The organism is Oligoflexia bacterium (assembly GCA_034439615.1).
Lineage (GTDB): Bacteria > Bdellovibrionota > Bdellovibrionia > JABDDW01 > JABDDW01 > JAWXAT01.
Map to the genome: position 1 here is coordinate 1 of JAWXAT010000033.1, position 41186 is coordinate 41186.

General features: G+C 40.2%; 37 protein-coding genes. 16 read left to right on the forward strand and 21 right to left on the reverse strand.

Annotated elements, in window-relative coordinates:
- Positions 1 to 506: 506 nt before the first annotated feature.
- The 6 genes from SGI74_07805 to lipA all read right to left on the reverse strand — a co-directional run bounded on the left by SGI74_07805 (position 507) and on the right by lipA (position 5759).
- Positions 507 to 815: a hypothetical protein gene (locus SGI74_07805; GenBank protein ID MDZ4677400.1), complete on the reverse strand. Its 309-nt coding sequence runs from the start codon at positions 813 to 815 to the stop codon at positions 507 to 509.
- Between the two features lie 139 nt (positions 816 to 954).
- Positions 955 to 1329, reverse strand: coding sequence for a hypothetical protein (locus tag SGI74_07810; protein MDZ4677401.1), 375 nt, complete (start codon positions 1327 to 1329; stop codon positions 955 to 957).
- A gap of 1 nt (position 1330) precedes the next feature.
- A complete protein-coding gene (gene lipB, locus SGI74_07815) occupies positions 1331 to 2014 on the reverse strand; it encodes a lipoyl(octanoyl) transferase LipB (GenBank protein ID MDZ4677402.1) in 684 nt (227 codons plus the stop codon).
- A gap of 65 nt (positions 2015 to 2079) precedes the next feature.
- Positions 2080 to 3510 (reverse strand): dihydrolipoyl dehydrogenase, encoded by a 1431-nt coding sequence (lpdA, locus tag SGI74_07820; GenBank protein ID MDZ4677403.1) that lies wholly within the window; start codon positions 3508 to 3510, stop codon positions 2080 to 2082.
- Positions 3511 to 3521: 11 nt separating this feature from the next.
- Complete coding sequence (locus SGI74_07825) at positions 3522 to 4811, reverse strand: dihydrolipoamide acetyltransferase family protein (protein ID MDZ4677404.1); 1290 nt, start codon at positions 4809 to 4811, stop codon at positions 3522 to 3524.
- 3 nt (positions 4812 to 4814) lie between these two features.
- Entirely contained in the window at positions 4815 to 5759 is a 945-nt protein-coding gene (gene lipA / locus SGI74_07830) for a lipoyl synthase (GenBank protein MDZ4677405.1), read from the reverse strand.
- 174 nt (positions 5760 to 5933) lie between these two features.
- Here lipA and SGI74_07835 point away from each other — a divergent pair, with 174 nt between their 5' ends.
- Positions 5934 to 6785, forward strand: a complete 852-nt coding sequence (locus SGI74_07835) for an SDR family oxidoreductase (protein ID MDZ4677406.1) — start codon at positions 5934 to 5936, stop codon at positions 6783 to 6785.
- Positions 6782 to 7513, forward strand: coding sequence for a DNA/RNA nuclease SfsA (gene sfsA / locus SGI74_07840; protein ID MDZ4677407.1), 732 nt, complete (start codon positions 6782 to 6784; stop codon positions 7511 to 7513). Before SGI74_07835 ends, sfsA begins: the two co-directional genes overlap by 4 nt.
- Positions 7514 to 7547: 34 nt before the next feature.
- Here the strand turns inward: sfsA and SGI74_07845 are convergent, their stop codons facing one another.
- Positions 7548 to 7952, reverse strand: a complete 405-nt coding sequence (locus SGI74_07845) for a hypothetical protein (protein ID MDZ4677408.1) — start codon at positions 7950 to 7952, stop codon at positions 7548 to 7550.
- On the opposite strand from SGI74_07845, the gene SGI74_07850 reads away from it, so the two are divergent.
- On the forward strand, positions 7942 to 8778 hold the full coding sequence (locus tag SGI74_07850) for a hypothetical protein (GenBank protein ID MDZ4677409.1): 837 nt from the start codon (positions 7942 to 7944) through the stop codon (positions 8776 to 8778). The two genes, SGI74_07845 and SGI74_07850, sit on opposite strands and share 11 nt — an antisense overlap.
- Here SGI74_07850 and SGI74_07855 read toward each other — a convergent pair.
- Positions 8768 to 9739 carry a glycine cleavage T C-terminal barrel domain-containing protein gene (locus SGI74_07855; GenBank protein MDZ4677410.1) on the reverse strand — a complete coding sequence of 324 codons (972 nt, stop codon included), beginning with the start codon at positions 9737 to 9739 and terminating at the stop codon, positions 8768 to 8770. The two genes, SGI74_07850 and SGI74_07855, sit on opposite strands and share 11 nt — an antisense overlap.
- 169 nt (positions 9740 to 9908) lie before the next feature.
- Here SGI74_07855 and SGI74_07860 point away from each other — a divergent pair, with 169 nt between their 5' ends.
- Entirely contained in the window at positions 9909 to 10475 is a 567-nt protein-coding gene (locus tag SGI74_07860; GenBank protein MDZ4677411.1) for a hypothetical protein, read from the forward strand.
- A 14-nt stretch (positions 10476 to 10489) separates the two neighbouring features.
- Here SGI74_07860 and ade read toward each other — a convergent pair whose 3' ends face one another.
- Complete coding sequence (gene ade / locus SGI74_07865) at positions 10490 to 12256, reverse strand: adenine deaminase (GenBank protein MDZ4677412.1); 1767 nt, start codon at positions 12254 to 12256, stop codon at positions 10490 to 10492.
- Between the two features lie 122 nt (positions 12257 to 12378).
- Between ade and SGI74_07870 the strand changes: the two genes are divergently transcribed.
- From SGI74_07870 to SGI74_07915, 10 genes are all read left to right on the forward strand, one after another.
- The gene (locus tag SGI74_07870; protein MDZ4677413.1) at positions 12379 to 15108 is read left to right on the forward strand and encodes a pyruvate dehydrogenase; all 2730 of its coding nucleotides are present in this window, start codon (positions 12379 to 12381) and stop codon (positions 15106 to 15108) included.
- Positions 15096 to 15905: an alpha/beta hydrolase gene (locus SGI74_07875; GenBank protein MDZ4677414.1), complete on the forward strand. Its 810-nt coding sequence runs from the start codon at positions 15096 to 15098 to the stop codon at positions 15903 to 15905. The genes SGI74_07870 and SGI74_07875 overlap by 13 nt, the downstream gene beginning before the upstream one ends.
- Positions 15906 to 15928: 23 nt before the next feature.
- Positions 15929 to 16594, forward strand: a complete 666-nt coding sequence (locus SGI74_07880) for an HAD-IA family hydrolase (protein ID MDZ4677415.1) — start codon at positions 15929 to 15931, stop codon at positions 16592 to 16594.
- Positions 16595 to 16818: 224 nt separating this feature from the next.
- Entirely contained in the window at positions 16819 to 20229 is a 3411-nt protein-coding gene (locus SGI74_07885; protein MDZ4677416.1) for a hypothetical protein, read from the forward strand.
- Positions 20230 to 20330: 101 nt separating this feature from the next.
- On the forward strand, positions 20331 to 22115 hold the full coding sequence (locus tag SGI74_07890; GenBank protein MDZ4677417.1) for an ABC transporter substrate-binding protein: 1785 nt from the start codon (positions 20331 to 20333) through the stop codon (positions 22113 to 22115).
- 3 nt (positions 22116 to 22118) lie between these two features.
- Positions 22119 to 23054, forward strand: a complete 936-nt coding sequence (locus tag SGI74_07895; GenBank protein ID MDZ4677418.1) for an ABC transporter permease — start codon at positions 22119 to 22121, stop codon at positions 23052 to 23054.
- Positions 23055 to 23056: 2 nt separating this feature from the next.
- On the forward strand, positions 23057 to 23956 hold the full coding sequence (locus SGI74_07900; protein ID MDZ4677419.1) for an ABC transporter permease: 900 nt from the start codon (positions 23057 to 23059) through the stop codon (positions 23954 to 23956).
- Positions 23956 to 24894, forward strand: a complete 939-nt coding sequence (locus tag SGI74_07905; protein MDZ4677420.1) for a hypothetical protein — start codon at positions 23956 to 23958, stop codon at positions 24892 to 24894. The genes SGI74_07900 and SGI74_07905 overlap by 1 nt, the downstream gene beginning before the upstream one ends.
- Entirely contained in the window at positions 24891 to 25871 is a 981-nt protein-coding gene (locus SGI74_07910) for an ABC transporter ATP-binding protein (protein ID MDZ4677421.1), read from the forward strand. The genes SGI74_07905 and SGI74_07910 overlap by 4 nt, the downstream gene beginning before the upstream one ends.
- Positions 25872 to 25873: 2 nt before the next feature.
- A complete protein-coding gene (locus tag SGI74_07915; protein MDZ4677422.1) occupies positions 25874 to 26854 on the forward strand; it encodes a dipeptide ABC transporter ATP-binding protein in 981 nt (326 codons plus the stop codon).
- Here the strand turns inward: SGI74_07915 and SGI74_07920 are convergent, their stop codons facing one another.
- The 5 genes from SGI74_07920 to SGI74_07940 form a co-directional block, all read right to left on the reverse strand.
- Positions 26855 to 28561 (reverse strand): hypothetical protein, encoded by a 1707-nt coding sequence (locus SGI74_07920; GenBank protein MDZ4677423.1) that lies wholly within the window; start codon positions 28559 to 28561, stop codon positions 26855 to 26857.
- A 134-nt stretch (positions 28562 to 28695) separates the two neighbouring features.
- A complete protein-coding gene (locus tag SGI74_07925) occupies positions 28696 to 30855 on the reverse strand; it encodes a S46 family peptidase (GenBank protein MDZ4677424.1) in 2160 nt (719 codons plus the stop codon).
- A gap of 131 nt (positions 30856 to 30986) precedes the next feature.
- Positions 30987 to 31490: a response regulator gene (locus SGI74_07930; protein ID MDZ4677425.1), complete on the reverse strand. Its 504-nt coding sequence runs from the start codon at positions 31488 to 31490 to the stop codon at positions 30987 to 30989.
- Positions 31491 to 31613: 123 nt separating this feature from the next.
- Positions 31614 to 32534, reverse strand: a complete 921-nt coding sequence (gene trxB / locus SGI74_07935) for a thioredoxin-disulfide reductase (GenBank protein ID MDZ4677426.1) — start codon at positions 32532 to 32534, stop codon at positions 31614 to 31616.
- A 9-nt stretch (positions 32535 to 32543) separates the two neighbouring features.
- On the reverse strand, positions 32544 to 33260 hold the full coding sequence (locus SGI74_07940) for an SDR family NAD(P)-dependent oxidoreductase (protein ID MDZ4677427.1): 717 nt from the start codon (positions 33258 to 33260) through the stop codon (positions 32544 to 32546).
- A 54-nt stretch (positions 33261 to 33314) separates the two neighbouring features.
- Between SGI74_07940 and SGI74_07945 the strand changes: the two genes are divergently transcribed.
- Positions 33315 to 33602 (forward strand): 2Fe-2S iron-sulfur cluster-binding protein, encoded by a 288-nt coding sequence (locus SGI74_07945; protein ID MDZ4677428.1) that lies wholly within the window; start codon positions 33315 to 33317, stop codon positions 33600 to 33602.
- 19 nt (positions 33603 to 33621) lie between these two features.
- On the opposite strand, the gene trmB is transcribed toward SGI74_07945, so the two are convergent.
- The 3 genes from trmB to SGI74_07960 all read right to left on the reverse strand — a co-directional run bounded on the left by trmB (position 33622) and on the right by SGI74_07960 (position 36218).
- On the reverse strand, positions 33622 to 34305 hold the full coding sequence (gene trmB, locus SGI74_07950) for a tRNA (guanosine(46)-N7)-methyltransferase TrmB (GenBank protein MDZ4677429.1): 684 nt from the start codon (positions 34303 to 34305) through the stop codon (positions 33622 to 33624).
- 32 nt (positions 34306 to 34337) lie between these two features.
- Positions 34338 to 35858 carry a hypothetical protein gene (locus SGI74_07955; GenBank protein ID MDZ4677430.1) on the reverse strand — a complete coding sequence of 507 codons (1521 nt, stop codon included), beginning with the start codon at positions 35856 to 35858 and terminating at the stop codon, positions 34338 to 34340.
- 111 nt (positions 35859 to 35969) lie between these two features.
- Positions 35970 to 36218, reverse strand: a complete 249-nt coding sequence (locus tag SGI74_07960) for a hypothetical protein (GenBank protein MDZ4677431.1) — start codon at positions 36216 to 36218, stop codon at positions 35970 to 35972.
- A gap of 152 nt (positions 36219 to 36370) precedes the next feature.
- On the opposite strand from SGI74_07960, the gene SGI74_07965 reads away from it, so the two are divergent.
- A complete protein-coding gene (locus SGI74_07965; protein ID MDZ4677432.1) occupies positions 36371 to 36730 on the forward strand; it encodes a hypothetical protein in 360 nt (119 codons plus the stop codon).
- An 82-nt stretch (positions 36731 to 36812) separates the two neighbouring features.
- On the opposite strand, the gene SGI74_07970 is transcribed toward SGI74_07965, so the two are convergent.
- The 4 genes from SGI74_07970 to SGI74_07985 form a co-directional block, all read right to left on the reverse strand.
- Positions 36813 to 37007, reverse strand: a complete 195-nt coding sequence (locus SGI74_07970; GenBank protein ID MDZ4677433.1) for a hypothetical protein — start codon at positions 37005 to 37007, stop codon at positions 36813 to 36815.
- A gap of 56 nt (positions 37008 to 37063) precedes the next feature.
- Positions 37064 to 37723: an alpha/beta hydrolase gene (locus tag SGI74_07975; protein ID MDZ4677434.1), complete on the reverse strand. Its 660-nt coding sequence runs from the start codon at positions 37721 to 37723 to the stop codon at positions 37064 to 37066.
- Between the two features lie 163 nt (positions 37724 to 37886).
- Positions 37887 to 40478 carry a LirA/MavJ family T4SS effector gene (locus SGI74_07980; GenBank protein MDZ4677435.1) on the reverse strand — a complete coding sequence of 864 codons (2592 nt, stop codon included), beginning with the start codon at positions 40476 to 40478 and terminating at the stop codon, positions 37887 to 37889.
- A gap of 445 nt (positions 40479 to 40923) precedes the next feature.
- Positions 40924 to 41186, reverse strand: a 263-nt coding sequence (locus tag SGI74_07985; protein ID MDZ4677436.1) for an HNH endonuclease signature motif containing protein, incomplete at its 5' end; no start/stop codon positions are given.

The following is a 41186-nucleotide window of genomic DNA, read 5'->3' on the forward strand; positions in this document are numbered from 1 at the left end:
AAAAAATATTCATGCCCATCAATTTCCAAGCCATCGCGGTAAAATTATGTTTCAGGTTGCGCCATTAAAAAATGTGGTGTTGCAGCGATAATGTCACCATATTAAAATTAAAAAATATTTCGCTCATCATTTTCGTGCTTATATATTCATGCGCAAATATTCGCACCAACATATTCGTGCTTACATATTCACGATCACCATTTCCCAAGAAACCTCAGCAAAATCACGATCACTATTTCCCAAAACACCTCGGTAAAATCGCGATCATCATTTTCAAAGCTACCTCGGTAAATCCGCACTCATCATTTTCCAAGCCACTTCGGCAAAATCGTGATCATCATTTTCAAAGCTATCTCGGTAAATCCGCACCCACTATTTTTCAGGCTACATCCACTTTTAGCTATCCAAGAAAATTAGATTTCATATCAACCGCCACGAGACCAAATGGTTTAGATACAAAAAGGCCCTCGCAAAGAGGGCCTGAGATTAAAATCAATTTTTTTTGACTAGAGATCTACGGCTACAGACCCTGTAGGAGTAATGGTATACTTTACCCCACCTATGTCAGCGATAGCAGCGAGTGCATCAGTGATTTTCATCTTTTTGATTTTGAGAGAGATTTTTTTGTCGTTAGTAACTTTGTCTGAAATTTCATATTTGATATTGCTATCAAGGTTCAAAACAGCTTCTACGGCTTGTCTAACTCCCAATTTCTTTACATGCAGTGAAATTACTTTGTCTGATACTTTCTCATTTGCAGCAAATACTGCTGTTGAAACTAATAAACAAACCAAGGCGATTAGTTTTTTAATCATAAACATCCTCCTAGAATGATGTGTTCTTTATTCAAATATTACAGCTTGGTTTAACTTCTATGTAAAGAAATAAAATTTACCAAAGACAGCGGCGTTGATCATACGCCCAGAAAATAGATTATTTGCGACTGCAAATAATCTAAATAGAATCCGTACTGTACTCACTGTAAACGATGAGCAAAATACCGACCAGATAGAGTGTCGTGAGAACGCCATGCCAATGGCTGCCGTTTATGCCTAAGAGAAAAGATTCGTTGAGTGGTAAGATTTGAAAAAAGCGCCAGGTCCAAAATAGAATTTGGAGACCTAAAAAGCTTGAAAAATAAATGCGTGTGTATTTTGGGAAATCGTGTCTGATCGATAAAAATAAAGCCCACACTCCAGCCATAATAAAAAGGGCTCCCGCAAAAATTCCGGCTCGATGTTTACTCTCTAGGCTTTTAAAAATAATGGGTGCGGCAAAACCGCTGACGAGGTAAGGCAAAATATATGGGAAAGAATTAAATATTTTCATTTTATATTTCACCTACAAGTTGATTTTTTAAATTTTCAATAATTCTTAAACGGACATTTTTAAATAAACTTTCAGGCTCTATAGCCCAAGTTTTTTTGTACTCTTCAGGCATTTCATCAATCATTGAGGTCATCACACTTGAGTTAAAACCACAGGGGCTTAAATTGGAGAACATTTTTAAATCGCAAGTCACATTAAGTGCCAATCCGTGATAACTCACCCATTTTTTTGCAGCAATTCCCAGACTTGCAATTTTTCTCTCAGTAATACTGTTAGCATCAACGCTCTCATCTATAACCCATACACCTGTTTTACCTTCAATGGATTGAGCTGTAATTCGAAAATCAGCAAGTGTTTCAATGATTGCATTTTCTAAAAGGCGCATCAGACTATGTAAGTCACGACCACGCTTTTCTAAATCTAAAATCGGATACACCACAATCTGACCAGGCAAGTGAAGAGTAGACCTTCCCCCCCGGCTCACTTCATAAACGGGAAGTTTATCTGTTAACACTTCTTCTCGTGAACCAGCTGCACGACCAACAGTAATAACTGCCGGATGTTCACAAACCAATAATTTCTCAAGATTTGTATTTCGATTGGAAATTAATTCAGCAACAGCTTTTTCTTGAACTTCAAGTGCTTTTGGATAATCAATCAGACCTAAACTTTCTACTAGCAGCACAATTTATTCCTAACAAAACAACAAAAACGGTTCGCCATTTTACACGGCGGACATACGTTACAATATTATGGCCTTGGTTGGCGTTCACGTTCGGTTTTTGCCATGATGTGAATGGCTTTACCCATGGCGGCTTCTGCAGCTTCCATGATCATCTCCGGCAAGGTGGGATGCGGATGAATTGTCGACGCAAGATCTTCTGCTGTTGCTCCCATTTCAATTGCCAATGCTGCTTCAGAAATAAGATTACTCGCCTCATAACCAACAATATGAACACCGAGTACTAAGCCTGTTTTTTTATCAGTCACAATCTTCACAAACCCGTCGGAATCCATCATGCTCAAAGCGCGACCGTTTGCCACATAGGGGAATTGCCCCACTTTAGTTTCAAAACCTTTGGCTTGAGCTTCTTCAACAGTTAACCCAGCTGATGCAATTTCTGGATCAGTAAAAATAACTGCGGGAATAGTTTTAACATCCATCACAACATTATGACCTGCGATGACTTCAGCGCATATGATTCCCTCTTTACTCGCCTTATGAGCAAGCATGGGTTGACCTGCGATATCACCAATTGCATAAATATGTGAAATATTGGTGCGCAATTGTTTATCAACTTCGATAAAGCCACGTTTATCAGTTTTTAATCCGATTGAAGTAATACCTAATTGATCACTATTTGGTTTACGACCAACAGTTACTAAAATTTTATCTGCGAGAACCGTTTGCTCAGCACCTTCGACACTAATTGTGATGGCAAGCTCTGAACCAGATTTTTTAAAACTCACAGCTTTAGCATTATGCAAAACCTTAACGCCACGTTTTTTAAGTTTGCGCGCAACCACTTGAGCACAATCAGGATCAACCACACCTGCTAATAAAGTTTTATTCGCTTCGATGATGGTAACTTCAACACCTAGTTTTTGATAAAAACTACCGATCTCTAAACCGATGTAACCGCCGCCAATAACTGCTAGGCGTTTCGGTAATTCTGCGAGCTCTAAAGCTTCAGTGCTGCTTAAAACATTTTTCTTATCGTAAGCAAATCCTGGAATCTCAATGGGGCGTGAGCCTGTCGCAATAACAAAGTTTGTGGCTTTGATTTTTTCAGTTGTTCCGTCACTTAATTTTACTTCAAGCTCTTGAGGAGTTAAGAATTTCGCAGCACCAGCAATATACTCACATCCATTTGCTTTTAAAAGCTGACCGATTCCACCAGTGAGTTTATTGACAACACTTTGCTTCCACTCTTGAAGCTTTGGCATATCGACTGATGATTTAGGAACGTTAATGCCCATATCAGCGGCATGTTGAATTTTATCATAAAAATGTGCAGCAGAGATCAAGGCTTTTGAAGGTATGCAGCCACAATTCAGACACACGCCACCAACTTTATCTCTATCAACGACGATAACTTTTTTACCCAACTGCGCAAGCTTAATAGCCGCAACGTAACCACCTGGGCCTGCACCAATGACGCAAACATCTGTTTGTTTCAATTACGACTCCTTCAAACCATTTCAAGTAAAAGTGATTGCGGATTTTCAAGATACTTCATGAATTTATTTAAAAACTTCGCTGCTTGAGCACCATCAATCATGCGATGATCACATGTGGCTGTTACGCCCATCATCTCGCGAATTTTTATTTCATCATTAATGACGACAGGTTTTTTCTGTATCTTGTAAACGCCAATGATTGCCACTTCAGGATGATTAATAATAGGCGTCGCATAAACACCACCAACACTTCCGATATTTGTGACAGTAATGGTTCCACCACGCATATCATCAGGAGTGAATTTACCGGTACGCGCTCTTTCTGCAAGTGTTGAAATATCGTGAGCGATTTCTAAAATCGACTTATGCTCAACATCTTTTACAACTGGTACAAGCAACCCCTCTGGAGTGTCAGCTGCAAAACCCACATTGTAGGAATGTTTAAAAACCATTTCGCCAGCTTGATCATCGATCGAAGAATTAAAGTTTGGAAACTCACGACAAGTGACAACTAAAGCTTTCATGATAAAAGGAAGATAAGTCAGCTTCACACCTTTTGCGGCAGCCACTTCTTTCATTGATGATCGCCACCTTACAAGTTCAGTTACATCGCACTCATCGGCGTGAGTGAAATGGGGAATCGTCTGTTTTGAACGAACAAGATTTTCTGCAATTTTTCGTCGAATTCCACGAAGCGGTTTTCGCTCTTCACCACCACTAGCTGTTTGTGTACGCGCTGGTGGACTGTATTGTGGTTTTGCTCCACCCGCAACGGCACCCGTACCTTGCGAATGTGAACCCGCTTTTATAACATCATCACGAGTAACGCGACCTACGGGGCCTGTTCCTTTTAGCGTATTAAGATCAACTCCTGATTCACGGGCATAACGACGAGTGGCCGGAGTTGCCAAAACATGTTCACCCGCTGGGGGAGGTGAAATACTTTGGCCAGCAGCGCGCTCGTGCCCACTTGGTGTTGGTGTTGGTGTTGGTGCAGCTGCAGATTTAGGCTGAGCATTTGGTGTGGAAGTCGCACCATGACCAGCACCAACATGAGCGCCAGCGCCGTCCATCGTTAACAGAGTTCCGCCAACTTTTACAATGGAACCCTCTTGTGCGACGATCTTTACGACTTTTCCTTCTGATGAACATGGAATCTCAACGGTCGCCTTGTCAGTCATCACTTCAACCATAGGTTGATCGTGTTTAACAATATCACCTTCTTTGACCAGCCAACGAACGACTTCACCTTCGTTAACACCCTCACCAATATCAGGAAGTTTTAATTCAAAAGAGGCCATCGATCAGACTCCGATTTGTTGCGCTTCATGCAAAGAAGTTGATCTTTGCCCACGCTGTTTTTTAATAATACCTTCCATGAAAAACTCTCCTGCACGGTAACTACTTCTCACTAACGGGCCACTAGCCACGTAGAGAAAACCCATGCTTTCTGCGGTTTCCTTCCAATACTGGAAACGCTCAGGCGTAACATATTCTTGAACTTTGAGATGACGTGGGGTTGGCTGAAGATACTGACCGAAAGTCACGATATCACAACCAACACTTCGCAAATCTTTTAACGTCTGCAACACTTCTTCATCTTTTTCGCCCAACCCCATCATGATCGAAGTTTTTGTGTAACGATGAGGATCAATTTCTTTTACCAAATTTAAAACAGCCATTGTTTGTTTGTAAGTCGCACGGGGGTCACGCACTTTGGGAGTTAATCGCTCAACAGTTTCAATATTGTGAGCGTAAACATCAGGCCCCGCTAAAACAATTTTTTGAATCCACTCACGGTTTCCTAAAAAATCAGGAGTGAGTACTTCAATCATAAGATTTGGATCATGGGTTTTTAAATTACTAATTGTGTGCGCAAAATGCCCAGAGCCATGATCAGGTAGATCATCGCGATCAACACTGGTGATGACAACATACTTAAGACCCAATTTTGAAATAGCATAAGCCACTTTGACAGGCTCTAAAGTGTCGATTTTGCCTTTTGGGTTTCCAGTTTTCACTGCGCAAAATCTGCAACCACGAGTGCATGTGTCACCCATGAGCATAAACGTTGCCGTTCCACCGCCCCAACATTCGCCAACGTTCGGGCATCTTGCTTCTTCACAAACTGTATACAGATTTAGTTCGCGTAAAAGCCCTTTAAGTTCAAGATAGCTTTCGCCTGAAGGAGGACGAATTTTTAACCAACTTGGTTTAGGCACCTTTTTGGCCTGATTTTGATCTGACATGGGGCCTCACTTACGATTAACTGAACCATTCTTTTTAGCAGCGATTTCAAGGGCTTTGCAAATAAATTAGAACCAATTAGACGCCCCATTGACGCCATTACCTCTCTACCCTATCCTCGCTGACACCACTTAAAGCATTGAGACTCTGGGCGTACACAAATTTAGGGGAATTAGATGGAACAAATCAAACGAAGTGTTGTCATTACAGGTGCTTCCACAGGAATCGGAGCCACAACGGCCCTTGAATTAGCAAGCCAGGGTTTTCAAGTTTTTGCAGGTGTTAGAAAGCCCGAAGACGGCGAAGCCCTTAAGAAAATGAATCCCGATATTGTTCCCCTGATTTTAGATGTCACAAATGAAATTCATATTCTTCAAAGCGTTAAAGTGGTTCAGCAAAAACTTGGCAATGAAGGTCTTTGGGGCCTCGTGAACAATGCAGGTATTGTCGTCGCCGGGCCGCTGGAATTTATTCCGCTCGCTGAACTTCGAAAACAAATTGAAGTAAATGTCATCGGACAAGTTGCAATCACTCAGGCATTTTTACCACTTATTCGAAAAGCTCGCGGACGCATCATAAATATTGGATCAGTAAGTGGGAGAAGTTCAATTCCCATTACCGGAGCCTACAGCGCCTCTAAATTTGCACTTACAGCAATCACCGATGCCATGAGATTAGAACTAAAACCTTGGGGAATTGAAGTCTGTAGCGTAGAACCCGGAGCTATCAAAACTTCTATTTGGGTAAAATCATCTAGCGCCGCTGAAAAAACAATCAACTCACTTCCCGCTATCGTTCAAGAACTTTACGGAAAAGTATTACTTGAAACTCAGCGCATGGTGAAACGTATAGAAGAAAATGCAACACCGCCTGAAAAAGTAGCTGCGGCAATTGCCCATGCTCTCACCGCTAAAACACCAAAAACACGTTACTTGGTTGGCAAAAATACAAGAGCACAACTGGCTCTTGAACTTTTACCCCACCGACTTCGCGATAAAATTTTAATCAAAGCAATGAGTAATCTGTGAAGTATGAAACACCCCTATTGGAGGGAATTTTACTTAAACGCTATAAACGATTTTTAGCAGATGTAAAATTAAGCGACACAGGTAAAACAGTTTTAGTGCATGTTCCAAATACAGGTTCAATGCTTGGTGTGAAAGACCCAGGGAGTTTTTGTCGCATTTCAATTTCAAAAAATCTTAAACGTAAAATTCCGTATACTCTTGAAATGGTACGCACCAAAGAAGGTGCATGGGTAGGGGTAAACACGAGCATTACAAACACCCTTGTCGCCGAAGCCTTTGAATTAAAAACAATAAAACATTGGAAAAAATTTGATAAAATTTCACGAGAAGTAAAAATCAGTGACGATAGTCGCCTTGATATTGTATTAAGTAATAAAAATAAAAAATGTTTTATTGAAGTTAAAAACGTCAGCATGGCGTACCCGCCAAGTGCAGTATTTCCGGATGCTGTAACAAAACGCGGTCAAAAACATCTTCTCGAATTAGCAAAGCTTGTAAAAAAAGGCCACCTGGCTGAAATATTTTTTGTTGTGCAAAGAGAAGATTGCGTAGATTTTCGCCCGTGTGATGAAATTGATGCTGAATACGGAAAGCTCTTACGTCTAGTGAGTAAAGCCGGGGTTAAAATTCAATGCTGGACCTGTAAGGTTACACCTGAGGGAATTTGGCTTTCACATTCATTACCTATAAATCTAGACGATAGCCGCGTTCTTACGTCAAGGAACTAAAAAAAATTCCTCCTAAAAAATAAATTCGTTATTCTTAATACATGCAAGACAACTCACATAAAAGTCGTTGGACGATATTCGCATTTGGGCTTTTACTTATTCTTGGTTGTAACTCCGGAAATGCACTTAATGGTCTTCCAGTTCCATCGGCACTATCACCGAGCCCCACACCCAAACCAACTGCTTCGCCAAATCCTTCTCCGGGCGCATCGGCTTCGCCCACGGCATTTCCAAATCCATTTCCTTCGCCTTCACCTTCTGCGTCAGCTACGGCGACTCCGATTTTTTCGCCTTTTCCATCGCCATCACCTTCTCCCTCACCGACACCTTTTACAAAGGTTGAAAAATTTTGGTTTAGCCCTGAACCCGGCAGTGACCACGCCGAGATGTTCGAAAGACCCGATGAGTGGAGTACTGCTCGTTCAAAAATGGATATCATGTACATTGCAAGTCACTCGCTTTATCCAACATGTGGCCCCATTTGCAAAAACAACACGTGGGCTCGCATGGTGGAAGTACAAGCATTTCAAAAATTAAAACAATGGGATATCCCACTTTATCTCGCCGTGGGTTCAGTGAAACCTGAAATTCATTGTGATGCAAAAATCTACGCTCGAGATGCGGTGGATTTATACATTAAGGGAATAAAAGACAATGGTGGTTTGGTTAAAGGACTCACCATGGATTGGCCTTTGTCTGCCGGCTCTGAGACTTGCGGCCAAACAATGGAAGAAACAGCAAACCATGTTGTGAATTATGTAAAAACAGTAACCGATGGTTACGCACTTCACCATCCGGGCCAAAAAATTGATATTGGAACATGGGAAGGCACTCCAACTTTCACGGCTGACCAACTTATTACTTGGATGAATTTATTGATTTCAAAAGGTTACAAACCTCATCACTTTATTGCCGACTTTGATCATGAAAGATTTCGCCGTGAAGGAAAACTTCCACTCATGAGAAGTTATCTTCTTAAACTGCAAAATTATTGCCGAGCAAATGGGATTTTGTATGGCGTCGCCATTTGGGGAAATGATCTTCGAAGTCCAACGACTTATTATGCACAGGCAAGAAAATACGCACAGGAAGTCAAACGCGCCACTGGCGGCCCTGATTTTATTCAAGTGATTAGCTGGGAATATTGGGTCCAAAAACAAAATGCTGGAGATGTGTTTCCATATAATTTGCCAGAGACTGACCCTTTAAGTCATACGCATTTCTTCTCAGAGATGCTTCAGTATTTCAAAGTTCCTACTTTGTAATTTCAAAACTATGAGGAAGCTGAAAAACTTCAGCTTGTACATCAACATCAGCAATTTGAAGTTTTTGACCTTGTTCGTAAAAAGGTTTTTTAACCATAGCCAAAGCTTTAACCGTTTTATTCCACGGCGTTAAACATGTAGATGTGATTACTCCAGCGTCTTTACCGTTTGATAATAATTTTGCGCCAGCATTTACTTCACCTGAAATTCTTAACCCCACAAGTTTTTTTGAGACATTACCGTAAGTAAAAACACGCTCCACCACTTCTTGACCCGGGTAGCAACCTTTATCACGATTAACATAGTGTTCAGCTGGTGCTTCTAAAACCAGGTTTTTATCAACGATATCGTCTCCAAAGGTGAAATGATCAGATTCGGCTCGCAACAATTCCCAAAGATCATGACTGAATAAAGTTAAATTATCTGTGAGAAGTCTCATCCTCATGGCTTCAAAACGTTCTTTACGTACAAATAGGTGAAAGCCGCTTTGTTTAAAGTCATTTTCTTTGGCAATAATGACTTCATCACCGCCATGCTCGGTTGTGACATTTCCATGTTCTTCTAATGGCAATCTATTAAAAATTTTTAACAATTGCGATGCTACATCTGGACCTTGAACACTTATTGCGCTCATGCCTTCTGTAACATTTATGATTTCAACTTTTTCTGAGAAATGAAATTTTTCAAGATGTTCTGTAGTTGCTTGAGCGCGGTTTTGATCAGTGACTAATAAAAAAACATCACCACCATGATAAATATTAAAAAGTGAAATGATCATAGCGTTTGATTGCAAAAGTGCCCCAGGCCGCCCCTCACCAGGTTTAAGTGATTTTATATCTTGGCTAGAAAGTCTGTGAAGAAAATCAGGCGCATCGGGGCCTTTAACCTTAATAAATCCACGGGGGAGTTCAAATGCTCCGCCTATTTTTTTAAATACTTCATGCTCTGCTTTTGGGTCCATGATTTGAATTTGTAGCACCCATGAATAAGTAGTTCAAGTTAATGAAATCTCACTTTTGGCATAAACCATGCTCTAGAAGTAAGTAGGCTTGGTTTATCTCGGCTATATTTTAGCTGAGGTCACTAAGTTACTGTAAAAGCGACGCTTTTTGTACTTTGGAGGCTTAATTATGTCACATATTCAACTTGCTGCTATGGTTCTTTTCGTAAGTTTTGGTCTATCTGCTCATGCAGATAAAGACACATGTAAACTTCCAAAAAATGTTCGAGAGATCATGATGTGCGACACCGCCGATATGGAAAAACTCGTTCGCTCAAGCATCAACATGAAAGAAAAAAGCGACAATATTTTTTATGACAATGCTGCAACTGTTTTAGCTGAAAAAGCACTTTCACACCCCAGACTTACCGAGCGTGATGCCGCGATAAAAGAACTCAAAAATAAATTTGATCAAGAATACTATGTTGACGTTGTTAAACGTGCAGCTGAAAAACTATTAGTAAAAGTAAATTCACCCAATATTGCAGAACAAGCAACTGCCATGGTCGCACTCACAAATCTTGTAATTGAAGTGCGTGTCTTGAAAAACGATGAACTCAAAGCAACTCTTCAAAAAATTGCTGATGCTGATTTGCAGATTTCAGAAGGTGTGAATAAATACGCCAAACAGCCTCTGTTAGGCGCAGATTTAATTTCACCAAGTAAGCAGGCAAAAGCAGCCCTCGCGACGTTGTAATTAAAATTTTAAGATTAAGTGATCACAACAGAAACAAAATCAAATTTATCGACGTCAACAAGACCACGATCTGTGATTTTAAGTTTAGGAATAACAGCAAGACATAAAAACGCCATCTGCAAAAACGGATCTGTGAGTTTACAACCTAAACCGGAAGCGTTTTTTCTCAATAGCTTAAGATTTTTATAAATATCTTTAAGTGGCGCATTGGTCATTAAACCTGCAACGGGAAGCGCTAGTTCTGCTAAAATTTTTCCGTTTTTTACGACGACAAATCCGCCGCCTAATTCTTTAAGTCTTGAAAAACATTTTACGATATCTTCATCATTAACGCCAATCACCACAGCATTATGGCTGTCATGACCAACGCTTGAACCAATGGCTCCTGATTTAATTCCAAGGCCTTTGACAAAACCTACACTAGGCGCAATGTGACGACCGTGTCGCTCTACCACGACGATCTTTAATACATCTTGCTTTAAATCAGGTTGAACAAACCCGTGAGTGTTGACATTTAATTTCGCCGATAAACTTTCAGTCACAATATTATCTGCGACTATTCCAATAACGCGCACATCAACTGATGCGGGCTTTCGAATTATTTGCTCACTTGAATCGTTAACTATAACTGAAACTTGAATTTGATCAACACCGGGAACCGTACAGCGCATGCTGTTTTCATGAGGAGCTAAAACAAGCTCTTGCCCTAATTCTGCGACATCAACAAACCGCCCAGCTTTAATAACTTTTTCAACAACACATTTTTTGTAATCTTTTAAAACAACAATATCTGCATCCCACCCAGGAGCTATTGCCCCACGACCCTTAATACCAAAACACTGAGCCGTTGAAAGACTAGCGGCTCTGTAAACTGCCGGGGCTGGGGCACCAGCCTTGATTGCCATACGAATAAGATAATCAATATGGCCTTCATCTAAAATATCTAGCGGGTTTCTATCATCGGTACACAAAGACACATGGGGTGATGAAAATTCTGTGAGCACACCTACAAGTTCCCGTAAATTTTTTGCAACACTGCCCTCGCGAAGCATCACTTGCATCCCACGTTCTAATTTTTCTTGTGCTTCATCTTGGGAAATACTTTCGTGACAAGTTTTTATTCCACACGCCAAATATGCGTTGAGATCACGCCCGCGCAGCATGGGTGAATGGCCATCAATATGCACATCTTGAAACTGAAATATTTTTTCTAATACTTCTGGGTCTTTATTTAAAACTCCGGGGTAATTCATCATTTCGGCTAAACCCAAAACTTTGGGATGATTTTTAAATGGCAATAAATCTTGTGCAGATAATTTTGCACCACTGGTTTCAAGATGTGTTGCAGGAACACAACTTGAAAGCATGATGAACATATCCATTTGCGCTTTCTCAGCGCATGCCAAAATATACTCTAATCCCTTTACACCCATGACGTTTACAATCTCATGTGGATCAAGAATCGCTGATGTGGTTCCACGAGGTAAAACGACGCGCTCAAATTCACTTGGCACCATGAGTGTGCTTTCAACATGCACATGGCTGTCAATAAAGCCTGGCACGATGTAGCGACCTTTAAGGTTTATCACCTTTTTGCCTTCGTATTTTTCGCCAACACCAACAATAACGCCCGCGTCAATAGCGATGTCCCCGCCGAGCCATTGGCCAGAGAAAACATCGAGCCACTTAGCTCCGCGCAAAACCAAATCGCACAAAACTTGGCCTCGAGCAGCGTCAATACGTGAACTTAATTCTTGTTTCGTCAGTTTCTTTTTCAACATATATGTATGATGACAGAGACACACCACATTTTGCAAGGTTGGGCGCATCTTTGCCTCGACAAATCGAGCACTTATTGAGTAAAACTTTCCTTTAAAATATATTTTATCTAAAAGGTGGAATTTTGAAAAATCAAAAACCAAATATTGAATTACTCGAAACCATAGCGCGCCGCGCTCACTATTATGCGATGCAGATGATCGACATCGCTAATCACAAAAGAGAGCATGACCGTACCGACCCAAAAGTTGGGGGGCATCCAGCCGCTTCTGCTTCAGCGCTACATATTTTAGGTACTTTGCACTTATGGGTAAAAGAACCCCAAGATCATTTGGCTATCAAGCCACATGCAAGCCCAGCTGATCACTCTTACAATTATCTTTTAAAAAATCTTTTTGAACATCAAACTCTCAACCGTCTCAGTGATGACGCCATGAAAGTGGCTATGCAGGGTTTAAGAAAATTTTCTAATGACGGCGAGCCTGTTTTTCAAAGTTATCACTCCGGATGGGATCCAGACGGATTAAATTTTTTCCCCTCAGGAAGTGTTGGCATCCCACCCGTCATGGCCGCATATCTCGCCCACGCTTACCGTTTTGCTGAAGAACATGGCTATGAAGTTCCCAAAAATGCACATTTCTGGTCGTTGATTGGGGATAGTGAATTTCGCGAAGGTTCACTCTATGAAGCCATGCCCGATGCTGCCGAAAGAGAAATCGGAACCCTCACCTGGATCGTCGATTACAACCGCCAATCACTTGATGGCCATCGCATCACAAATAGAGACATCATGAATGGTACCGACGATGATCGCATCGAACGCACCGCTATTGCCAATGGTTGGGAAGTCATTCAAGTCAGGCACGGCCGCAAACGCTTCGAGGCTTTTGCAAAAAAAGATGGAGATCTTCTTCAAAATATTTTTGAATCAGGTTTTGATGATTATGAATATCAATGTTTACTCGTAAGTCGTGATGGAAATCTCATTCGCGAAGCCATTGTAAAAAAACAGCCTAAACTTAAAACTTTACTGAGCGAATTTAAAGACAATCAACTTGTAGAATTATTTATCGATATGGGCGGCCATGACATGGGTGAGCTCATTAAAGCGTTTGAACAATCAAAGGTAAATAAAAGAAAACCCACACTCATCGTAGCACACACAGTTAAAGGTTGGAACCTTGAGTGCCTCGCTGTTAGCGGGAATCACAGCATGCTCCCCGATGATGCAGAAATTATAAAACTACGCGAAACTCAAGGTATACCAAGTGATGATGTATTTGCTCGATACCCAGCAAATTCACCTGAGGCAAAGTTTTTAAAAGAGCGTGGTGACTATATTCTTAAAGGTTATGAAGAACAGGCTGCCATCAAGGCACGCAATGAAAAACTTTTTTCAAAACAACACGAACAAACAAATGGGGTTCCCGAGGCACTTAACATTAATTTGAAAATGGTTCCCATTGTTCACACACAATGGATGCTCGGCCAACTAGCAGCAAAACTCACACGTATTTCTAATACTCCAAAAGACCCAACTAAACTTAAAGAAAAACAAAAACCACTCACCGAAGATGAACTTCGCTGGAAAACTGCCAGTGAACTCCTTGTAACCATGGCGCCAGATGTTGGCACGAGTACAAATCTCAATCCCACCATGGACGGCAAAATATTTGGCCCCGATATCGTCGAGGATTTCGAAACAACTTATAATGTCAAAGACACAAAGAGTCCTGACATTGTACCGGGCGAAGAGATTTCGCACAGGCATTTACGTTTTGAAATTGCTGAAGGCAACACCATGTCGTGTGTCGGAAGTTACGGCAAGCTGCGAGAAATCACAGGCATTCCTGTTATTCCACTTATGACTGTCTATGATTTTTTTATTAAGCGAGCCCTTGATCAACTTTTTTATAATCTTTATTGGAACTCAAGTTTTATCTTAGTTGGTACTCCAGCAGGGGTATCACTTTCCCCTGAAGGTGCGCAGCACGGCTGGAAGAGTGATATTCAAATTCCCAACATGATCACATGGGAACCCATGTTTGCCGTGGAACTTGATTGGATTCTTAGCGAAAGTATTCGTCTGCATTTAGAAAACGCCAATCAAGGTCGCACAGGAGTTGTATTAAGACTCGTTACTCGTGGCATTGAACAACCAGAAATGCTCAATCGCCTACGCAAACAAAAACGATACAATGATCAATCAGATGAAGAAATTCTTCGTAAATTAAGAACAGACGTTTTAGCAGGAGCTTATTATCTTGTAGATTACAGCGGGTATGAAAGTTACGAACCTGGCGATAATGTGGTGAATATTTTTGCTATGGGCACAATGGGTACTGAGGCCTTAAAAGCCAGCGATAAGCTCTTAGAAAAAGGGGTTTACGCAAATGTTATTATGGTGAGTTCACCCGATCTTCTTGTTGGAAATCTTGCCTATGAAAATCAATATCATCACCTCAAAAACACGTTAGGCATTAACAGCAATCTGCATTTAGTACCCCATCTAAACGGCGATACACGCCCGGCAGATGTGGTTACTCTCGCTGGCCGCCGCGTTCCCTGTGTAAGTGTTCATGATGGCGAACCAGGTTTGCTCGATAACATTGGGAGTATCGTCGGTGTAAAACAAGAATCTTTGGCTGTTCGTCATCATTCTAAGAGCGGGCGCCCCGTTGAGATTTATCATTATCATCACATCGACAGTGATGCAGTCTATGAAGCCTGTGGAAAAGTCTTAGCTGAGACAGCACTTGAACAAGTTGTTATTTCACATCAAGTTATTGAACAAGCTGCTCAACAAGGCTCAACAAATGCTCACCAAAATTGGAAAGAGTTGTGGCCTCACTAAAAAAACTACTTACAAGAAAATCTAAGTTACATCCCTACACGCTACATCTGGCTGATACCGATTCTACGCATAAACCTGCTAACAGACCCATTATTGTATTTGTTCACCATTACGGGGGAAGTGAAAAAACCCTCAGGCGCCACGCAGAACTTGCCACCAAACTAGGTTTTGACTGCGTGACTTTTAATCTCACCCATGACGGAATAAACCTTAAAAGTGTCATTCATAATTTTCCACGAATTCTTTTTATGTGGAGCGCTCAAAAAAGTTGGTCTATTGAAGTAACAAATGTTCTTGATCAATTGGGCGATCGTAAAAAAATCATTTTCGCATTTTCTGGCCCAAGTGCATGCGCTATTAGAGCTATCGCCTCACGGTATAAGAAAAATGTTTTTGATATAGAAGCCTATATCTGTGATTCAGGCCCTTTTTATGATCCGTGGTGGTGCACACGAGAAATGCTTAAAGAATTGCATGGCATGACATCCACTTGGCCGCGAGAACTTATATTAGCCTTTATGATGACTCGCTGGGATCTCAATCACAAAAACAATGTTCGCCGCGGGCTTTCTCACATCGTTCATCACAAGCCCGATATTCCTATTTTGTCGCTTCAAGGAGCAAAAGATGGAATTGTGCCCCCTGAGCAAATCAGTCCTGTGTTTAAAGGAATTGGATTTACAAATTACAACGAATGCATTTTAGAAAAAGCTGGGCATTTAACTGGGCTAAAAAATGATCCAGCAGCATATGAAACAGCGGTGAAAAATTTTTTACGCGATAACAAGCTTGGTTAAAATATAACTTTGAAGGATCACAAATGATTAAACTTATAATATTCGATCTCGACGGAACATTGGTTGATTCAGCACAAGACATTATGGATGCTGCCAATAAAGCCATCGGCCACTATGGCAAAGAGCCCTTTACCTTTGAGGCCATCAAAAAATTCATCGGCGATGGCCGCAAACACTTTATTCAAGGCATCTCAGGTGACCGGCAAGCGGATCCTGAATTTGTAAAAGAAGTTTTTGATCGCTTTAGCAATCACTATGAAGAAATGCTTTTACAATCTACCGTTTTTTACCCAGGTGCTTTGAATTTTCTAAATGAGTTTCTAAAAGAATCACATAAAAAAATCGGTGTAGTGACAAACAAAGAAGAACGCCAAGCGCGCCTAATAATCAAAGGCCTAGGAGTACCTGAAGAGCGTTTCGTTCAAATTTATGGAGCCGATACTTTTGAGGTCAAAAAACCACATCCAAAACCGCTTCTTGAAATGATGAAACTCGCCCAAGTAAAACCCGAAGAAACAGTTATGATTGGTGATAGCAGACAAGACATTGAGGCCGCGCGCGCTGCAGGCACACATTTCATTGGCGTGACCTTTGGATACAACACAATTGATAATCTCAAATCCCATGGTGCAGAAAAATTCATCGATCACTTCGATGAACTCACCGTCACAATGAAAGCGTTGTTTTAAAGCCGGTTTTGCCTCCAAATTCACATGAATATTTTATAGGTCTGTCCACCCTTTTACAGCTCCCACACATGCCAATTTGCATCCCCATTTTAAACCTCAATACTCACCCCTTGCTGGTTTGAAGAGAGAATCCGCCGCCGCGTCATAAACCATTAATAACAATGGCCTGTTTATTGAAATTTAACGTTCTCAGAGTATCAATCAACGGGGGAGTCTGACAGGTAATGAAATTACTAATTCATTGTATTTTAGCATTCCAAATGGCGTTCGCTCCACTAACTACTTACGCCGTAGCTTCTGACCACAATACTGAAAACAAAAACCAACCTCTAATACCTTCGGCATCTGAAACGATTTTTGGAAACCCAGAAATTAAAAACACCCTCACTCAAATTGAGGGACTAGTCACAGAATTAGGCCAAGCCGATGAAAGTACAAATCCCAAAAAGAGCTCAGATACATTTCGACTTGCTGGCCAAACTTTTCAAATTCAAACAGATGGTTCAAAAGCTGTTGAGTTTGCACTTGATGACATCAATATCAATTTGCCCACCGTAGGTTTTGAAGTCGCAAAACTTGAAGTTGAAATAGATCGAGAAAATCACACCCTCGCACTTAAAACAGAAAGCACAGATGGTGAGCTCTACGGATTTCTCTCTCTCTTGGCTCCCCAAAAACTCATCAATAAAGCCCGACAATATAAAGTTTTAAATTACATCATCGGAAAAAAGAATACCGTTCGTCACGTCTTTAAAGGCCTTGATATTGTAAGCCATGCGCGTGACGGAGAACTTCTGATTCTTGTGGACTCCTCGGGTAAAATATATGCCATTGATATGGGTTATATCGCAGTAGCAGGTTTTAAAAATTCTGTTCCTGTATTTCCAGTGGGTGAAATTTCACAAAACTTTAATTTAAACCAACCCACAAAAACTACATTTCTCACGCGCGGCCTAAAACCATTTCCTGCCGAGAACATGTATCTTGACCCGCAAGCGACAATCCCACTTGATCGTGAGAAAGCGATTTTTTCTGCAGGCGATGCGGTAATTTATCAAGAAATAAATGGGCGTAGAAACCTTGTTGGAATTTATGACCGTCAAGTAATGATGAGTTATGTTCTTATCGGAACACTTCTCTTAACATGGCAGGCCTATGCCATTATGCCGAGCGAACATAACGCAAGTGTTGAAAGCGGTTTAATCGCTCTACTCAAAGACCCTGCTTTTGCAAAAGCGGCACTCGCTCAAAATCTTGAAACAAATGAAATAAATCCACATGTTGTTAAAGCTCTGAGCGGAATTTCTACAGTCACAATTCAAAAACTTCTACTTCGTATTAAAACCATACAAGCTTCAACTCAAGACCTCAAAGATAGATTTGTCATCGGAGAATGGGAAAAATCTTTTACAAAGCTACTTGCGCAATCAGAAAAAACTAAACTCATAAAAGATGCACCAGCTGTGAACCCCAATGATCTTGGGCCTCAATGGAAAGAACTCACAAAAAATATGCTCAAAGAGCAAGAGGCTATTAAGAGTACGTTTTATCGAGTCATGCATTCAAAAGCCATGAAACTTATAGCAGCCCTTGCCATTGGTGGAGCTGCAGCTGCCGGCGCAACTTATTTACTCGGTGATAGTGGCCCTGCGTGGGCTGTGACAATTTCAAATAAACTTTTTGAGGCATTGCCTGAAGTTCTAAAAGTCTCCGGACAAGATGGATACCCCGCCTATCGCATTACTTTAATGAAGAGTCTTTTATCAATGGGCTCATTTGTTGTTGTTGCGTGGACAATTGGAGCCCTTACCGCACGCAACACAGGTTGGACATTTCGAAAACAACTCGGCGCGCTTGGCACAAGGTCTTACGCATTTTTTCAATTGCCCTTTTTTCACCGAGTAGCCAGCATGACTGGCCAACCAAATTTCTTGCGCGCTCTTGGTACTGGGGCAAATCCACTGGCAAAAATTAAACCCAGTTCTCCCATTGGGCAAAAACTTAATCTTCAAGAAGGATTACGCTTAGGTCTGATTAATCCTTTTGCAAAAGATAGGGCTGAAAAAGCAGCGCTTCAAAATCAAGCGCTTTCTCAAATGGCGAGACAACGAGCTAATGCTAAAATTGTCGCAGGCCTTGTTGCAAATATGGTTGTCAGTGAACAATTTCAAATAGATTTACCGACGATGCTGGTTGTTCAGGGTGAAAAACACGAAGCCGATAAATCAGCGCTTGCGATTATCAGTGATAAGAAATTTCACCAACAATGGGCCATTGTTGCAGCTGAGGTTACAAATCAGATTTTAAATTCATCAAAGGCTCAAGGCTTAGATTTTTCACAACTCACTGATGAAGAACTTAAACAATACATTCTCATGGCCGATGAAACCGCAAATGAAGTAAGAACTTTTGCAAACAAACATCCAAAACTTACTCAATTACGAGCACGATTTAATGGTTTTGGAGCAAAAATGTTAAAAGGCACAGCTAACTTTGGATTAGCTGAAAACGCTTTTTTAAGAACAGTTGAACCCAATGAATTTGTGCAAAACCAGTTTTGGCGTCGATTTGTTTTAGAATATCTTTTGACCATAACTCAAGAAGGCCTGATCGGAAAACGCGCTGACCTTAGTAACAAAGGGGCTCTTGCCGCTGACCCCAATGGAGTTCTATGGACAGGTGAAAAACAACTTGGCGACAAAATGAATATGCTTCGAAGCCAACTCATGAACCCCGCAGCACTAACCATGGTTTATCAACCCCCCGGAAGTGTCAGTGAGGGTAACTATAGCCCCATTGAAACCATGACACTCAAAACGGCTATTCACCCAGAAAGTCTTATAGAGGGTGGGCGCACTTTATTTAAAGAAGTAACCAACCTACCTAAGGCTGATTATCCAAGTATTTTCTTACGCTCTATATTTTCGCGCCTTAAAACATTTCAAGCGCCAATGATCTTTATGGTGAGTACACGCATGGTACTCGGCGGAGATTCAACTGTTGATGCTTTTAGGCTTTTTGCTGTCTATACAATCTGGAGCCAATGGGCCTATGTGTTTGTATTACATATAGTTGATCGCGGCAGTCAGATGTATGAACAAAAATTTGCCGGGCCAAATAAGAGATTCGAACTCGCCCAGGTAAAACTTAGTCAAGGGCTCAATCTAAAAGATGATCGCCTTGCTCAAGATGGTTTTCAAGAGCTTGTGGAACTTTATGAAAATACTGAAAAACTGCCTCAAGAAATTTCAGACACACTCAAAAGCTCTGAAGAAATTTTTAAATCTTCACCAGAAGAACGTGAAGTTGCACTTCAAGAATTACTCGAATACACAAAACTTAACGCGCCTTTTAAAAATGCTCCAAGCAGACTGGTGAGTAATATTTTTGTCATTTTAGGCTCACTCACAGCCACATATCTCTCTGGGGCACTTTTTGTTTCGGGCGCATCGATGCCTTTGATCCCGCTGTTTTTCACTTCAGCAACAATGTATACAACGTCGTATTTTACTCAAAAACTCATCATCAATAAAATTCCTGAATGGCGGAGAAAACGTGCAGAAGCCAAAACCGCTTCAGCTAGCACATTGCAATCCGAAAAATGTAAGTCTCTTTTTTCAAGACTGTTCAAATAAGACGCTAGCGTGACGCGTCAAACCTCCGATTTTGCTTTGACATTCTAAATTGCGTCTACTACGACTTAAGTAGGGTTTTGAATTTCTTATAGGGGGGTCATATGGGCTTAAGAATTCATGTTTCATTGATTGCACTTTTAGTTTCAGCAAGTTTTATTCTCACCGGCTGCACTAAGAAAAAAGATGATACGGCATATGAAGGTTTTGCGCACATACCTCTCAAGGCCAACGTAAAAGGGTTTGACCCAGTTATTTCTGGTGATCTCTATAGCGGAACTGTCATGGATCAAATCTTTGATGGTTTGATGCAATACAGTTATCTCGAACGCCCCATCAAAGTAGAACCATTGATGGCAGCATCAATGCCGACTGTTTCTAAAGACGGCCTCACTTATACTTTCAAAATCAAACCAGGAATTTTATTTCACGATGATCCAAGTTTTAAAGAAACTGCAGGGAAAGGTCGTGAAGTCACAGCTGAAGATTTTATTTATTCTTGGAAACGACTTGCTGATCCTACACTTCGCTCAGACGCATTTTGGATCTTCGACGGAAAAATCAAAGGCATGACACAGTGGCGAGACGATGCCGCAAAAGCTGGCACTGCTGATTATTCAAAACCCGTTCCCGGTTTAAGTGCACCAGATAAATATACTTTGAAAATTCAATTAGAAAAACCCTACCCACAAATTCTCTATGTTTTAACAATGGTTCCCACTACGGTTTTACCCCGTGAAGCAGTTGAAGCTTACGGTAAAGAATTTCAAAATCACCCTGTAGGCGCTGGGGCTTATCGATTTAAGAGCTGGACACGCAATGCTCGAATTGTATTAGAAAAAAATCCAAATTATTATGAAGATTATTATCCAAGTAAGGGCGAGCCCGAAGATGAAAAAGAAGGCCGTCTAGCAGATGCCGGTAAACGACTGCCTTTAAATGACGGCATTGTCTTCACAGAAATTGTTGAAGACCAACCCCGTTGGTTAAACTTTCGTAAAGGAATTTTTGACATTGCTGAAATCCCCAAAGATAACTTTGATTCAAGTGTTCAAAATGGTGAACTCAATGCTGAAATGAAAAATCAAGGAGTACAACTCACCAAGTGGGTTGACCCTGATGTCACCTATGAATGTTTTAATATAGATGATGCTATAGTCGGTAAAAACAAATTTCTGAGACAAGCCATGGCTCTTGCCATTGATGTTAATGAACTCAATGTTAAATTTTATAAAAACGCTGCACTACCAGCTCAAGGCCCCATTCCTCCAGGCATTAATGGGTATGATCCTGAATTAAAAAATCCTTATAAAGTTTATGATTTGGCCAAAGCAAAGGAGCTCTTGAAAAAAGCAGGGTATCCTGAAGGAAAAAATTTACCTGAGATTAATTACGAGACTTATAGCGGTTCAACAGCACGTCAAATTGCAGAGTACATGCAGCAATCATATGCAAAAATTGGCGTTAAATTGAAAATCAATATGAACACCTGGCCTGAGTTTTTAGATAAAATTAAAACACGCAAAGCTCAGATGTTTGGAATGGCATGGTCAGCAGATTATCCAGATGCAGAAAATTTCTTACAACTCTCCTATGGTCGCAACGCAAGCCCCGGGCCTAATCACTCAAATTACAAAAACCCTGAGTTTGATAAACTTTATGAACAATCTACAGTTATGCAAGACACCCCTGCTCGTAGCAAGATTTACCAAAAGATGGTGCTCCTGCTGAACGAAGACATGCCTTGCATTTACAACGTGCATCGCAAAGGTTTTTGGCTCAATCATGGATGGCTAAAGAACTTTAAACACAATCTGATTAATCTAAATTACGTTAAGTATTTTAAAATCGATAAACAGGCAAAAGCTGAACTCAAAAAGAAATTATAAGGAATGTTTGCTTACATAATAAGACGCATACTTTATATTATTCCAATATTATTTGGGGTTACGCTCCTCACTTTCGTTTTATTTAACGTTGTGGGCGGAAACCCCGTTTATCAAAAATTAGGAAAACACGGTTCCGAAGCAGAAATTAAAATCATGACCAAAGAACTTGGTCTTGATCGCCCCCTATTTGATCAATATCTTTTTTATCTCAAACAATGCGTAACATTTGATTTTGGTAGAAGTTGGTCTACGAATCAAAAAATCAGTGAGATGGTAAACCATGGTATTGGCGCCACACTCAGCCTTACGATACCGGCGTTTACGATTTCTATTATTATTGCCATTCTCATAGCCATAATTGCGACTTTTTTACGAAATACCATCTTTGATAAAATATTAGTCGTCATGTGTCTGGCGGGGTTAAGCATTAGTATCTTGGCCTATATTATTTTCTTTCAGTATTACTTTAGTTTCAAATTAGGAATGTTTCCCATCTCTGGGTATGACCAAAGCTGGACGGGCCGGTGGGAATATCTCGTCTTACCGATGATCATTTGGATTATCATCAGCGTAGGAAATGAAATTCTACTTTATCGCACAGTCATTTTAGATGAAGTGTTTCAAGATTATGTGCGCACCGCACGCGCTAAGGGTTTGTCAGAAAAATTTGTCATGCTCAAGCATGTTCTAAAAAATGCAATGATCCCCATCATCACAAATATCGTTATGGAAATTCCATTTTTATACACAGGTTCTTTACTACTTGAAAATTTCTTTGGAATTCCAGGGTTGGGCGGAATGACAGTTCAAGCCATTCAAAACTCAGATTTTCCTGTGATTAAGGCGATGACTTTTATCGGATCAATCATTTATGTTGTGTTTAACCTTATCTCCGACGTGGCCTATGCATTGGTAGATCCACGTATTAAGCTGGAGTAAAAATGACGAGTGCTGCAACCGCGATTACGATTGCTGATATACCAAGCACTAAACCCCGCAGTCTTTGGGGCGATGCCTTCATTCGACTTAAGAAAAATAAATTAGCCATCGTTTGTTTTGTAATTATTAATTTATATGCCTTAACCGCACTTCTTGCATGGCTTGGTCTACTTGCTACAGATTACGGCACAACCACACCAGAAAGTTATGGCGCACCCTCATCAAATCATTGGTTTGGTACCGATATTTTTGGACGCGATGTTTTTCAACGCACAATTCATGGTACCCGCATTGCCTTATCAATAGGGCTGGTGACCTCACTCATCGCTATCCCTATTGGCGTAGTCTTAGGAGCTTTAGCTGGATACTTTGGCGGCATCATTGATGACTTTATCGTTTGGTTTTACACAACCATGGATAGTATTCCCGATTTACTTAAAATTATCGCATTAAGCTTTGTTTTGGGCAGAGGTCTGATGAGTGTTTATGTCGCCATTGGATTCACCACGTGGGTTGGGCTATGTCGACTCATTCGCGGGGAATTTATTAAACATAAAAACCGTGATTACGTTCACGCAGCACAAGCTTTAGGCGCAAGTCACATGCGCCGTATGTTCATACACATTTTGCCAAATGTTTTTCATATTATACTTATTAACTTTAGCCTTCGCTTTATTGTCGGTATCAAAACTGAAGTTGTATTGAGTTATCTTGGTTTAGGTGTCGAGCCCGGGAATCCAAGCTGGGGTGTAATGATTGATGATGCAAAATTAGAATTAGCCCGTGGTGTATGGTGGCAATTAGCCGCTGCCACGTTTGCTATGTTTTTTCTCGTTTTAGCCTTTAATATTTTTACAGATTCACTGCGTGAAGCACTGGATCCAAAGCTCAGGAACAAATAATGGTAACTGAGCAAGCTCGTAAATTAGGTGAAGGTCTTGTAGCTGCAAAGGTTATCACCCTTGATCAACTTAATTTAGCCATTGCTGAAGCTTCAATGGACAACGCACCTAGCTTGATTGTGAATCTTATTCAAAAAGATCTCCTCACCTATCAAATATTTGAAAAGTTCATTACCAGATCTTTAGGTATAAAATCTGCGATCATTAGCGACAGAAAATTTGATCCTACACTGATTAAAAAAATTGGTGAGTCTGTTATTAAAAATCGACATATTTTTCCGTTGGCGATGAAAGAACAAGCTGGGAGCATGACCCTGCTCTTGGCCATGGTCGACCCACTTGATACCGATGTTATCGATATGGCAGAAAAGATATCAAAACTTAAAGTGGCACCCGTGCTTATTTCACTGCCTGATTTTGAACAAACAGTAAAAAAATATTTTAATTCATCTAGTGGCGGTATTAACGTCAGCAGTAAAGCAGAGGCTGAAAAACTTGTACTTATTCGCCCCGGTGGCTATGAAGAAGAGATCGCCTTTCAAGCAAATAAAACTAGAACGGCTCAAGCTCAAAAAGCCAAAAGAATTTCTAATGAAGTCGAACTTGATCGATTTTCAGATAGTGATAACAGCACAACCACATCTTCATTTTTAGGAACTTCAGATAAGAAATACCGAGAAGAAATCATCGTTAAGCTTGGGCTACAAAGTTCTGATTCTAAAGCCTTGCAAAAAGAACTCTATACCAAAGAACTTTTATACAATGATTTAATGGAAGTCAGCCACAAAGCACTTGACGCTTCATATGTTAATTTAAGCACAGAATCAAAAGTTGAAGCACTCGCCAATGCATTAATTAAACTCGGGCTGATGACTAAACGTGACTTAATGATGGCCGCTGCTGTAAGTTCGGTATTCGGAGAATCAGAGAATAAATGACACCCGTTATTGAAGTTAAAAATTTAAGAACAAGTTTTAAAACCCATGAAGGTACTTTCATGGCAGTTGACGATATTAGCTTCAAAGTTGACGAAGGCAAAACATTAGGCATCGTCGGTGAATCTGGATGCGGAAAATCTGTCACTTCACTGTCGATTATGCAATTAATTCCTACACCTCCTGGTAAAATCGTATCTGGTCAAATTCTTTTTAAAGGTCAAAATCTTTTAGATCTATCAGCTCGTGAAATGCGCAGCATTCGTGGAAATAAAATTGGCATGATCTTTCAAGAACCCATGACATCATTAAATCCTGTATTTACAATTGGTAATCAAATTGAAGAATCCATCAAAATTCACCAAGTGGGTTTGAGTCGAAAACAAATCAGAGATCGAGCAATTGAAATGCTTCATCTCGTGGGCATTCATAGCCCTGATAAACGAATCTCTGATTATCCCCATCAACTATCGGGGGGCATGCGCCAACGAGTAATGATTGCTATGGCTTTGAGTTGTAACCCCGCACTGCTCATCGCAGACGAACCAACCACAGCACTTGACGTCACAATTCAGGCGCAGATCTTAGAGCTAATAAAAAAACTACAAAAAGAAACAAACACGGCCATGATACTCATCACCCATGATCTTGGTGTGGTAGCTGAAACATGCACCGATGTTGCGGTAATGTATGCAGGAAAAATTGTTGAGTACGGAACTGTTGAAGATATTTTTAATCACCCAAAACATCCGTATACAAGTGGACTTTTAAATTCAGTACCACATTTTGAACCAGGCAAACGACGCTCACGTTTAGAAACAATTCCCGGAATTGTGCCTTCACTGGCTAATTTACCCGTAGGGTGTCGTTTTCAAGATCGCTGCAAATTTGCTACTGAAATTTGTAAACAAAAAGAACCAACCCTTGAGGATAAACGCCCAGGTCATTTTGCCGCCTGTTATCATCCGGTGCAAGGATAACCATGGAACCTTTAATTGAAGTAAGAAATTTAAGAAAAGAATTCTCCATCAAGGGTGGAATTTTTTCTCGTGAGATCGGCAGTGTGAAAGCTGTAAGTGATGTCACTCTATCAATTAATAAAGGTGAGACCTTAGGCCTTGTTGGCGAATCAGGTTGTGGGAAATCAACCTTAGGCCGTTGTGTGATTAGACTTTTAGAACCCACAGAAGGTAAAATTCTCTTTGAAGGAAAAGATATTACAGATTTAAAAGGTGAAAACCTTCGTGCCTTAAGACGTCGTATGCAAATAATATTTCAAGACCCATACGCAAGCCTTAACCCTCGAATGACCATTGGTAGTATTATTTCAGAACCACTTTTGATTCATAAAATTGGCGAGAATAAATCTGACAGACTCAATCGTGTTCGTGAACTTTTAGAACTCGTTGGTCTTCGCAAAGAAACAATTGATCGTTACCCACATGAGTTTTCTGGTGGCCAAAGACAGCGTATCGGTATTGCACGCGCTTTGGCTGTGAATCCTGACCTCATTGTTTGTGACGAACCGGTTTCTGCATTAGATGTGTCTATTCAAGCACAAGTCATAAATCTACTCATGGATCTACAACAAAAGCTCGGGCTTACTTATCTCTTTATCGCCCATGATTTAAAAGTTGTTGAGCATATCAGTACCCGTGTTGCCGTTATGTATCTAGGCCGTGTAGTAGAATTGGCGACAGCTGAGGAACTCTACAAAAACCCACAACATCCGTATACTCAAGCGCTGTTATCAGCCATACCGGTACCCAAAGTAGGTGGAAAATCTCAGCGTGTAATCTTAAAGGGTGATGTGCCCAGCCCCGTGAACCCGCCACCAGGTTGTCATTTTAATCCACGCTGCCCCATAGCCGAACAATCATGTCGTGAAATAGATCCGATTTTAAAAGAGACAACAAATGGTCATTACACCCGCTGTATTAAAGTCACGCCACTTGGTCGATAATCAAATCGGTCGCAATGATGGTGGAATGCAAAACAACTCTCCACCCAATTGGTGACTTAAATATTCGCCAATTGAAATGAATCTTGCGTTTGATCCATTACTACTGACAAGTTCAGAGCAGCCTAAATTCCAACGACCCTGTTTTGGGTGTTGTGGATTAAGATATGCCGCTGGAACAGCAACTCCACTGACACCGATGACAGACATGTTTAATCCTCGATAAACTTCTAATCCAAGTCCAATTTTGTGAAAAAGTTTATTTGAAATATTATAATCTCTTTTTGAGAGTACATTTGTAGGTTCAGCTATTTCAAACTGTACGCGTTTTCCACCACTGACAAAAGTTAAAGGCATACCAGGCGATAAAAGAAGTGCATTTTCTAAATAAGTTCCGGCGGTTTCTGGTGTGCAATCTGCGTCAGATTCTAAAGTAGCTCCCCAATTACCGAGATCCCAACTTGAAGGGTTATCACTTGTTCCACCTACACCACCCATAAGATCAATGGGAATATTTGCGCCACAATGATTTATGGGAGTTTGCGACGTGGTTCGTGGTGGGAGCAAATGACCATCTGATCTACGAACAATACCTGGGCCATCGCGCCACGGCGGGCTATCGACGTATAAACTTTTTTGATATTTAAAGTTTAGAGTAAAAAATATTAACTCAGTTTTTTCTTGAGCACCATGTGCGGCAACTACGAAGTTTTTTAATAAATCAGAGTAAGATAGATCTACAGAAAAAGTTTCACGAACCGCATAACGCGTAGAGGGGGCTTCTCCATTTGCCAGTGATTTCCAATAAGGATTTTGACACGCTCCACGTGGAGCTAATTGAGTGTCATCACCCATACAACGCAATTCTTCTACACCCGTTTTAAAAATCGGATCTGCTGATCTTAAGGCATAGATTCCAGCGCCATTACCCGAATTACTTCCCACACCCGTTGTGTCTGTGTAGACAATGTAAAATAAACCATTGAGATACACAGCACTTGGTTGACCTGCGCCGTATAAGTTCGCGTATTGAGCAAAAGTATTTGGAGTTCTCGGATTACCATGGGGGGCGATTATGGGTTCACCATTGCTGAGTCTTTCCCAATTAATTCCATCACTGCTTTTTGCAACTCCAATATAAGTTGTACCTACAGAACCGTCTGTAGGAAATTTAGTTAAATTAATTGTGTGTCCGTTAATTGTAGTTTGCCTTTTATGACGAAACTGAGCATCGAGATCTTCTGAAAGACCCCCATAATACATGTAATAAGTATTTCGAACTTTAATGACAGATGGATCGCAAGCATGAACACCATCAAATGTAGTTGAAGCTAAGTCAGAAGTTAGATCGCCCTGTGCTCGGTTTTTAAAATACTGATTTACATCACCACTTGAGAGTCTATTTCCGAGAGAATTAGTCTCCGTGTATCCGACGTAATCACCAGAAACACCAGCGCACCACCAAACACGGTAACGACCATTCTCATCAAGCATTGCTGAAGGAGCATAATCATAACTAATACGGGTTAATGCTGATCGGCTATATGAAGTGCTGGGCTTTACGCTTATTGAATACGCATTATTTGATGAAGTCTCAGGCGACGAGAGATTTGATGGAATGTTGAGACTATTAATTTCTTGGTCATTTTGACACGCTAAAGAAGTCATAAAGATCGCAAAAAGAAGAAAACGCCCAGACACCCTGCGCATAATATCACACACCTTTCCCCTCTCTATTAGAGTGCAAAAGCAGGGCCTATTAGCCTCAGGTGTAGAGCTTCAAATTTTATGTATTTTAGCTGATCCTTGACATTTGCCTAATTGTTAGACAAAAAAAATCAAGATTATCGACGTGAAATACTCGGGTTCTCAAGTTCATTAACAAGTGCCGTAGCATTGTATACATTTCTGAGTGACTCCATCACTACACGAATATCAACACTCACACTTCGAGAACGATCAGTGTCATCATATGCAAAACGTTTTCCGAAGCCGTGTTTATTTCCGTCAAAAAGAAGGCCGACAATTTCTCTTTGTTTATTAATAACAGGGCTCCCTGAGTTTCCACCAATTGTGTCATGGGTACTGATAAAATTAAATTCAACTTTTTGATTAAGTTTTGCATTAGCCACGTGCCAACTTTCTGGCAAACGCCATGGCTCTTCACCTTTAAAGTGTGCTTCATCAATGAACGCATTTGCAACAGTCGTAAAAGGCATAACCTTTTGACCATTTACCTCGTCATAACCTTTTACAACACCGTAGGTAAGTCTCAGTGTGAATGTGGCATCAGGTGTAATCTCTGTTCCAAAAATCGCAAATTGTGCATTAGCAAGTTTTTGGTAAGCTACCATAGAGGGTGTTTGTATTTTATCTTCATTTTCTGATCGTAAGCGCCTTGTTTCTGCGTCAAGAGATTTGAGCAGCAAAATCATGGGGTCAGTGCTCGCATCAATTGCTTTTTGCCCACCATCGATAAGTGCTTTACTAAAATCAGGATCAAAAAGCTTAGAATTTTCAATTAATTCTTTTGCCCTATCAGATGGAGATTTTCCAGCAAGAGATATTTGAACCCAATGATTGTCAGCGCCTAATTTCTCAACCATAAACTGTAAAGAATCTGAAAGTTTAGCTACTTCTAATTCGCGATATACTGGAACTTTTTCTAAAATTGATTTTTTTAAAGTTTCAAGATTTGCATCCTGATATGCGCCATAACGATCGCCGTTGGGTTTTGCAGTCTCAACAGGCAATCTAACAAGTACGCGAGCTTGTGAAAATAAAGACGTATTAAAACCCATTCCATCATCTAAGAAAATACGGGGCATTCTACTCATTGTATCAACACGATTCACCTGTTCAATAATATTCCAAGCATCAGCATACTGCTGTAGTTTAGGATCACTCATTACACGCGCCCTAAAAGCTTTTTCGGTCACTTCACGTTTTTCGATAATTTTGTCATGATCAAATGCTGCGATTTCACCCTCATATACTTTTCGATAGTTCATGAGGCTTTGAAACTCTTTATCGATCTGGCGTTTTTGTTCAGAACCAAGAGAAGCGTATTTTCTTAATACATCAAGACGTCTGTAAAAAAACTCCAAGTTCCAAGGAAGTAGAACATTTCTCATGTGTTCTAAATCTGATTTAGTAAAAATACGATTTGTATGCCCTGGGTGCCCAGAGATAAACAAAAGCTCACCATCTTTAGCCCCTTTACGAGATACTGGAAAATAATTATCTACATTAACTGGTTTTCCATTCTCATAGGCACGAAAGAAAGTTACATCAAGATTAGTTCTAGGAAATTCAAAATTTGCAACATCTCCGCCGAATGAAGCGATATCAGCCTCAGGAGCGAAAACTAAACGCAAATCAGTATAACGTTTGTAAATGTACAGATTGTATCGACCACCCTCGTAAAGTGATACCACTTCAACTTTTGTATCTGAGCCTTTGTTTTCAATAGCCTCTTTTTCTATTTTAGCAATGACCTCGCGTCGCACTTTGCTGATATTTGCATAATCAGTTTCGGGTATGTTTTTTGTTGCCGCTATTACTTCAGCAGTTACATCTCGTATGATTTTTAAAACATCAATATAAAGATTAGGTATGGGGATTTCTTTATCTAATGAATTTGCATAAAACCCGTCTCGAACATAATCTTGTCCTGGCTTTGATATCGCATTAAGTGCAGAGCGTGCTACGTGATGGTTCGTAGAAACTAAACTACGTGAAATAAATGAACCAGAGCCACCCGAACTAAATCGTGTAGAAGCTAATCTTGTTCTTTTTAGAAAATTCTTTGAAAGACTAAAACCGAATTCTTTTTTAATTTTTTCTTTCGGTACCATGTTGTAGGGCCACATTTTACCGGCCTCATCAACAATTCGAGCAAGATTGGAATCACACTGAGGGCCAATCTCAACAGCAAGTGCAGATTGATAAAGACCCATGACCACAATTAATGGACTCAGAACAACGAACTTCAAATTTCTCACTGATTACTCCAAAATAATTAACAATTTGATTTAAAGCAGTTAAGCACCCTGCAAAGCATGCTTATTTGTTCATTCTTGTAGCATATTTTAAGCAATATGTTTCATAGAAATACTAGGTTTTGTGGGTGAGCTTAACGAAGCTTAAGAAGTGTGCGAACGGTGTTTTTAATCTCATCTACGTTAAAAGGCTTTTTAATGTAATCATCACATCCTACGTCAAAGCCCCTACGCACATCGAGTTCACTGGTTTTTGCTGAAATAAATACAAGAGGAATTTTTTTGAGATCTGAATTTTCCTTGAGAAGTTTACACAGTTCAAAGCCGTTGATCCAAGGAAGGCCAATATCAAGTACGATCAATTCTAATGGGCCCTCGTCAAGCACTTGAGAGAGTTGTGTACCATCTGCAGCGACCAAAACTCTGTAGCCCTCAGCTTCAAAAATACGCTTGAGAGCTTGTCGCATAGACTCATCATCATCAATAACAAGAATTGTTTTTGGATCTTCTTTTTTCTTGAGTGATCGAAAATCACTGAGCGAAACCACCTTTTCACGGGTGATTTTATCACGAGTTATTTTCTCAATTTTATCGACCAATTTTTTTGTATTTAGTGATTTACCTGAACCGCGCGACATCCTGTCTTTAACCTTTCAATATTTTGTCTTTCTTTTAAGTATAGAAAGTTACAAACAATTCACTCAAGCCTAAAATAATACAAAAAGGTCGAGGTAGCCAACTACTGAAAGTACTTATGTTTTTTAACTATGATTGGCTTCTAAGAATCGCTCTGCTTCTAAGGCTGCCATGCATCCAGTGCCTGCCGCGGTTACAGCCTGCCGGTAGACGTGGTCTTGAACATCACCCGCAGCATACACGCCAGCCACGTTCGTCTGCGTGGTACCGGGTTTAGTGATGATATAGCCTGTTTCATTGAGATTGATGATGCCTTTAAAAATATCGGTATTTGGCTTATGTCCTATGGCAACAAAATAACCCTCAGCTTTGAGCTCGGTAGTCTTGCCAGTCTTGATGTTTTTAATACGCACAGATTGAACACTTTTTTCACCCAAGATTTCATCAACTGTAGAATCGTATATGGGTTCAATTTTCGGATTTTTTAACACGCGGTCTTGCATGATTTTACTGGCACGAAACTGATCACGCCTGTGCACAAGATAAACCTTGTTTGCAAAGCGTGTAAGAAAACTTGATTCTTCCATCGCTGTATCACCGCCCCCAACAACAACGACATCTACTTTCTTAAAAAAAGCGCCATCACAAGTAGCACACGCAGATGCGCCTTTACCCATATATTTTTGTTCACTTGGAATTCCAAGCCACTTTGCACTTGCACCCGTAGCTATAATAATAGTTTGAGCTTCATACATTTCATCTTCAACCCAAACTTTAAACGGGCGTTTAGAAAAATCAACTTTAGTCACATTGTTTGTCACAAATCGCGTATCAAAACGTGCGGCTTGTTTTTTCATGATTTCCATTAATTCTGGGCCAGTAACGCCTTTATCAAAACCCGGATAATTTTCAACATCGGTTGTGATCATTAATTGTCCGCCTGGTGTCAGGCCTTCGATCATCAATGGCTTAAGATTAGCGCGCGCTGCATAGATTGCGGCTGTGTAACCCGCGGGGCCTGAACCGATAATAATTACGTTTTCCATTTTATCCTCTTAATTAAGAATTCGATGCCAGGGCCCATCTTTTTTAACCCAGCGAAGCAATGCTTGAGCTGCAGTATCGGCCGACATTAATTTTGAACCATCATGTCGCACTGACGCTGTCTTTGGCAACATTTCTGTGTCCATGTAACCAGGAGAAAACAACCACACTTTATTTTGATTACCTTCTAATTCTTTTTGAAGTGAACTGATAAAGCCAACTAATCCATGCTTGCACGCTGCGTAACTTGCAGCTAATGGATCTGGTGCCTGCTCAGCAATACGACTTCCGACAATTATAAACTTTCCAAGCTGCGATTCGTCTCGATGCTTTAACCAATCACGACATAGGCGCATGGGAGCTAAAAGCCCCACTTGTAGAGCCCAGTTGTGGTCTTTCCATTCTTTTGAGCGGAATTCACCGTGTGGCCCACCGCCCGCACTGTAGATGATGAGATCATATTCTTCGTTGGCTATAAGTAATGAAAGTGATTCTTGATCGACTCGCTGGCTTAAATCACACCTTACTGTTTTTACTTCAAAATTTGAGTCGATCTCTTTTTCAACAGTTTTTAAGACATCCTGACGCCTCGCCACGAGAGTAACTTCTTCTAAACTATCTAGATGTGTTTTTAAAAATAAAGCGAGTGAGCGGCCTAGCCCCTTACTTGATCCAATTATCAATGCTTTTTTAGGTACAAAATTTTCATCATTTGCTTCTGTCATCATGAAATGTAATTAACATGATGCTCAAAGCATTGCCAGTCTGTTAAACTTCAAAACATGCCCATTATAACTTTTGCACCTGAAAATATAAGCATAGAGGTTTCTAAAGGAACCAATCTAATGACTGCTATTATTAAAGCTGAATTACCCATAGGTAGTTCATGCGGTGCCATCGGAATTTGCGCTAAATGTTTTGTGCGAGTTATTCAGGGAATGGAAAATCTATCAAAACCAAACCCAATAGAGAAAAAGCTTTTGGAGCGCGAAAAGTATAACACTGACATAAGAATTTCTTGTCAGGCAAAAATATTAGGGCCTGTGACAATTACTACAAGCTATTGGTAATCTCAAAACACACCAGGAATTATTTCTGAAGCCGGACGTAATAGGTTGGCAATTGTTTGCGAGTAAAAAGTTTTTCAAAGGCAGTCATAAAATTTTCTTGAGCCCATTCTGAGTTATGCAAATCACGACTCATGCGCACGACTTTATATAAGCTATGGGAAATTTCTTCATTTATGAAATTAAAATAATCTAAATCATCGGTTTTGATATCGACGTAACAATCAGGTTTTTGTAGCGGGTAAAGCATTTCGAAAAACTCTCGCCTCAAAAGACGATTTTTTTGTTGGCGAAGTCTTGGCCACGGATCTGGAAAATAAATAAAAACATTGTTTAGTTCTTGTTCAAAAAAGATCTTATCTAGATAACGCGCGTGAAATCTGAGGCCACGGCCGTTTGGGAGTCCGTCTTTTTTAATGCGTCTCACCGTTTGAACCAATGGTTTGTATTTGATTTCAATTCCCAAAAGATTACGTGTATTTTGTGTGCGTACTTGATGCTCAAAGAAAAACCCGTTGCCACAACCGATTTCAAGATCCATAGGTTTTTGCTGATCAGTAAAGGCTGAGTTCCAAAGCCCTTTCATTAAAAGAGCTTCTTCTTCGAGATAAATCCAACCTTTGTATTCAGGTAACATCTTTATGTAGATGTTTGGATTAGGAATATTCTTGGTGAGGCTCATTTTAAGAGAATTTGCTGTACGCATGCAAAAGCTTGTAACAGAAAGGTGCTCTTTATTCAACCAGAGCTAACTTGCCTTGGTGATAGCTTCTCAATATCTTTTTCGATCTCTAGAAAGTAATCAGCCATTTGTTTGCTTAAGGCATCGATATCCTTCTCGATAAGCGATAATACTGAATCTAAGTTCTTTTTCCCTTCATCTAATAAAAGCCAGATCTTTGGGTTCACACTAGGGCTTCTTAAGCTATGAAACTCAACGAAGGTTGCAGAACTTAAGTGATCTACCAAGTTAAAACCTGTAATTTTTTTGCACTCAGCTTTTGCTTTTGTCCACTGACCACTTCTTACCAGGTAATGAAGCTCTTTAAGTGCAGAGAGATCACTCGCCATCTCTTGGAGTTGAGTCGCTGGGCTTAACAGTTGGCTCACATGATAAGCTTGAGGAAGTATGTTCACGTGAGGATGTGCTTTCACTCGATTCAGATTCTCACGAAACTTTTTTAAATTATCACCGTCAACAATACCAATCATGCTCATTGAAATCTGATTTATTTTATTAAATATTGAAGCAACATCGATTTTTATACCAACTGCTGACTGATCAGCTTTATACCAATCAACAAGGAGGGTTTTAAAATCTCGAGAAGCCATGCTCTCAACGGGCATATCTTGAGCCCAACGCCCAAACCATTCAGGATGCTGACGCTTAAATGCTTCAGTGTTTGTGCTAAATAAAAAAGAAGTTCTTGATAAATTAACGTTAGATTTTTTGATCCACTCAAGCATACCCAAAAGATGGGCGATACTTTGACAATTGCGACTATCCGCAGTCACGAGCACGGGTACATGTTTTGTTTCACGACGAACATAAAAATGATCAGCACTTTCACTTACAGGGTAATCTGAACGAATGCTCATGCTTAAAGATACAGGCTCTTGTTTTAATTGAATTTTAATTTCTTCAGCATCATCTGAACTTATAAAAACCACAGGTAGGGGCAATAAGATGGTCGATAATGGAAGTTCATTTGCTTTTTTATTTTGATAAAAGGCAACGGCCATAGCTTTTTTGTTTTTTGCCTCAAAAACAAGTGCCAATGGATTTGCAATTTGCCCACGATACTCCATTAGCCAAATTTTCCCAGCTAAGTCGTCACGACTTTTAAGCTCTTGGAGCGAACCAGAACCTACAAAAACTAATTGGCCAGATAATTTTTTTCCAGATTCTTCGTTACCAAACTTGATTGTGGAATCATTGATGGTTCCAAAAGTGCCGGGTGCTGACGAAAGCGTTTGCACCTCCATATTGTCGCCACCGACTTTAAATTCTAAAACGTCATGCATCCATTTTAAAGTCTTTGTGTTTTCTTTAAAACTATCTGAATAACCAATTGCTGCGAGTTCATTTGCGAGCCACTCATGAACTCCTGTTTGCTTGGCACGTGCACTTTCACAAGTTAACCGCTTTTGTTCGATAAACTTTGGATCAACAAGATCCAGCTGATTTTTTGTGAGTTTAGCGGCAAATACTTGGGATCCCCAACTAAGGGCTATAATAAATGCGATTAATTTTTCCATACTTAAATTATAAGCATAATGACTTAAAACAAAGAAGTCCTTAAAAACAAACTACAATAAAAAGCCCCACCGATTCGATGGGGCTTTATATTATTTCAAAATTAGAACTGATTAATGACCTTCACCATCAGCATGTTTATGACCGTCAGTTGTATCATGCGCAGCATCTTTAGCGGCCTTAGTTGTTTTTGTCTTTTTAGTGGTCTTTGTAATTTTCTTTTTTGCAACTTTATCATTATCTTTTGTGGCTGGAGCTTCTGCAGCATTGGTTTCAGTTGTGGTGGTTTGGGTATTGGTTTCTTCAGCAACTGCCACGAGGCTCAATGCCGTTATAGCAATAATGACGAGTAACTTTTTCATTTGATCTCTCCCTTGAAAAGCCATGATTGGCTTAGTCTCGTCTGGCAGAATGGTAAGAACGCTATTATTTGTCAAGTATTGGAAACGAGTTGATTTAATGCGATAAGTCAATCTATGATGTGGAGCTTAATATGGCCGATTCAGGAGGACCAATGGCAGAAGAAAAAAAAGAAGAAACTGCAAAAAAATCAGCTACTGATTTTTTTCGTGAGAAACTCTCAAACAAAGAACAAATTAAAGAAACAGTTCTTGAGGGTTTAAAAAGCACCAATTCACGGGTTCGTGCGTTGGCTGTAAAAACAGCGTTTAAACTTCAAGATCATCCATTTGTGAAAAAGAATGTTATGCCCCTTATTCAAAGTGATAAGAGCAAAAAAGTTCTTCGCACACTTTCACAAAAAGTAACACGCAAAGATCTCGTCAAAAAGATGGATGATCTCATTGCTGCTGCTAAAAAAGCTGCCGCTGCAAAAAAAGAAGCAGCTGATGCACCACCAGCTGACAAAGTTTAATTAATTTTCTTAAAACGAAAAACAAAACCCATGGGTAAAACCATGGGTTTTGTCTTATTATTAACTATTTAAATTTTTAATATCACAGATCCCCTGCACGTACGGTTTTACGACCATTTGATTTCGCGCGCACAACAGCTTTTGACAAATGGTGTTCTACGAGACTGGTTAAGCCCTTAACAACATCACTTGCACAATTCATTTTATTCTTTTTAATGAAAGCTTTAACTTTGGACTGAACTACTAATGCGGGTCCACCGCCACCTTTTTTTGCCATTTCGTATTCTCCTTTTTAAGTTGTCTGAAAATTATGCGAAACATTGTGCTCTAAAGTCAAATTAGATTTTTTTTCCAAAACCAGGTATCAGCATTTACACCTGCAAAATCGCTCTCAACGAACTCCACAAGCGGATCAATTGCTCCAGGATTATTCGTCAAATGCCTCGTACATTTCATACTATTTGCCGGCACGAGTAGAAGTGCTCTGCGTGGTAAATTCTTTTGAGAACAGGCAAATATGCGAGTTTTTGTACCGGGGTAACTCGAAAGATAATCCAATGCTTTAGAGGTAAATCTTGGATTTTCAAAAATAAGACGCTTCACTAATTTACGATTTTGAAAAGCATAGTGAGCAGCAGTATTTGCCCCTTTAGACCAGCCATATACCAATATCGGCAAATGGGGTTGCGTACGTTTGATACGCATTGCGATTTTCTGAGTGGCACCCAGGTAGTCGGCTTCTTTAAGTTTCTTCCCTTTAAGGTCAAACGCATAAACAGAAAATCCGTGGCGACAAAAATTTTCTATAAGCTCGGTTGACGATTTGTAACTTGCCTCAGGACCTTGAATGAAAACAAGTGTCCCCTGTGAAGCTAAAGCTTGGAAATTCGCGGCCTTCATAACAACACGCTGACTGAGTTTAATATTAAATGTTTTAGCCTTGCAGGTGGCAGCTAACGCTTCACCTGACCAAATCAGTGATACAAAAATCATCAAAAATTTAAGTGGCAAGAAGTTCATAATGATACATATCGCAAGTTTCATTCCACTCAAGTTACTGGTCAAATAGGGGTTTTGATGGAGAAGAGCCAATATCCAAAGCTACAAAGTTTTCAGCTGTTAAGCCAAAAACGTCACAACCTAAAAATCAACACGTTTAGGCCACATCATTATAAACTCTGGTTGGCTGAAAACTCCAGGGACCAAGTAACGGAAAAAAACCTCGAATGAGATACATTGATTCAGGAGAAGCGGCATTTGGAACTCCCTCTCCATCAATGATGTAATCACCAATATAACTCCATTTAGAAACTGGATCTTTAAAATGTGTGAGTAGTGTTCCGGGAGTCATATTGTTAAATGCTTTTGGATTTCCCAACATTTCTCGAATGAGCAAATGCACTTGAAGCCTGTGGGTTAAGGCGCCATGAAAACCATCAGCATGATAACTGTCATAAACAACTCTTCCACGCCCACTTTTAGCACTTGAAAATTTGTTCCAAAAATCTAGAGCTGATTTTCTTCCTGAAACCACATCGACCGAGATATCAAGTGGCTCTACTGCCCCCTTAGACTCCCAACGTTTTAATACATTCTCTAAAGCCTGGTCATGGGTGAGCTTTTCAACTTTACCTTCATAGGCTATAGAATTATTTTCCATTTTTGAGCGCTCAAAAGCCACTTCACTTTCAAGTTCCTGCATACGCGCAAACCATCTTTTGCTGTCACTCATAAAAGCATATGATTCACGAACCACCCTACCAACTCTCCCCCTTATAGTATGAAGGGGAAGAGGCACAGTTGGCTTTGTTTGCATTCTAAAATTTTGATTCATTCCATTTAATAGCGGGTTGTTTCGTGCTTGAGTAAAGCGATCTCGTACTAATTTTTGGCGTGTTTGAACTTCACTCAACGTGATTCTACTTGGAATATTTTTTGGAATGTCTTTGACTATTTCTGAAACTGAAATTTCACTGACTATTCCAGAAGTTTGAGTAGGCGCCGGTGAATTACCGCGCACTTCGCCAACTGCTTTTTTGAACCCAGCAACAGTAAGACTACCCATAAGTACGTTCACTGCAGCACTCGTACAGACTTTTCTAAAATCCGTTTTGTCCCATCGTTCAAGTAATGTTGGCTTGTGCCCAAGCCCATATTGCGCAACAAAAGCACTGGAAGCAAAACTCTTAAAACAATCAGCACTAACAAGTAGCCCTTCTCCAGCGGGAGGAAGTACTACAAAACCTAAAGCGCCCATATTTAAAACTTTTAATGTAGAAAGGGCAGCTGGAAATGTCATGCCCGCAGGTAATGTAAGCGCTAAGACTCCACTCAATGCCACAGGAAACGAACCCAGGAGTGTAGACACCCCAACATGTGCGATACCTTCATGCCCAAAATTTTCTAAAAACTGACAACTAAATTTTCCACCAAATTCGTTTGATTCAAAAGCTGAATTTACGGCAATGCCTAATGTACCAAAAGCCATTGAGCCAAGTGCTATTGAGGCACCTGCCTTTGAACCCGATTCTATTAACGCAACTCGTGATGCTTGACTAAGACCAAGACCAAGACGACCTACAGAAGGTGCACCTGCCCTGATATATAAACTTCCCATTAAAACACCTGTTAACATTTTGAGAGTTTTTTCAGTTGAATCAATTACACCAACAGCTTTGGCTTGATTTTGGGAGTGAATTTTAAACAAATCTTGTACTGATGTATTCACCTGATGAAGTACAGGTACTGGCAAACCAAGATTAGGAAATGTTACTCTTTGCATTTGTTGAACAGCTTCTGCAGTCTTGTCAAAAGTCAAACGTGAAGTGGTTCGCTTTAACGGATCACCATCTGCGCCATGCTCAAAACCATAAGCACTTCTAAGTGACCCTTCAAAAATATCGCCCCATCTTGCAGAATTTCCAGAAGCTTTAAGTGCACGCACATATTCTGTTTGAAAAATCTTTACCGACTTATCTACGAGTGAAAAATATTTTTCAAGTGGCATCACAACAACTGATTTATTGAGCCCCCCACCTTGCGGTGGCAAAATAACTTGATCCTCAAAAAAAACAGCCTCACGACGTTTAACATCTGTTAGCTTCTTTATCGTTTCAATTGACAAAATATCGGCTAATGCTTTTTGAAGGTCAGGGCTTGAGGACAATCGTACAGGATCTAAATTTGCCTTGCTAAAATTCCACCCACCACGCGTGTCATTGGTAATTTTTTCTTTTTTTAATAAATTTATAGAAGGCCGCAGACGAGTTGCAACTTGATTTACAGCATTATCCAACTCAGCTTTTGAAATTTTAATTGGAAGCACAGAAACATTAATATTATTTTCTACTCCGTTAATTTTATTAATAGCCAGTTGAGAAATAAACTTTTCTTGAATCAAATTCTGAGTCTTTGCTATTTTCGCAACCAACAATGCTTTAGCCATTTTGTTTTTTTGTCTATCCGTCAAATTCCTCAGTCTATATTGCGCATCTTGAATATCTTGTTTTGACATTTCGCTCATATAGCCCAACTTATACGAGCTATCCGCCGCCTTACGAAGCTGAGTCAAAGCTTCAATGGCCTCTAACTCATCTCGTGTATCTAAAATATGATCACAACTTTCATTTGATGCCGAAATTTCATTAAAATTTGCAGATGCCCCCTTAATCTCACCGCCATGAGATACAGAGATCAAAATTAAATTTTGAATTAAAATCATGCTTATTTTAAATCGATCCCAAGACATTTCTATAACCCCTTCATGCATCAAGAATTGCAATATCTAGGCACTGTTAGGAGCAAATTAGGCCCCTCATAATGGATAGGATTTAGACAGTTGTTTGACTGTTGTTTGTTTCGAAACACAACATTGCAATTTAGAAACTCTGCTGATTTTTTATCCAAAAGCTTACCGCCAGCAGATCTATGGAGAAAACGGGCTTCAAAGAAACATGTTCAATTGCAGGAACGCATCAATTTCAGATTGAGGTATCGGATCTAGTCCAAATCGAGATTTTAGTTTTTCATACCTCACTTTCAAATGTGCAGGCAAATTCTCAGGATTTTGAAAGACCGCACCGATATGATTTTCTCGAATTGTCCATAAAGATTCCACAGTTTGCAAATCAGGGTTTATTCGCTTTATGTGCCATTGATCTGAAATAAAATGCTATGAATCCCCCAATTGACCATCAACTCTCCAAATAGCGATCCATGGTCGTTTTGACAAAGGTGTGAAGCGCTTTGAGTTTATTGTGATTTGAACAATGTAGTGTCAGGTTTTCTAGAGTTGAAGTTCCCCCTAAAGCAAATGGAATAATGTGCTCGGTTTGGAGAAAACGCGAAGCAGTACAACGAAACTTTGAAACTGGATCAATAAAAGTACACTGAGATTTGGCTCGCACCCACACTTGACGTTTAATGTGAGCGGGAATGTAGCGAGAGCGTGGAGAAG

Coding starts and splice junctions, on each gene's coding strand:
- SGI74_07805 (MDZ4677400.1), bottom strand. CDS start 815: ATGATTAAAAAACTAATCGCCTTGGTTTGTTTATTAGTTTCAACAGCA.
- SGI74_07810 (MDZ4677401.1), bottom strand. CDS start 1,329: ATGAAAATATTTAATTCTTTCCCATATATTTTGCCTTACCTCGTCAGC.
- SGI74_07825 (MDZ4677404.1), bottom strand. CDS start 4,811: ATGGCCTCTTTTGAATTAAAACTTCCTGATATTGGTGAGGGTGTTAAC.
- lipA (MDZ4677405.1), bottom strand. CDS start 5,759: ATGTCAGATCAAAATCAGGCCAAAAAGGTGCCTAAACCAAGTTGGTTA.
- SGI74_07835 (MDZ4677406.1), top strand. CDS start 5,934: ATGGAACAAATCAAACGAAGTGTTGTCATTACAGGTGCTTCCACAGGA.
- SGI74_07850 (MDZ4677409.1), top strand. CDS start 7,942: ATGGATATCATGTACATTGCAAGTCACTCGCTTTATCCAACATGTGGC.
- SGI74_07845 (MDZ4677408.1), bottom strand. CDS start 7,952: ATGATATCCATTTTTGAACGAGCAGTACTCCACTCATCGGGTCTTTCG.
- SGI74_07855 (MDZ4677410.1), bottom strand. CDS start 9,739: ATGGACCCAAAAGCAGAGCATGAAGTATTTAAAAAAATAGGCGGAGCA.
- SGI74_07860 (MDZ4677411.1), top strand. CDS start 9,909: ATGTCACATATTCAACTTGCTGCTATGGTTCTTTTCGTAAGTTTTGGT.
- ade (MDZ4677412.1), bottom strand. CDS start 12,256: ATGTTGAAAAAGAAACTGACGAAACAAGAATTAAGTTCACGTATTGAC.
- SGI74_07880 (MDZ4677415.1), top strand. CDS start 15,929: ATGATTAAACTTATAATATTCGATCTCGACGGAACATTGGTTGATTCA.
- SGI74_07885 (MDZ4677416.1), top strand. CDS start 16,819: ATGAAATTACTAATTCATTGTATTTTAGCATTCCAAATGGCGTTCGCT.
- SGI74_07890 (MDZ4677417.1), top strand. CDS start 20,331: ATGGGCTTAAGAATTCATGTTTCATTGATTGCACTTTTAGTTTCAGCA.
- SGI74_07895 (MDZ4677418.1), top strand. CDS start 22,119: ATGTTTGCTTACATAATAAGACGCATACTTTATATTATTCCAATATTA.
- SGI74_07900 (MDZ4677419.1), top strand. CDS start 23,057: ATGACGAGTGCTGCAACCGCGATTACGATTGCTGATATACCAAGCACT.
- SGI74_07905 (MDZ4677420.1), top strand. CDS start 23,956: ATGGTAACTGAGCAAGCTCGTAAATTAGGTGAAGGTCTTGTAGCTGCA.
- SGI74_07910 (MDZ4677421.1), top strand. CDS start 24,891: ATGACACCCGTTATTGAAGTTAAAAATTTAAGAACAAGTTTTAAAACC.
- SGI74_07915 (MDZ4677422.1), top strand. CDS start 25,874: ATGGAACCTTTAATTGAAGTAAGAAATTTAAGAAAAGAATTCTCCATC.
- SGI74_07920 (MDZ4677423.1), bottom strand. CDS start 28,561: ATGCGCAGGGTGTCTGGGCGTTTTCTTCTTTTTGCGATCTTTATGACT.
- SGI74_07930 (MDZ4677425.1), bottom strand. CDS start 31,490: ATGTCGCGCGGTTCAGGTAAATCACTAAATACAAAAAAATTGGTCGAT.
- trxB (MDZ4677426.1), bottom strand. CDS start 32,534: ATGGAAAACGTAATTATTATCGGTTCAGGCCCCGCGGGTTACACAGCC.
- SGI74_07940 (MDZ4677427.1), bottom strand. CDS start 33,260: ATGATGACAGAAGCAAATGATGAAAATTTTGTACCTAAAAAAGCATTG.
- SGI74_07945 (MDZ4677428.1), top strand. CDS start 33,315: ATGCCCATTATAACTTTTGCACCTGAAAATATAAGCATAGAGGTTTCT.
- trmB (MDZ4677429.1), bottom strand. CDS start 34,305: ATGCGTACAGCAAATTCTCTTAAAATGAGCCTCACCAAGAATATTCCT.
- SGI74_07955 (MDZ4677430.1), bottom strand. CDS start 35,858: ATGGAAAAATTAATCGCATTTATTATAGCCCTTAGTTGGGGATCCCAA.
- SGI74_07960 (MDZ4677431.1), bottom strand. CDS start 36,218: ATGAAAAAGTTACTCGTCATTATTGCTATAACGGCATTGAGCCTCGTG.
- SGI74_07965 (MDZ4677432.1), top strand. CDS start 36,371: ATGGCAGAAGAAAAAAAAGAAGAAACTGCAAAAAAATCAGCTACTGAT.
- SGI74_07970 (MDZ4677433.1), bottom strand. CDS start 37,007: ATGGCAAAAAAAGGTGGCGGTGGACCCGCATTAGTAGTTCAGTCCAAA.
- SGI74_07975 (MDZ4677434.1), bottom strand. CDS start 37,723: ATGATTTTTGTATCACTGATTTGGTCAGGTGAAGCGTTAGCTGCCACC.
- SGI74_07980 (MDZ4677435.1), bottom strand. CDS start 40,478: ATGTCTTGGGATCGATTTAAAATAAGCATGATTTTAATTCAAAATTTA.